42 protein-coding genes and 1 pseudogene (1 of these 43 only partly in view) are annotated in these 41,126 nt (G+C 35.9%); 12 read left to right on the forward strand and 31 right to left on the reverse strand.

All coding sequences use genetic code 11. The features are described 5' to 3' along the window. From DFR56_RS15695 to DFR56_RS15750, 12 genes are all read right to left on the reverse strand, one after another. Positions 1–660 carry the 5' portion of a dynamin family protein gene (locus DFR56_RS15695; protein ID WP_158525672.1) on the reverse strand. It extends 2,964 nt beyond the left edge of the window, so only the first 660 of its 3,624 coding nucleotides appear in the window; it begins with the start codon at positions 658–660; the stop codon falls past the left edge of the window. A gap of 395 nt (positions 661–1,055) precedes the next feature. Beyond that, complete coding sequence (locus DFR56_RS15700; protein WP_110396397.1) at positions 1,056–1,889, reverse strand: dihydrodipicolinate synthase family protein; 834 nt, start codon at positions 1,887–1,889, stop codon at positions 1,056–1,058. A gap of 56 nt (positions 1,890–1,945) precedes the next feature. Next, positions 1,946–2,410, reverse strand: a complete 465-nt coding sequence (locus DFR56_RS15705) for a flavin reductase family protein (RefSeq protein WP_110396398.1) — start codon at positions 2,408–2,410, stop codon at positions 1,946–1,948. Positions 2,411–2,954: 544 nt separating this feature from the next. Beyond that, positions 2,955–4,481 (reverse strand): acyl-CoA carboxylase subunit beta, encoded by a 1,527-nt coding sequence (locus DFR56_RS15710; protein ID WP_110396399.1) that lies wholly within the window; start codon positions 4,479–4,481, stop codon positions 2,955–2,957. Positions 4,482–4,495: 14 nt separating this feature from the next. Beyond that, positions 4,496–5,275, reverse strand: coding sequence for an enoyl-CoA hydratase (locus DFR56_RS15715; protein WP_110396400.1), 780 nt, complete (start codon positions 5,273–5,275; stop codon positions 4,496–4,498). A 12-nt stretch (positions 5,276–5,287) separates the two neighbouring features. Beyond that, entirely contained in the window at positions 5,288–5,500 is a 213-nt protein-coding gene (locus DFR56_RS15720) for an acetyl-CoA carboxylase biotin carboxyl carrier protein subunit (protein WP_110396401.1), read from the reverse strand. 332 nt (positions 5,501–5,832) lie between these two features. After that, on the reverse strand, positions 5,833–7,167 hold the full coding sequence (locus tag DFR56_RS15725) for an acetyl-CoA carboxylase biotin carboxylase subunit (RefSeq protein WP_110396402.1): 1,335 nt from the start codon (positions 7,165–7,167) through the stop codon (positions 5,833–5,835). Then, on the reverse strand, positions 7,160–8,818 hold the full coding sequence (locus DFR56_RS15730; protein WP_110396403.1) for an AMP-binding protein: 1,659 nt from the start codon (positions 8,816–8,818) through the stop codon (positions 7,160–7,162). The genes DFR56_RS15725 and DFR56_RS15730 overlap by 8 nt, the downstream gene beginning before the upstream one ends. A gap of 17 nt (positions 8,819–8,835) precedes the next feature. Next, entirely contained in the window at positions 8,836–9,978 is a 1,143-nt protein-coding gene (locus DFR56_RS15735) for an acyl-CoA dehydrogenase family protein (protein WP_110396404.1), read from the reverse strand. A gap of 913 nt (positions 9,979–10,891) precedes the next feature. Beyond that, positions 10,892–13,342, reverse strand: a complete 2,451-nt coding sequence (gene parC, locus DFR56_RS15740) for a DNA topoisomerase IV subunit A (RefSeq protein ID WP_110396405.1) — start codon at positions 13,340–13,342, stop codon at positions 10,892–10,894. Between the two features lie 29 nt (positions 13,343–13,371). Further along, the gene (gene parE / locus DFR56_RS15745; protein WP_110396406.1) at positions 13,372–15,339 is read right to left on the reverse strand and encodes a DNA topoisomerase IV subunit B; all 1,968 of its coding nucleotides are present in this window, start codon (positions 15,337–15,339) and stop codon (positions 13,372–13,374) included. 478 nt (positions 15,340–15,817) lie between these two features. Next, positions 15,818–16,231: a CoA-binding protein gene (locus DFR56_RS15750; RefSeq protein ID WP_110396407.1), complete on the reverse strand. Its 414-nt coding sequence runs from the start codon at positions 16,229–16,231 to the stop codon at positions 15,818–15,820. Between the two features lie 597 nt (positions 16,232–16,828). Between DFR56_RS15750 and plsY the strand changes: the two genes are divergently transcribed. From plsY to DFR56_RS15770, 4 genes are all read left to right on the forward strand, one after another. Beyond that, positions 16,829–17,422, forward strand: a complete 594-nt coding sequence (gene plsY, locus DFR56_RS15755) for a glycerol-3-phosphate 1-O-acyltransferase PlsY (protein ID WP_110396443.1) — start codon at positions 16,829–16,831, stop codon at positions 17,420–17,422. Between the two features lie 521 nt (positions 17,423–17,943). Further along, entirely contained in the window at positions 17,944–18,876 is a 933-nt protein-coding gene (gene folE2, locus DFR56_RS15760; protein ID WP_110396408.1) for a GTP cyclohydrolase FolE2, read from the forward strand. A 16-nt stretch (positions 18,877–18,892) separates the two neighbouring features. Further along, the gene (gene yidD, locus DFR56_RS15765; RefSeq protein WP_207520546.1) at positions 18,893–19,144 is read left to right on the forward strand and encodes a membrane protein insertion efficiency factor YidD; all 252 of its coding nucleotides are present in this window, start codon (positions 18,893–18,895) and stop codon (positions 19,142–19,144) included. Positions 19,145–19,167: 23 nt separating this feature from the next. Then, entirely contained in the window at positions 19,168–19,455 is a 288-nt protein-coding gene (locus DFR56_RS15770; protein WP_110396410.1) for a HesB/YadR/YfhF family protein, read from the forward strand. 387 nt (positions 19,456–19,842) lie between these two features. Here DFR56_RS15770 and DFR56_RS15775 read toward each other — a convergent pair whose 3' ends face one another. The 5 genes from DFR56_RS15775 to DFR56_RS15795 form a co-directional block, all read right to left on the reverse strand. Then, complete coding sequence (locus tag DFR56_RS15775) at positions 19,843–20,139, reverse strand: hypothetical protein (RefSeq protein WP_110396411.1); 297 nt, start codon at positions 20,137–20,139, stop codon at positions 19,843–19,845. A 3-nt stretch (positions 20,140–20,142) separates the two neighbouring features. After that, the gene (locus DFR56_RS15780; RefSeq protein WP_110396412.1) at positions 20,143–20,565 is read right to left on the reverse strand and encodes an acyl-CoA thioesterase; all 423 of its coding nucleotides are present in this window, start codon (positions 20,563–20,565) and stop codon (positions 20,143–20,145) included. A 341-nt stretch (positions 20,566–20,906) separates the two neighbouring features. Continuing rightward, the gene (gene tlp / locus DFR56_RS15785; RefSeq protein ID WP_110396413.1) at positions 20,907–21,137 is read right to left on the reverse strand and encodes a small acid-soluble spore protein Tlp; all 231 of its coding nucleotides are present in this window, start codon (positions 21,135–21,137) and stop codon (positions 20,907–20,909) included. 150 nt (positions 21,138–21,287) lie between these two features. Continuing rightward, positions 21,288–24,002, reverse strand: coding sequence for an aconitate hydratase AcnA (gene acnA, locus DFR56_RS15790; protein WP_110396414.1), 2,715 nt, complete (start codon positions 24,000–24,002; stop codon positions 21,288–21,290). 224 nt (positions 24,003–24,226) lie between these two features. Further along, on the reverse strand, positions 24,227–25,300 hold the full coding sequence (locus tag DFR56_RS15795) for an ATP-binding protein (protein ID WP_211320643.1): 1,074 nt from the start codon (positions 25,298–25,300) through the stop codon (positions 24,227–24,229). Positions 25,301–25,567: 267 nt separating this feature from the next. On the opposite strand from DFR56_RS15795, the gene DFR56_RS15800 reads away from it, so the two are divergent. After that, positions 25,568–26,035, forward strand: a complete 468-nt coding sequence (locus tag DFR56_RS15800; RefSeq protein WP_110396416.1) for a DUF2621 family protein — start codon at positions 25,568–25,570, stop codon at positions 26,033–26,035. A 183-nt stretch (positions 26,036–26,218) separates the two neighbouring features. On the opposite strand, the gene DFR56_RS15805 is transcribed toward DFR56_RS15800, so the two are convergent. The 8 genes from DFR56_RS15805 to DFR56_RS15840 form a co-directional block, all read right to left on the reverse strand. Next, positions 26,219–26,707 (reverse strand): CcdC family protein, encoded by a 489-nt coding sequence (locus DFR56_RS15805; RefSeq protein ID WP_280523466.1) that lies wholly within the window; start codon positions 26,705–26,707, stop codon positions 26,219–26,221. Positions 26,708–26,742: 35 nt separating this feature from the next. Next, positions 26,743–27,114 (reverse strand): response regulator, encoded by a 372-nt coding sequence (locus tag DFR56_RS15810; protein WP_110396417.1) that lies wholly within the window; start codon positions 27,112–27,114, stop codon positions 26,743–26,745. A 22-nt stretch (positions 27,115–27,136) separates the two neighbouring features. Beyond that, a complete protein-coding gene (locus DFR56_RS15815; protein WP_110396418.1) occupies positions 27,137–27,565 on the reverse strand; it encodes a Na(+)/H(+) antiporter subunit B in 429 nt (142 codons plus the stop codon). Positions 27,566–27,642: 77 nt separating this feature from the next. Then, positions 27,643–28,347 carry a cytochrome c biogenesis CcdA family protein gene (locus DFR56_RS15820; RefSeq protein ID WP_110396419.1) on the reverse strand — a complete coding sequence of 235 codons (705 nt, stop codon included), beginning with the start codon at positions 28,345–28,347 and terminating at the stop codon, positions 27,643–27,645. 767 nt (positions 28,348–29,114) lie between these two features. After that, entirely contained in the window at positions 29,115–29,867 is a 753-nt protein-coding gene (gene tatC / locus DFR56_RS15825; RefSeq protein ID WP_110396420.1) for a twin-arginine translocase subunit TatC, read from the reverse strand. 98 nt (positions 29,868–29,965) lie between these two features. Next, positions 29,966–30,160, reverse strand: coding sequence for a twin-arginine translocase TatA/TatE family subunit (gene tatA, locus DFR56_RS15830; RefSeq protein WP_110396421.1), 195 nt, complete (start codon positions 30,158–30,160; stop codon positions 29,966–29,968). Positions 30,161–30,317: 157 nt separating this feature from the next. Beyond that, positions 30,318–30,812 carry a dihydrofolate reductase gene (locus DFR56_RS15835; RefSeq protein WP_110396422.1) on the reverse strand — a complete coding sequence of 165 codons (495 nt, stop codon included), beginning with the start codon at positions 30,810–30,812 and terminating at the stop codon, positions 30,318–30,320. A 36-nt stretch (positions 30,813–30,848) separates the two neighbouring features. Beyond that, positions 30,849–31,805, reverse strand: a complete 957-nt coding sequence (locus tag DFR56_RS15840) for a thymidylate synthase (RefSeq protein ID WP_146214305.1) — start codon at positions 31,803–31,805, stop codon at positions 30,849–30,851. A gap of 160 nt (positions 31,806–31,965) precedes the next feature. Here DFR56_RS15840 and DFR56_RS23740 point away from each other — a divergent pair, with 160 nt between their 5' ends. Continuing rightward, entirely contained in the window at positions 31,966–32,988 is a 1,023-nt protein-coding gene (locus DFR56_RS23740; protein WP_110396424.1) for a C40 family peptidase, read from the forward strand. Between the two features lie 224 nt (positions 32,989–33,212). Next, positions 33,213–33,413 (forward strand): cold-shock protein, encoded by a 201-nt coding sequence (locus tag DFR56_RS15850; protein WP_110396425.1) that lies wholly within the window; start codon positions 33,213–33,215, stop codon positions 33,411–33,413. 58 nt (positions 33,414–33,471) lie between these two features. Here the strand turns inward: DFR56_RS15850 and DFR56_RS15855 are convergent, their stop codons facing one another. Next, the gene (locus DFR56_RS15855) at positions 33,472–33,981 is read right to left on the reverse strand and encodes an isoprenylcysteine carboxyl methyltransferase family protein (protein WP_110396426.1); all 510 of its coding nucleotides are present in this window, start codon (positions 33,979–33,981) and stop codon (positions 33,472–33,474) included. Beyond that, the gene (locus DFR56_RS15860) at positions 33,978–35,066 is read right to left on the reverse strand and encodes a type III polyketide synthase (protein ID WP_110396427.1); all 1,089 of its coding nucleotides are present in this window, start codon (positions 35,064–35,066) and stop codon (positions 33,978–33,980) included. The genes DFR56_RS15855 and DFR56_RS15860 overlap by 4 nt, the downstream gene beginning before the upstream one ends. Positions 35,067–35,365: 299 nt before the next feature. Here DFR56_RS15860 and DFR56_RS15865 point away from each other — a divergent pair, with 299 nt between their 5' ends. From DFR56_RS15865 to DFR56_RS15880, 4 genes are read left to right on the forward strand one after another with little or no spacing between them, the layout of a single operon-like run. Then, positions 35,366–35,509 carry a cytochrome c oxidase subunit 2A gene (locus tag DFR56_RS15865; RefSeq protein WP_110396428.1) on the forward strand — a complete coding sequence of 48 codons (144 nt, stop codon included), beginning with the start codon at positions 35,366–35,368 and terminating at the stop codon, positions 35,507–35,509. A 24-nt stretch (positions 35,510–35,533) separates the two neighbouring features. Next, the gene (locus DFR56_RS15870; protein WP_110396429.1) at positions 35,534–36,016 is read left to right on the forward strand and encodes a cytochrome c oxidase subunit II; all 483 of its coding nucleotides are present in this window, start codon (positions 35,534–35,536) and stop codon (positions 36,014–36,016) included. Then, on the forward strand, positions 36,016–37,665 hold the full coding sequence (locus DFR56_RS15875) for a b(o/a)3-type cytochrome-c oxidase subunit 1 (protein ID WP_110396430.1): 1,650 nt from the start codon (positions 36,016–36,018) through the stop codon (positions 37,663–37,665). The genes DFR56_RS15870 and DFR56_RS15875 overlap by 1 nt, the downstream gene beginning before the upstream one ends. A 53-nt stretch (positions 37,666–37,718) precedes the next feature. Then, positions 37,719–38,306, forward strand: coding sequence for an SCO family protein (locus DFR56_RS15880; protein WP_110396431.1), 588 nt, complete (start codon positions 37,719–37,721; stop codon positions 38,304–38,306). 235 nt (positions 38,307–38,541) lie between these two features. On the opposite strand, the gene DFR56_RS15885 is transcribed toward DFR56_RS15880, so the two are convergent. The 3 genes from DFR56_RS15885 to DFR56_RS15895 form a co-directional block, all read right to left on the reverse strand. Continuing rightward, positions 38,542–38,874 carry a hypothetical protein gene (locus DFR56_RS15885; RefSeq protein ID WP_211320644.1) on the reverse strand — a complete coding sequence of 111 codons (333 nt, stop codon included), beginning with the start codon at positions 38,872–38,874 and terminating at the stop codon, positions 38,542–38,544. A gap of 150 nt (positions 38,875–39,024) precedes the next feature. Then, positions 39,025–39,339: a peptidoglycan-binding domain-containing protein gene (locus tag DFR56_RS24035; protein ID WP_110396432.1), complete on the reverse strand. Its 315-nt coding sequence runs from the start codon at positions 39,337–39,339 to the stop codon at positions 39,025–39,027. Between the two features lie 14 nt (positions 39,340–39,353). Beyond that, positions 39,354–39,515, reverse strand: coding sequence for a LysM peptidoglycan-binding domain-containing protein (locus tag DFR56_RS15895; RefSeq protein WP_110396433.1), 162 nt, complete (start codon positions 39,513–39,515; stop codon positions 39,354–39,356). A 19-nt stretch (positions 39,516–39,534) separates the two neighbouring features. On the opposite strand from DFR56_RS15895, the pseudogene DFR56_RS24040 reads away from it, so the two are divergent. Next, positions 39,535–39,699: pseudogene (locus DFR56_RS24040) on the forward strand (tyrosine-type recombinase/integrase); the annotation flags it as partial. A gap of 159 nt (positions 39,700–39,858) precedes the next feature. On the opposite strand, the gene DFR56_RS15905 reads toward DFR56_RS24040, so the two are convergent. Continuing rightward, complete coding sequence (locus DFR56_RS15905; RefSeq protein WP_110396435.1) at positions 39,859–40,998, reverse strand: THUMP domain-containing class I SAM-dependent RNA methyltransferase; 1,140 nt, start codon at positions 40,996–40,998, stop codon at positions 39,859–39,861. Positions 40,999–41,126 lie beyond the last annotated feature (128 nt).

Consider the following 41,126-nt stretch of genomic DNA (forward strand, 5'->3'; position numbering starts at 1 on the left):
GTTTTGATCAAATTGTCGAAACGTAATTTCTGACTCGTTATGTTTATCAACTTGGTTAATGATAATAAAAAAAGGAATTTTTGCTTTTTGCATTTTTTGTAAGAAATATAGGTTTACTTCAGATTGGACATGATTATAGTCCATCACATAATATAAGACATCGACCACATGTAGTGCGGATTCAGTCATTAGCCGATCAGCATCATCTGCAGCATCAATTCCTGGTGTATCAAGTAGCGCATAACCAGGCGGCAAAATCGGTTCAGAAGTACTTATTTCGATTTGCTTAATTGTATCTTTATCTGTTGCATAGTCTTTAATCATATCAATGTCGTAAGGTTCGTCATACTGAACTGGTGTTCTCTCTGTAAAGAAAACACGGGCAACTCCTTCACCTGACATAATTTTAACGATGTTTGCACTCGTAGGAATTGGACTTTTCGGTAAAACATCTTTTCCTAACAAATAATTAATCATCGAAGATTTACCAGCAGAAAAATGTCCTGCAAAACAAATATTAAATTGATTTGTCTCTTTTTTTTCAAATAAATCGATTATTTTTTCAGCATTTTTTTTATCACCATTACTCATTATTAGTTGATATAATGATGCTAAATGATTTCCGGTAACCGTCATCATTTCCTTATGTGCAACTTTCAACGTAACATTCCCCTTTATCGTACTCATACAGCTTACTTTTATATTGTTTAATCATCACTATTAAAAGGTCATTAAATTTCGACCTAGGCATCTTAGTTCATTGTTTCTTTATTATTATCATTATACGAGATGAACAACGCTTTTACTAGTAAAAGAAAAGGGATGTTTGGATACGAAAACGCCCTAAAATGCTCCTTTTCTGCAGACTCTTTAATAGGATTGTGTTGTGATATACATATTGGAGAGGAAAACGAGGACAGAGATGAATACTATATTTGGAATTACTCTCTTGCGAAAACAGCAACTTTCTTTCAATTTATTTCCAATAGAAAGAGGTCTGAACATTGACTTGCTAGGTAGACCCCCTTATGTAATTAAATCTAAAAGAAAATTATTTAATTTAAGGTATTTCCAATTGGACTCCTGCAAATGCCTATTGGTATTCCCTTTTGATTAATCAGTTGTTTCAAGTTTACTAAAGGGGTTCCTTGATAAACTTGTTCGATAATAAGATCAATTTTTTCTCTTTCTTGCTCCGTTATTTTTTGCTTTGTAAGCAATTTATCGAACCATTGACTAATTACTACTGGTGAAATATTTCCAGCAATAGAAGAAAGGCGATCGAATCCTTGTAATACTTTATCCTCGATATTTACCTCTCCACCAACATAAAAGTAAAAATTATTTCTTTTTACATCCTTTTTTACTCGTTCCACCTTTTCTTCATTTCCGGCTTCCTTTAACCCGATCACCAATTCGATTTCACTTAACCGAATAATACTTTCTACGGATAAATCAAATCCTGTTCTTTTAGGATTGTTATATAAGATAGTAGGCTTATTACTTTGATTGATGATTGCTTGTGAATAAACTACTGCTTCTTCTTGTGTCGGTAAAATATACGGCGGATATCCGAGTAAAATACCAGCTATGTTTGTATTCGCTATTCTTTTCGCTAATTCTTCTGCTTCTTTTTGTTTAATAGAGGATACACCAAATATAATTTCCATATTATTAATAAGTTCATCTTCTGAAAGGATCCCGTTCAATAATGCGATTTTTTCTTTTAGGTTTAGACTATGCTGTTCTCCAGTGGAACCAGAAACGAGAACAGACTTTACCCCTTGCTTATATAGATCTCTTATATGATCAAGGGTTCCCTGAACATTCAATGACTCATCGTTAAAAAATGCAGTGGGCACAGCGATATGGATTTTTTCTTTTAACATCATGTTATCCCCTCACCTTAATTAAAATGATCATTCAATTCATGTTCATTTGTCCCCTACTTTTTTTCTATTTTCCGATAATTTCCATCAAAATAAAGAACCGGACTTCCTTCCCGTACTGCCAAATCGGTTACTTCCGCAATGTAAATTAAATGGTCACCGGCCTTTACTTTTTCCTTTACTTTACACGATAAGGTAGCTAGCGCATTTTCTAAAACTGGTACCCCATCTTGATTAAAAAAAGGAATGTCACGATCTTTTTCTTTTTGACGAGCGAAGATCATGGAGTAGTCTTTTTGCTCTTCACTTAAAATACTAACGCCAAACTTTTCCGTCTGTTTTAATTTATGATACATACTTGCCCGTTCATCTATCGATATTGCGATTAGTTTTGGATTTAAGGAAATGGACATAAATGCATTTACTGTCATTCCAATATTATTACCATGATCATGAATAGATACTATCGTAATCCCTGTAGCAAATTTACCCATTGCATCACGAAACAATCGCTCTTCCATGCACTCTCTTCCTTTCTCACTATCAACCTTACTATTTCTATCAGAATAACATTAATAACAATTTATTGAAATGAATATGCTCAGCTAGTTAACATAATATATTTATGGTAAATAAAAATCGTAGAGGCTGGGACAAAAGTGTTTTTGCCAAAAAATCCGAACAATGTAGCAGCATATAACTGTTCCGGAAATATACTTCACTTTCACCTCAGGTATAAGGCCGACATCCGTTCTAGCTACGATTTTCCCTTACTTTTACAGCGTCTCCTTTACCGTGAGCGGCTGGTGAGGTTCCGACGCACAATGTTTATTGCACCGAGTAATCGCATGTGCAGATGTTTTCGGTGGGACGAGCATTTAGCGGAGTCCCAAAGGTCTTCGATGTGGCGAGCAAATGCGCATTCCCTGGATGTGCTAGTGTCGGCTTAGTCACATGGAGTAACCAAGCCGACCAAGAGTCTACGTATATTTCCGCTAAATTAATACATAGTTCGTCTTTGGACTTAATCGTTTTAGTTATGTCCTAGCCTCTACATCAGATTTATTAAACAGGATAAACACCGTGTTTTCTTTCGGTAAATGTAACATTTTTTGTTTCATATAATTTAAAACGTGATGCTAATTCTTTTCTCATTTGGTTTGGCTCAATGATTGCATCTACAACCATTTCTGAAGCTAAACGATAGATATCGATATCATCTTTATATTCTTGTTGTTTTTCTTTAATAAATGTTATTCTTTCTTCATCAGAAAGTGACGCAATTTTATTTGCATATACCGCATTAATTGCCGCTTCTGGTCCCATCACTGCGATCTGTGCAGATGGAAAAGCAAGAGTAGCATCTGATTCAAATGCTGGACCTGCCATCGCATAAAGCCCAGCACCATATGCTTTTCTTATAATGACTGATATTTTAGGAACAGTCGCTTCACTCATCATGGCAAGCATTTTAGCACCATGACGGATAATTCCTTGTTGCTCTACTTTCGTACCGATCATAAATCCAGGAACATCCATTAAGAATAGCAGCGGAATATTGTACGCATCACATAATTGAATGAATTTTGCCGCTTTATCAGCTGAGTCAGGGAAAAGCACCCCACCTTTTACACGAGGTTGGTTGGCAATAATTCCCACTACACTACCTTCAATTCTAGCAAGTCCAGTAATTAATTCAGCAGCAAAAAGTTTTTTAATTTCACAAAAGCTATCTTCATCTACAAGTCGTTCAATTAAATCATACATGTTAAAAGGTGCATTTTGATTTTCAGGGATAATATCTGTTATTGTTTTTTCAAATGATTTAGCATTCTTAGACTCTAGTACTTCAGGTTTGTTTTTATAATTTGCCGGAAAATAACGTAAATAGTTTCGAGCGAATGAAATTGCCTCTTCTTCCGTTTCCACTAACACATCACCACATCCAGAAACAGAACAGTGCATTTTTGCCCCACCCATCTCTTCTAACGTTACTTTTTCTCCAATAACCATTTCGGCCATTCGTGGAGAGCCTAAGTACATCGAAGCATTGCCATTGACCATGACGACGATATCGCAAAATGCTGGTATATATGCCCCTCCGGCAGCTGATGGACCGAATAAGAGACAAACTTGGGGTACTCTACCCGACATTTTGATTTGATTATGGAAAATGCGACCTGCTCCCCTTCGACCCGGGAACATTTCAATTTGATCCGTAATTCTAGCACCTGCTGAATCGACTAGGTAAATCATTGGAATTTCTAATTTTAAAGCTGTTTCTTGGATACGAATGATCTTTTCTACTGTTCTTTTCCCCCACGATCCAGCTTTTACAGTAGAATCGTTTGCCATCACACAGACAGATTGACCATTGATTTTACCAATACCTGTTACGACACCATCAGATGGTAGGTCATCAGCTAAACAATTGGCAAAAAATGCATCTTCTACTTCCATATCTTCATCAAATAGAAGTTCAAGTCGTTTGCGAACAAATAACTTCCCTTTTGCTTTGTTTGCTTCATGGTATTTGTTCGTTCCACCTTGTTTTATTTTCTCGATTCTTTTATGTAATTCTTCTAAAGACACTAGGATACCTCCTATTATTTACCCTTATATTCAGGTTTTCGTTTTTCCCTAAAAGCACGTAAACCTTCCAGTCTATCTTCCGTTTTTATCGTTTCTTTATAGCAGATATGTTCAATTTCAAGAGCTGTTTGTAAATCTGTTTGCATTCCGAGATTGATAGCAGATTTTGCTTGTCGCATGGCAATAGGGCCATTTTCAGCAATTTGCTTAGCCATTTTTAATGCTTCTCCATATAATTCGTCCGTTTCAACGATTTGCTCAATCAATCCCAGTGAAAAAGCTTCTCTAGCATCAATCGGTTTTGCTGTATAAATGAACCGTTTCGCTTGACCGATTCCTATTAATCGAGGGAGCCGCTGGGTACCACCTGCACCCGGAATGATCGCTAAAGATGTTTCAGTAAGTCCAAGTTTTATGTGGCTGGCTGCAATTCGAATATCACATGCAAGCGCTAATTCAAGACCACCTCCATAAGCAACCCCATTTATTGCTGCAATAACAGGAATTGGAATACGTTCAATAGTTGAAATCGTTTCCCCGATATATTGAACAGCTGTGACTACTTCTTGGTCATTCATCCCACTCCGCTCTTTCAAATCGGCTCCTGCACAAAACGCTTTTTCACCAGCTCCCGTTATGATAACTGATCGGATTTTGTCTGACGATTTTATCTTCGTAATGATCTCATTTAATTCATCCAACAATTTTGTTGATAATGCATTCGCAGCTTCTGGACGATTTAATGTGATGATCCCAATATCCTCTTCTATCCTATATGTAATGAGAGTTGACATGACTTCTCCCTCCTACCCAATTACTGCGATGACATCCCCTTCATTGATAAAATCCCCTTCGTTTACCTTAATTTCCTTCACTGTTCCACCTTGTTCAGTCGTAATTGGAATTTCCATTTTCATTGATTCTAAAATTGCTACATCATCCCCAGCTTCTACTTGATCCCCTTCTTTTACGATGACTTTCCACATATTACCTGCCATACTTGCTTTAACTTCTGTCATTTTGTCATTCTCCTTTAATTAATTTATCTCCGCGGCACTTATCTCCCGCTTCTATAGGCGGAAAGATAAGTGCCTCTAAAGCAAACACACTGACTGACGAGCTAGGAGCGAAGTCAGAAGTGATGTTGTGTTTATGCAAATAAATAAATCATCATTTATTTATTTGCATAGCTCCAAAATAAGTGCGACTAAGGTTCAGATGGAGAAATGAATCAAACTGAGCGTGACGTCCTGGGACTGGGACTGCGCTAAATGCCCGTCCCATCGAAAACATTTGCGCTTACGCTCGCCCTAGCACGTCCTGTGCGTCGAAACTCCATACTGAAACCTCTTTAAACATATTCTTGGACAAAATTAGTCGATATATTTCCTTTTTTAAATTGCTCATGGTCAATGACTGTGAGCAACATAGGAATATTCGTTTTTATACCATCAATTTTATAGGTATGTAACGCCTCTTTCAAGTATGTTATCGCTTCATCTCTAGAGTTTCCAGATACGATAAGTTTACTAATCATTGGATCATAAAACGGTGTAACATTACTGCCTTCTCTAATAGATGATTCAATTCTTATGTTGTCACCAGTTGGTTCTTCATACTTAGTAATTTTTCCTGGAGATGGAAAAAATGTTTTAGGATCTTCCGCATAGATTCTTACTTCAATGGCATGACCATCGATTTGAATGTCATTTTGATGCAGCGTTAATCTTCCCCCACTTGCAATGTTAATTTGTTCACTAACGATATCTACACCTGTTATTTCTTCTGTTATAGGGTGTTCTACCTGAATCCTAGTATTCATTTCTAGAAAATAAAAATTTTCCTGTTCATCTACTAAAAATTCAATTGTCCCTGCGTTTGTGTAGCCTATCTGTTTTGTTGCTTGAACGGCGACCTCCCCCATCTTTAATCTTGTTTGCTCCGAGAGAAAAAGGGCAGGTGCTTCCTCGATTACCTTTTGATTTCTTCTTTGGATCGAGCATTCTCTTTCAAACAAGTGAATAACATGACCAAATTGATCTGCCAATACTTGGATTTCAATATGACGTGCAGTTTTTAGTAATTTTTCGATAAACATAGATCCATCACCGAAAAATGACTCTGCACGTTTTGCATTACGATCAAATGCCTTGATTAGCTCATCATCATTGTGGACGACTTGCATCCCAATTCCACCGCCACCAGCCGATGCTTTTAACATGATTGGATAACCAATCTCTTCTGCTGCGCTAACCGCTTCATCTATATTTGATAGTGCATTTTCTGTGCCTGGAATAATAGGTACACCAGCCTCTTTCATTAATTTCCTTGCAGCAACCTTATCACCCATCGTTTCGATAATATTTGCAGAAGGGCCAATGAAGATGAACCCATTTTCTTGACATTTTCTCGCAAAATCACCATTTTCACTCATAAAGCCATAGCCGGGATGAATCGCATCTAATTCTGCTTTTTTCGCAACCTCTACTATTTTCTCCACATTTAAATAACTTTCGTTAACATGAGGAGGACCGATTAAATAACATTCATCAGCTAATTGTACATAAGGTGAATCTTGATCAGCTTCCGAATAAATTGCTACTGTATGAATATGTAGTTTTTTACAAGCATGGATGATACGGGCGGCTATTTCTCCACGATTTGCAATGAGTATTTTTTTAATCACGTTGTCCCACCTCGCTTTTTATTTTTAGTTGTTCGATTGCATATTCACGTAATTTAAACTTTTGTATTTTTCCGCTAGCTGTCATTGGATAACGATCTACAAATTCAATATATTTAGGAACTTTATGCCAGGAAATATTATTGTGACAATAATCACGAATATTGGATTTAGTTAACATTTTGTCTTCTTTTAAAATAATACATGCCATAATTTCTTCCCCATATTTTTCATCAGGAATACCGATCACTTGAACGTCTAGTAGATCAGGATGTCGATATAAAAACTCTTCAATTTCTCGTGGATAGATGTTTTCACCACCACGAATAATTACATCTTTTATTCTACCGGTAATGGTATAATAACCATTTTCATCTACTGTTGCTAAATCACCAGAATGTAGCCAGCCATCTTCATTGATCACTTCAATTGTTGCTTCATCATTTTTGTAGTACCCTTTCATTACGTGGTAGCCTCTTGTAAGTAGTTCCCCCTGTTCATTCGGTGGAAGCTCACTTCCTGTATGAGGATCGATAATTTTCACCTCTACATTTGGATGAGCTCTTCCGACTGAACTAACTTTTAATTCAATCGGATCATCTACTTTCGTCTGCGTGATTACTGGGGAGGATTCAGTTAAGCCATAAGCGATCGTAATTTCACTTGCTCCCATTTTGGTCATGACATCACGCATCACTTCAATCGGGCATGTGGAGCCGGCCATAATTCCTGTTCGTAAATGAGATAAGTCATATTGATCAAAATTTGGGTGATTAAGTTCTGCAATAAACATCGTTGGGACGCCGTGTAAAGCGGTACATTTTTCTGCGGAAACCGCTTTTAGTACTTTTTCTGCATGGAATTGTTCGACAATTACCATTGTTGCTCCTTTGGCTACCGCAGTAAGAATACCTAACACACAACCAAATGTATGAAAAAATGGCACTGGAATACAGAGACGATCTTCATAGGTTAAGTTCATTTGATTTCCGATTTGATCTGCATTATTAACGATATTATAATGACTAAGCATGACCCCTTTAGGAAATCCAGTCGTTCCTGACGTATACTGCATATTTATGACTTCATGAGCATCCAACGTTTTATTGATAGCTTTAAACTCGGTTTCAGCTGTTCTATTAGATAGATTCATCACTTCACCAAAATTGTAAGCGTATTCACGTTTTTCATTACTGATCATAATAATGTTTTTTAAAAAAGGAAGATTTTTCGCTTGTAGTTGCCCTTTTTTCGATTGTTGTAATGTTGGACAAATTTTGTTTATTATTTCTACATATGACGTACCTTTATAACTTTCTGCCATAATTAATGTTGTGGAATCAGATTGTTTTAACAAGTATTCTAATTCAAAAGCTTGATAGTTTGTATTTACCGTTACTAACACTGCACCGATCTTTCCAGTAGCGAATTGGCTAATAAGCCACTCAAGTTTATTATCGGACCAAATAGCAACATGATCTCCTTTTTGAACCCCTATTGCTAAAAAACCTTTGGCTGCTTGATTCACTAATTCATTAAATTCTTTATATGTTTTTCTTATATGTAAATCTGGATAAATGATTGCTTCATGATTTGGATGTAAATGTACTTGTTTTTCCAATAAACTTCCAATCGTCTTATTGATTAACGACATGTATCAACCCTCCAAATTTAACAACCTAATAATCTAGCAATAACAACTCGTTGAATTTCTGACGTTCCTTCCCCAATGACAAGTAGTTTCGCATCACGCAAATATCTTTCCACTTCATATTCACGCATATAACCATACCCACCATGTATTTGAATCGCTTCATCAGCGGAACGTACAGCAGTTTCTGTTGCAAATAATTTAGCATATGCCGCTTCTTTCGTAAATGGCTTTCCGTTATCTTTTAACCATGCCGCTTTTATTACCATATTTCGAGCAAGTTCTACTTCCATTGCCATATTAGCAAGCTTAAATTGAATTGCTTGAAAAGAAGAGATTGGTTTGCCAAATTGTGTTCTTTCTTTTGCATAACTTAATGCTTTATCAAGTGCACCTTGAGCAATTCCAACTCCAAGAGCCCCGATGGAAATTCGTCCCCCATCAAGTGTCGATAAAAATTGTTTGAAGCCTGCTTGAGGATCTCCTAGTAAGTTCTTTTTTGGAACGCGAACATTATCTAGGACTATTTCCGCTGTATCGGAGCCACGTACACCCATTTTGTCATAATTGCTTGTAATGGTAACTCCTTTTGTATCTGTCGGTACGATAATAGCAGATATGATATTTCGACCTTTATCGTTTTTACCAGTTACGGCAGTAATAATAAGTGTTTTTGCAAAACTTGCATTTGTAATAAAGCATTTCTCGCCATTAATGACGAATTCATCTCCATCTTCCACTGCTGTTGTCTTTGTTCCTCCTGCATCTGAACCCGCATTTGGTTCTGTTAATCCGAAAGAACCGAGCGCTTTACCCTGTGCAAGTGGTACTAAAAATTCTTGTTTTTGTTGTTCTGTTCCGAACATTTGAATAGGAGAAGCACCAAGAGACACGGCAGCAGCATAGCTAAGGCCCGTACTTCCACATACCCGCCCAATTTCTTCAACAGCGAGCGCATATGAAATCGTATCACCACCAGAACCGCCATATTGTTCAGGAAAAGGGATACCCATTAACCCGAGTTCCCCCATTTGATCGAATATATCTTTAGGGAACTTAGCCTCTGTATCGATTTCAATTGCCCTTGGTTTAATGACATTATTAGCAAAGTCTCTTACCATGTCACGAATCATTTCTTGTTCTTTCGATAGTTCAAAATTCATTTTAAACCTCCTACGTAATGAATGAAATAGAATATTCATTTGTTCACAGCAAATTATATTACTTTCTTTGGAAATTGTCACCTTTTGACAATAAGAACTTTGTACATACACATAGATTGTGTGTTCAAAAAGGTCGATAAAAAAGGACCTAAGAAGTTCCACTGGCTATAAACGCCACGTCCTGTTCGTCGAGGCTGCTTAGCTCCCGGGAACGGACTTTCACAGGATGTGATGACTTTCGTGTTGCCCACGACGCTCAGGATGTGCTAGTGTCGGGTGTGGTCACAATTATTTACGGTGGGACGAGCATTTAGCGGAGTCCCAGGACATCGCGCCTTTAGCCAATGAGCAGTAAGAAAGGATTTATCCTTTCTTACTGCCAACGCGGAAATTCGATGTATCATTTTTGTTGGACTTTTTGAACATCCTCTTATAACATTATCATATTTTAAGATGATTAAAAAGAGACGAATAATTTTCGTCCAAATGGTTTTATATGGGAAGTAAAGAATGAGAGGCTAGGACATAACAATAACGATCAAACCTAAAGACGAACAATGAATGCGTTACTTTAATGGAGTAAATATTCACAGCTCCTAGTTAGTTAAAAACGGTCACGTCTTAGGACTGCATATTTGCTCGCCCCATCGCAGACCTTTGGGACTGCGCTAAATGCTCGTCCCATCGAAGACCTTTGCACATACGATTATTCGGTGCAATAAACATTGTACGTCGGAGGCTCACCAGCCGCTCGCGGTAAAGGAGACACTGTAAAAGCAAGGGAAAACCGTAACTAGAACAGATGTCGTCCTTATGTCTGTGATGAAAGCGAAGTATACTTCCGGAGCGGTTATATGCTGCTACCATTGTTCGAATTTATCTTTGGTAAAAACAATTTTGTCCCACCTCTAAATTAATTTTCTTCTTTTTCAAAAGGAACTTCGTATGCTACTTCTGTTTCTGCATCTTTAACTTCTTCATCTAGATCAGCATCAATAATAAAAGATCCATTACTATAACGATCACTAATCGGTAATGCATAAGGATTCATTTCAATTTTTTTCTCTTGATTTGTAACTAACAATATATTTTCCTCTTTTTGTTGCATAAAAAATCCGACTATTCGATGTGGTTTTGTTTTCAGTTCCCTTAACATCACACTTCCGCGTCTTGCTCTTGATGATTTTTCAAAAGCATCTATATTCATCCGTTTGCAGGCACCTCTTTGGGTCACTACAATTAAGTTTGGATTTATTTCCTTATCAAATGAATAGCCACTTACAACGTAGTCGGAGCCTTTAAGTTGAATCCCAATAACACCTTGTGCCCTTTGTCCGACTGTTGAGATTTCTGATTCATTAAACCATAATCCGTATCCTAGATGTGTGGTAAGAAATACGTCTTTTTTTCCATCTGTTTCCTCTACATTAATAACTTCATCATTTTCTCGTAAATTGAGAGCAATTAAACTTCGAGAATACCTTGCCGATTGATATAGAGACATGGCCGACTTTTTCACCATCCCTTGTTTAGTAAAAAACAAGAGAAATTTATCTGGAGAAAATGCTCGCACAGGTATGCATTGGACAATTTGCTCATTTGTTTCTAATGTAGTCAAATTCGATAAATGATTCCCCATATCTTTCCATCTAATGTCGGGTAATTCATGGACTGGTACACAAATATATTTACCGAAATTAGTAAAGAGAAGTAAATGATCAGTTGTATCCACTTCTAGTAAGCGTATAAGATGGTCGCTTGATTTGATCAGTAAATCTTCTTTATTTGAAGCAGAAAATGATCGCAAACTCGTCCTTTTAATGTATCCTTCTTTTGTAACGGAAACTAAAACCCTTTCATTAGGAACCGTAACCTCAATATTAATTTTTATTTCTTCTATTTCTTTTTCAATCGTTGTTTTTCTACTACTTGCATACGCTTTTTTAATTCGGCGCAATTCCTTTTTTATTACATTTACTAACAGCTTAGGACTTGCTAGAATAGCTTCAAACGATTCAATTTGAGTCTCAAGCTCTGATTTTTCATTTGTTAATAAGGTGATATCTGTATTTGTTAGGCGGTAAAGTTGTAAAGCTAAAATTGCTTCAGCTTGGGCATCTGAAAATTCATACGTTGAAATGATATTCGCTTTCGCATCTGCTTTGTTTTTTGATTGACGGATCGTTTGAATTAATTCATCTAAAATCGAAATTGCTTTGATCAGCCCATCGACAATATGTGCTCTTTCTTTCGCTTTTTTCAAATCGAATGTCGTTTGTCTTGTAACGACTTCTTTTTGATGATCAATATACGCATCTAATACGTTTGGTAATGGAAGTAGTTTCGGAGTCTTATCTTCAATTGCAATCATATTGTAATGGAAAATGACTTGAAGATCCGTATTTTTATATAAATAATTCAATACCCCTTCACTATTGGCGTCTTTTTTTAAATCGATGACAATACGAAGTCCAGTCCTATCTGTTTCATCACGAACTTCAGCAATTCCCTCTACTTTGCGGTCGGCAGCCAATTCATCCATTTTTCGTACTAAATTCGCTTTATTTACATCAAAAGGAATTTCATCTATGACAATTTGTTCCCGATTGCCTTTTACTTTTTCGATCATCGCATTACCACGAACGACGACCCTTCCTTTTCCAGTTTTAAACGCTTGTTTAATGCCATCTTTTCCTTGAACGATGCCACCAGTAGGAAAATCAGGTCCTTTCATCTTTGTCATCAAATCTTCAACGGAAGCATTTGGTTTATCCATTTTTAAAATAACCGCATCAATAACTTCTGCTAAATTATGTGGTGGAATGTTCGTTGCATAACCTGCCGAAATACCAGTTGACCCATTAATAAGTAAGTTCGGTAATTTTGCCGGAAAGACAATTGGTTCCATGTTCGTATCATCAAAATTGGGAATGAAATCAACTGTTTCCTTCTCAATATCTTGCATTAATTCGGTTGTAATTTTAGATAATCTTGCTTCCGTATAACGCATTGCTGCTGCTGGGTCCCCATCAATACTTCCATTATTACCGTGCATTTCAATTAATTCATAACGCATTTTCCAACTTTGACTTAGCCTAACCATCGCATCGTAAACAGACGTATCACCGTGAGGGTGGTAATTTCCAATTACTGTACCGACCGTTTTTGCAGCTTTACGAAAATTTTTGTCATGTGTATTTTTATCGACATGCATCGCATATAAAATTCTTCGTTGTACAGGTTTTAGCCCATCACGCACATCAGGAAGAGCTCGATCTTGAATAATATATTTACTATATCTTCCAAACCGATCACCGATTACTTCTTCTAATGGTAAATCTACATATTGTTTCGCTTGAGCCATATTTATTCTCCTTTACTACACTCACTAACTCATTTGTCTAAAATATTTTCTTCTTCTTCAAGGCCAAATTGGACATTTTCTTCAATCCAAGTTCGACGTGGTGAAACTTTGTCTCCCATCAATGTCGTTACTCTACGTTCTGCTTGAGCTACATTATCCATCGTTACGCGAATGAGCGTCCTAGTAGTTGGATTCATCGTCGTCTCCCATAATTGATCTGCATTCATTTCCCCAAGCCCTTTATAGCGCTGGACCATATAACCGGACTTTAGTTTTTTTGTCGCTTGTTGCATCTCATCATCTTCCCAAGCGTAAATAATTTGTTCATTTTTCCCTTTTCCTTTAGACACTTTATATAAAGGTGGCAGGGCAATATATATTTTACCAGCTTCAATTAGTGGACGCATATAACGATAAAAAAAGGTAAGTAACAATACTTGAATATGTGCACCATCTGTATCGGCATCTGTCATAATAATTACTTTATCGTATCTTACATCGTCGATAGTAAAGTCTGATCCAACCCCAGCTCCAATTGTATGAATAATCGTCGCAATTTCTTCATTTTTCATTACATCTTCTAATTTTGCTTTTTCCGTATTAATGACTTTACCTCTAAGTGGTAAAATTGCTTGAAAGACACGATCTCTCCCTTGTTTAGCGGAACCACCTGCGGAATCTCCTTCGACTAAAAATAATTCATTTTTAGCCGCGTTTCGTGATTGGGCCGGAGTTAATTTTCCGCTTAATAATGTGTCATTTCGTTTTCTTTTCTTTCCATTACGGGCATCTTCACGCGCCTTCTGTGCCGCTTCCCGTGCTTCTTTTGCCTTTAAAGCTTTTTTTAGTAAGGACTTCGTAATTTCACGGTTTTCTTCTAAAAAGAAAGTAAGTTTTTCCGATACGATGGAATCGACAACAGAGCGCACTTCTGTTGTTCCGAGTCTCCCTTTCGTTTGCCCTTCAAATTGTAGAAGTTCTTCAGGGACACGAACAGAGACGATTGCTGTTAGTCCTTCACGGATATCATTTCCGTCTAAATTTTTATCTTTTTCTTTTAACAATTCATTTCTTCTAGCGTAATCGTTAAACGTTCTCGTAATGGCAGCACGTGCACCAACTTCATGTGTTCCACCGTCTTTTGTTCGGACATGGTTGACAAATGAATGCATATTTTCCACGTAACTATCACTAAATTGAAAAGCGAAATCTATTTCTATATCTTGTTGGTTCCCACTAAAAGAAATGACATCATGTAATGCATCTTTTCCTTCATTCAAATAGTGAATAAAAGAAATAAGTCCATCATTATATTCGTATACTTCCTCTGTATTTGTTCGTTCATCTGTAAACGTAATTTTTAAATTGTTAAACAAAAAGGCGGATTCACGTAAACGATCTGCTATCGTTTCAAATTTAAAATCAGTCGTTGAAAAGATGGAACTGTCTGGCTTAAAGCGAATCATTGTACCAGTTTGATTTGTTTTCCCTTTCTTTTCTAGTGACGTAGAAGGTTTCCCACCTTTTTCGAAATGTTGATAATACTTCTCCCCATCTCGGTAAGTTGTCACTTCAAGCCATTCGGAAAGCGCATTGACAACTGCCGCACCAACTCCGTGTAGTCCACCACTAGCTTTATAGCCACCCTGTCCAAACTTTCCGCCAGCATGAAGAACAGTAAAAATAACTTCTGTTGTCGGTTTCCCGGTTTCGTGTATCCCTGTTGGAATCCCTCTCCCATTGTCACGAATGGACATACTATTATCTTTATAAATTTTCACATTAATTTCACTACCATAGCCAGCTAGTGCCTCGTCTACGGCATTATCAATTATTTCATATGCTAAATGATGTAGCCCTTTACTATCTGTACTTCCTATATACATCGCAGGTCTTTTTCTCACTGCATCTAGACCTTCAAGTACTTGGATAGATTTTTCCGTATAATTTACAGAAGTATCAACCAATCGATCATCGACTCCTTCAAAATGATTCATTATGCCTATATAGTGCGTGTTCAAAAAGGCCGTTAAAAAGGACCAAGTAGTCCCAGGCGGCGTAGCTCCCGAGAACGGACTTTCACAGGATGTGATGACTTCCGTGTTGCCCACGAAGCTCAGGACGTGCTAGTGTCGGGCGCAGGTCACAAATATTTACGGTGGGACGAGCATTTAGCGCAGTCCCAGGACGTGACCGCTTTTAGCCGACCAGGACATGGGCGAATGTAACGGAAGATCCCCTAAAGCTTTTACATACGTGAGTACTAAAAAGCTAGCTTAGAAAACTTGGCAGTCGTTAAGCCTTTATTGTGAATGCCTTTAGCTGCCAACGCAGAAATTCGATGCGTGTCTTTTTGAACTTTCTCTTAATAAGTATAAAAATATTATACCGATAAATAGTCATTAATCAACGTAAAATATATAGCGAATAAAAAGAGATGACTTTTGTCATCCCATGTTGGCTAATATAATCTATTTATATTAATACAGCATGTGCAACTTTTATACATACATCCATTATTACAGTAAAATCATGATCTTTCAATAATTTATAAGCCTCATTACTACTCACACCTTGTTGGGCCCAAAATACTTTGCAGTTTGTTTTCATTGCTTCTTCTGCAATGTCAGGTAAAAATTCCGATCTTCTAAATACGTTAATAATATCAATATCTTCTTTTATGTCAGTTAAAGAAGCATACGCTTTTTCGCCAAGTACTTCATCAATCATTGGGTTTACTGGAATTATTTTATACCCTGCTTGTTGCATCGCAAGAGAAATCTGATAGGAAGTACGCTCTGGATTATTTGATAGTCCAACAACAGCGATTGTTTTAGCATCGCTTAAAACTTGAGCAATTTGATCATTAGTAGGATTTTGCCATGTCATCTTTTTAGCCACCTCTTAAATAAAATAGTAGAAGTTTCTATCATATTACCACATTCTGAACAGATACGTAAATCTTACTAAATGTATGTATGTAAAAACGGAATAAAAAGAACCGAGCATTTCTATGCGGTCGTAGCATCCCGGAGCGTATGATTTTACTACGTGAGAGTGAAAAAACAAGCCAAAGCAAAAGGAAAAGAAAACACACCGATTGGCGAACTATCTGGCGATGACAGTGGGGATGTTGCACTTACGAAGCACGATATTTATTGAAACGAGTAATTGTAGTTGCAAAGCTTTTCAGTGGTTTGAGAATTTTCGCAGTCATGACTTGTTAATACTGGCGTTTTCTACAAATCGCTAGGACGAACATAAGACAGATCTAACGACTCGTGCTTCTAGCCGGTAGGCAGTCAGATCATGTTTATCGCCTCTTATCTACCAAAGGAATGCGAAGTGTCATTTCTACCAGACTTTTTGAACAACCTCTAAAAAATTGTAGTTTTACTTTCACAATTGTTCTTATTGTTTTAGAAGTAAATATGATAAACTATGGATAAAACAATTAAATTAAAAATTGATGAAAGTAGGACCGTGATGGATTATATTATTTTTATTATTATTGCTTATTTGTTAGGTTCCATTCCATTTGCGTTAATTGTTGGAAAGATAGGATATAAAATCGATGTACGTGAGCATGGAAGTGGAAACTTAGGAGCAACGAATGCATTTCGTGTGCTCGGGACAAAAGCGGGAATCATCGTTACTTTGGCTGATATTTTAAAGGGAACGGTTGCTACTGTTATACCGCTTATCGTTGGTTTGTTTTATGATGTGGAAGTATCCCGTTTAATTATCGGTATTTTTGCTGTACTAGGTCACACATATCCAATTTTCGCAAAATTTAAAGGTGGGAAAGCTGTTGCAACCTCAGGAGGCATTATTCTTGGAGTAAATCCTTTACTATTTGTCATTATGGTAGCCACTTTTATTCTTACATTATATTTATTTAAATATGTTTCACTTGCTTCCATGGTTACAGGAGTTGTCTCCACCATTATTTCGATATTTTTGAATGACTTATTGTTATTTTTAATGGTTTTATTTTTAACTTTGTTTGTGTTTTACAGACATAAAGACAATATTAAACGGATTAAAAATAAAACAGAACCGAAAATTACATGGATGTAATAACGCAACTCCACCAACTCCTTTCGTCAACATTAGAAATAAACTGCGCAGTAACTGCTAAGTTGTTTTCCGCTGCGGATCATTGCTTTCCGCGGGCACGGCTTCAGCCTCCTCGCGGAGAAACCTCCGCTGCGGGGTCTTCAGTCCCAGGAGTCAATGATCCTTCGCCTACCAGAATAGTGGAAGCAAATACATCGTACTGTTTTATTAACACCATACTAGCGAAGGAAATACACGGAGACTCCAGCGGGAAGAAAGGCCTCGGAGAGACCCCGCAATGAGCGTAGCGAATGAGGAGGCTCACCAGCCGCCCGCGGAAAGCGGAGTGTATTTCCGTAGCGACGGTACGTTCACCACTAAAAGTTACTGCTCAGTTTATCTTTTATATGTAACAAATCTATTTCGTCTACTCATTATGATGGAGGCGAAAGTGGAGGGATAATAATACTTTATCATTGAATCATACGACACAAATATCGTATACTTTGAGTTAGTTATTATTCGTTGTAAAGGAGAAAATGATGAGTAAAGTTAAAACATCTTCATATATAGATTTACCAAACAAGAAGGAAAGACATAAATTATTTGGTTCTGTAGAGCCAGGCCGAAAAACAAAGCCAACGATTAAAGAAGAGATGGCTGATTTGCAAAATTCAAAAGAGGATTTCTTATTTGCGATCAATGCTGTTGGAATTAGCAATGTAAAATATCCAATTGTTGTCTCAAGTAGACTGAATCCAACAACACAAACGACGATCGGCACATTTAAATTAACTGCAAACGTTGAAAGGACAAGTAAAGGGACAAATATGAGTCGCTTTTTGGAAGAAATTGAACAGTCTGATGATGATAACGGATTTCAGATCGATTTTGGTTCTCTCACTCAATTTGCGAAAAACTTACAAAAACGACTTAAGCAAGAGAATGTTTCAATTGAAGTATCTTTTCCTTGGTTTTATGAAAGACGCGGACCAAGTTCAGATAAACGAGGACTTAATTATGCTGATGTCACATTACAAATAGACTATTTTGATGATGAGACGATACATTTTAGTGCAACTTTATCGGCTCTTATTACGACGCTTTGTCCATGTTCTAAAGAAATTAGTGAGTATAGTGCACATAGTCAACGCGGACGCGTCACAATGGAAGTTACTTTTACCAACGATTACACAGATGATACAACAATTGACTGGAAGGAAGCACTTCTTCATGCTGCTGAAAGTAATGCTAGTGCAATGATTCATCCAGTATTGAAGCGTCCTGATGAAAAATTTGTAACAGAAACTGCTTATGAAAATCCACGTTTTGTGGAAGATATTGTCCGTTTAGTTGCAGCCGACCTTTATGAATTACCATTTATTCAAAAGTTTACTGTAACTTGCGAAAATGAAGAATCGATCCATATGCACGATGCAATTGCAACGATACATTACACGAAAGAAAATGAGTAAAAAGAAGGCATTTACTATGAAACATGTTTTTATTTTTTTCGTAAAATTTTATCGAAAAGTAATTAGTCCACTGAAGCCACCTACATGTCGGTTTTACCCTACATGTTCTGAATACAGCTTACAATCCTACGAACGTTTTGGAGCGATCAAGGGAACATATTTAACAGTAGTTCGAATATTAAAATGCCACCCATTTCATCCTGGTGGTGTCGACTTAGTACCAAATGATAAAAATATGAATAAATCAGTAGACCCGCTTAACAAATAATTGATTAGGAGGATGATCTAGTAATGGACATCGTTATTTCTGAAGAGGCTGTGCAATGGTACAAAAAAGAACTTGAAATTAGTCATAAAGAAACATTACGTTTTTTCGTAAGATATGGCGGCGTCGGTGGTCATATTCCTGGTTTTTCGCTCGGAATTAATATTGAAGAACCAAATGTCATCCATACTTCTACAACAGTAAATGGTATTCAGTTTTTCATCGAAGAAGATGACGCGTGGTATTTTGCTGATAAAGATTTAGTCATTTCCTATGACAAAGAAATGGACGAACCACAATTTACGTATCAATAGTAAATTGTGGTTTTTATTCTCCTTTATAATGTATGTGAAAAAGGAGGATAAAATAAACGAGGACGGCTAAGAGCACTGGCGTCCGGAGTCTGCAATGAGCTCGGCGCATTTAACGTTGTTAGCAAAGCCGACAACTAGTACATCCCGAGACTGCGATAAATCTTGTCCCATCGAAGACCTTTGGGACTGCGCTAAATGCTCGTCCCATCGAAAACATTTGCATCTGCGATTACTCGGATGCAGTAAACATTGTGCATCGCAGGTCCAGGTGGCGCAACTCCTGGCGACGTAGCATATGCGTGTTAATACGTGAGCAGTAAGAAAGTGTTTATACCTGCTTATCTACCAAGGAAATTCAAAGTCATTACAGGATTGTTGAATAACCCCTTATAATTGAAAACGACTAAGATGCTCAAAAAGTTTTTCATTCCATAAAACTTCTTTTTGTTTTTCACCAAACAAATCGTAATGAGGATAAGTATGATGATGAATCCATTCCTCTCTTAGGCCGTACTTACTCCCCCATTCAATTAATGTGCTTATAGAACAACATCCAACCTTTGTTACGGTCGTTGAATTCGGAAAACGTGCATCTTGCCAATAATGGGTTAAAAAAGCAATTTCTCCTCTTTTCACGCTTTTCTTCCATAAAAGTAGTTCCGCTTTTTTTATTCCAAAGGCCATCCCTTATTCCCCTCTTACTTGCCGTTTATATGCTTGATCCCATGCCGGATGAATTCGACGTAATAATAATGGTTTAAACGAATCTTTTTGAACGACTACATGTTTTGTCAAGCCAGTAACCGCAATCTCATCGTTTCCATTCGTAACTTTATAGCCATATGTAGTTCGAATGCCATCATAATCTTCAAGCCATGTTTCTACAAAAACGTTATCCCCATATTTAATTGGTTTTTTATAAGAAATTTGCGCATCAATGACAGGTGATACGACATCTATTTCTTCTAATGCTGTATAGGTAAAGCCTAGTTGTTCAATGTATTTCGTCCGGCCGATTTCGAACCAAACTAAATAATTTGCATGATAAACAACACCCATTTGATCTGTTTCTTGATACCTAACTTCTATTTCTGTACGATTTATTTCCAAGCTACTTCCTCCTATGTATGTATATCACTCTTTCATTTTAACATAGTTATCATTAGGAGTCGTTTTATGTACAAAAGAAAACCCCTAATCAATGATTAGAGGCCACTGAATAGTTTTTTACTTGTAATTCATCAAAAAATACGGTTGATTATCGCTTCAGAGGGTCGTTTTTCGCGATGCACAGGACGTGCTAGTGTCGGCGTAGGTCGTCTCCTGTGAACGCGGCGCACCTAGCCGACCAGAAGACGCCACTACACTTCGATCAATGAAACATGTTACTTGTAAATATCCAAACTATAATTTTTCAGTGGGCTCGATTATCAGATTAGGAGTCCCATTTACTAATGGTTCTGATCCTCATACTCATCTTCTATTTCTTCACGAAAGCCTTCGATTGCTTCTTCTCTTCGTTTATTTTTCGCTTCAATTTTTTCTTTCTCATGGTTTGTCGCCCATTCCATACGATCTTCCGCTTCTCTCATATTTTCAATTGTATCATGAACCATATGCTGAAGTTTTTCAACATTATCGCTACGATCATCAGGCTTTGGTTTATTATTATTTTTATCCAAAGATTATTCATCTCCTTTTTCCATTTATCATTTATCTTTCCAATTCAGTTATTTTTTATACAAAAAAATCTTCACATGACAAATTTGTCATGTGAAGATTAATTTTAGTAGATGAATCCATTTCATCAATCAAATAGCTAAGTTGAAATCTTAGGAAGCAGCAATTCGATTACGAAGAACCATTTGTAAAATACCACCGTGGCGATAGTAATCCATTTCGATTTCACTATCAAAACGCACGACGACATTAAACTTCGTTTCTTTTCCTTCGTCATCAGTTGCAACTACTTCAACGGTTGCACCAGGAGTTACTGTTTCATCAACTTTAATTTGGAATGATTCTTTACCTGTTAAACCAAGCTTTTCAGCGCTATTACCGTCTGCAAATACAAGTGGTAAAACTCCCATCATTACTAGGTTAGAACGGTGAATACGCTCATAACTTTCAGCAATAACAGCTTTCACACCTAGTAGATTAGAACCTTTAGCAGCCCAGTCACGAGAAGATCCCATTCCATAGTCTTTTCCGCCAAGAACGACTAATCCGGTATTATCTTCTTTATATTTCATCGCTGCATCGTAGATTGGCATGATCTCACCAGTTGGCCAGTAAGTAGTGTATCCACCTTCTGTTCCTGGTGCAATTTTGTTACGAATACGAATATTCGCGAATGTTCCACGCATCATTACTTCGTGGTTTCCACGGCGAGAACCATACGAGTTAAAATTACGTGGTGTAACCCCTTTTTCTTGCAAATACTTTCCTGCTGGCATATCCATCGCGATAGCTCCAGCTGGAGAAATATGATCTGTTGTGATTGAATCACCAAAATATCCTAACACTCGCAGACTATCTAGTGGTTTAATAGAATCTGCATCCTTTGATAATCCTTCAAAGAATGGTGGGTTTTGAATATAAGTTGATTCATCAGACCATTCGTATAATGGCTCATCTGTCGTATCGATTTCATTCCATTTATCATTTGATTCGAATAAGTTATCATATTCTGAACGGAAAATTTTCGGATTAACAACTGAATGAACCGTTGCTTTAATGTCATCCATTGATGGCCAGATATCTTTTAGATAAACATCATTACCATCTTTATCTTTTCCAAGTGAATCATTTTTAAGGTCGAAATCAACTGAACCAGCTAACGCATAAGCTACTACTAGTGGCGGTGAAGCTAAGTAGTTCGTTTTCACTAATGGATGAATTCTTCCTTCAAAGTTTCGGTTACCTGATAAAACAGATGCTACCGTTAAGTCAGCTTCCATAATTGCTTTTTCAATGTCTTCACGTAATGGACCTGAGTTTCCAATACATGTCGTACATCCATATCCAACTGTGTTAAATCCTAACTTGTCTAAAAAGCTAGATAAACCAGAGTCGTCAAGATAACGAGTAACAACTGTTGAACCTGGTGCAAGCGAAGTTTTAACATAATCTGGTACCGTTAACCCTTTTTCAACAGCATTTTTCGCGAGCAATCCAGCACCTAACATTACATATGGGTTCGATGTATTTGTACAAGATGTAATTGCCGCAATTGCTACTGCTCCTGTTTTCATTACAGATGTTTCACCTTGAGTATTTGTAATGACAACTTCTTTATCGAATTCAGATTTATCTAGGCCAAGTCCTTGGTTACCAGCAGGTGCAGTAACAGCCTTTTTGAATTCTTTTTGCATATCGTCTAATGCAATTCTATCTTGAGGACGCTTAGGACCTGCAAGGCTCGGTTCTAGTTTAGATAAGTTGATTTCAACTGTTTCTGTATATTCCGGATCAGCTTGATCTGCTGAATACCATAAGTTATTTTCTTTACAATATTTTTCAACGATTGCAATTTGTTCTTCACTACGTCCAGTTAAACGTAAGTAGTTTAAAGCTTCTTCATCAATTGGGAAAAAGCCACAAGTCGCACCGTATTCTGGAGCCATATTAGAAATTGTTGCACGATCTGCAAGTGGCATATCTTTTAATCCTGGTCCATAATACTCAACAAATTTACCTACAACATTTTTCTTACGTAATGTTTCTGTAACTGTAAGTGCTAAATCTGTTGCAGTTGTGCCTTCAGGAAATTCTCCAGTAAATTTAACACCAATTACGTCAGGTTGTGGGAAGTAAGATGGCTGCCCGAGCATTCCTGCTTCTGCCTCAATACCTCCAACTCCCCAACCTAGAACTCCAAGACCATTAACCATTGGTGTATGTGAATCTGTACCAACTAGCGTATCAGGGAATGTATCATAAGTTCCTTCAGCATTTTCATTAGCATGGACAACATCAGCTAAATACTCTAAGTTTACTTGGTGAACAATACCTGTTGCTGGTGGAACAGCACGATAATTATCGAAAGCTTTCGTAGCCCAGTTCAAAAACTGATAACGCTCTGCATTCCTTTCAAATTCTAGTTCCATATTTGCTTGTAATGCATTTGCTGTACCATATTGGTCAACTTGTACAGAGTGGTCAATTACTAAGTCTACTGGAACCTCAGGGTTAATATTATCTGGATCTCCACCCATATCTACCATTGCTTTTCTAAGTGAAGCAAGGTCTACAACGGCAGGTACTCCTGTGAAGTCTTGTAAAATAACGCGAGATGGTTTAAAAGGCACATCTGTACCTTCTCCTTCTTTTGTTCCCCATTTTGCTAAACCTTCTACATGTTCATCTTTGATCACTTTACCATCATGTTGACGAATGACTGATTCTAATAACACACGAATCGAAAATGGTAAACGATCAACTTTACCTAAGTTAGCATTTTCAATTGCTTTTAAATCGTAATAATTATACGTTTTACCATTCAGTTCAAAGTTTTTCTTTGAACGAAACGCTTTATCATTTCCCATAAACTATTATGCCCCTTTCAAGCAATCTTAAATCTCGTTGTCATCAATTATTCCCCATATTGACACAACAAAATATCAAAGGAGTGAAATACCCTTTTCATTAATAGTTTATATGAAACATATTGATAAAACAAATGTTTAGAAAGATATTCCGTATATAATTTTCTTATTTAAAACGATAATATATTATTATACAACTTTACACTTCAATTAAGTATTTGTTATTATCTGTCAACTAGAGGTAATAGAATGGTAAAAATAGAGCCTTTATTTTCATCAGTGCTTACTTTTAATAATCCATTATGCATTTCTAATATATGATGAGTGATCACAAGACCTAAACCAGTACCATCTGGTTTTGTTGTGAAAAACGGATTATTTAATTCTTGTACAATTTCATCAGACATCCCTTGACCCTCATCAATAATGTCGATTGCAATTTGATTATCTTCTATGCGAGAATTGATCATAATCGTACCTGATTTATTCATCGCTTCTGCCCCATTTTTAATTAAATTAATGAGTACTTGTTTAATTTGTGAAGCATTGCAAAAATAGTGTAAATTATCTTCCAGATCAAGCGTAAAGTGAATATCTTTCATATCCATTTGTGTACTCATAATAAAGACAACATCTTTTATCATTTCATGAATGCTTTCATTTTTCTTATTATTTTTAAATGGTTTTGCCATATGAAGTAATTCAGATGTTATTTTTTCTAATTTGTCAATTTCTCCAATCATCACTTTATAATACTCTTCTTTTTGTTCTACTCCTGCTTGGACAAGTTGTAAAAATCCTTTTAATGATGTTAATGGATTACGTATTTCATGAACTAAACCAGCAGAAAGTTGACCTGCTAAAATTAATTTTTCCGAATCAAGTAAAACTTTCTTTAATTCATTCATATACGTAATATTTTTCAATTTACAAATATAAAGCTTTTGGTCATCGATCAAAATTTTGTCGACGATAGCATTAAATGAAAAGTCACTATCTTGTTTACGTAAAATAATATTTGAAATATGGAGCTTTTCTGTCGTTGCTTCAAAATGGTTACTTATTTGGATAATTTGTTCTTCTGGCATAATAGTTGTCCACTGTTTCCCGATTAAATTACTCATTTTGTCATTTAAATACTCTTCCATTTGTTGTGAAACATACATAATTTCATGATCGATATTCCAAATAATCAACATGGTGTCTTTATTATTATTGTAATACCAATTTAAAACCTCTTTCGGAAAAGTTTCATTTTGTGTTTTTAATTGATGTATGCCGCTTGAGTTACTAATCATTTTTAACATCCCCTTAACTTAACCTTCATAATGTTATTCCTAATCTTATATGTATGGCTAGTTACTTGTATGTATGACATTTAATGTTTATAATTGTATAAAACAGTGGTAATTTGTAAATAAGGTATTGGAATTTTACGATAATTCCAAAAAAGACTTATTATTTATTCATATTACTATAATGGGTTAAAAAAAGAAACAACAAAAATTGAATAAGTTACATTTTTTAACATATTCACACTGTATTTACGAAAAAAGGATGATCAAATGAGTATACTAATAGATTATTTCATTATTTTATGGGGATTTTTATTAATTGCTCTTCTAGGAATCGGTGGATTTTTTATGTTTCGTAAGTTTTTAAAACAATTACCGAAAGAGGACGGTAAATCAGAAATGGATTGGCAACATCATTTTATTGAAAAAACGAAACATATGTGGAAAGAGGAAGAATTAGAATTATTAAACGAACTTGTTGCGCCTGTACCAGAACTATTTAGAGATGTTGCAAAACAAACTATTGCAAGTAAAATAGGTGAGCTTGCGATTGCTAAAAATAAAGAAGAAATAACGAAAGAATTATTAATTGAAGGATATATTGTTGGTACACCAAAAAGGGATCATCGTTTTTTAAGAAAAAAATTAAAAGAAAAAAATATTGACATTGCTCCATATGAACAATTTTTTTCCTTATCAGAAAAAGACTATCGAGCCGATTGGAAAACAAGGTATTAAAAACGGGGGCTGTTAGAAACTACAAATTTTTTGAAAACTCTCCTCATAGGTCTCCTTAGCGAGGACTTTCCTAGTGCTGGCTAAGCCACAGGGTGGCGATTTAAGCCAGCTAGGAACGTCACCTTTCCAACGCTTTTCTACTATGGGCAAGTTTTGTGAGATCAGCCTCCCATAATAAATTTTTCAGTCCAGTTGTTTTACGTTTACTTTATTTTTTAACTGTATGTACTTATATAACATTGCTATTCGCCACGATATGATCATCCCAAAAGCTAGTAAAAAGAACATTCCGCTCGTTTCTTCAAAAGAGATTGTGCTTCCCACGATTAATTTAATGACTATTCGAATGCCTAACAATCCAAATAATATAAAAATAAATGATCTAGATGGGATTAAATAAATTTGTTGTTGTTTCATCTCAAATGTTGTCGTTTTTATAAGAAAAATAGAGAAAATAATCCCTACAATAAGTGCTTCAAAAATCTGTATATATCCTAATCTAAAAGCGGGAAATATAAACATCAGTGCACCAGAGCTCATAAAAATAGGTGGTAGAATAATTCTTTTTACAGATGTTGGTTTTTGTGCTGTTTTTATGCGAATCAATATCATAGTCACTGCCATGAATATCGCGACAATTGTACTACCAACTATTAATAATGTATTATTCACAAGGGTTACATTCCTTTAAAATGAATTCAGCTTATTTAATCGCTAGAAACTTGTAAAATTTGTTTTACTGTTTCGATTACTTTATGCTCATTAAATGGTTTTACTATAAAATCTTTCGCACCGAGCTCAATTGCTTCAACGACTAACTTTTGTTGCCCTAATGCAGAACACATAACGACATTTGCATGCTGGTCAAACGTCATTATTTCTTTTAATGTTTGAATTCCATCCAGCACAGGCATCGTGATATCTAACGTTACAATATCAGGCTTTTTTTCTTTATAAAGCTCAATTCCTACTTCCCCATTTTTACCGGTACCCACTACTGTAAAATGGTGTCTTGTAAAAATATTGGACAGTGTCGTCCTCATAAATTTAGCATCGTCAATGATTAATACGCTAGCCACAATATTTCCTCCATCAGTTACTTTATTCTTGGTCACTAGCAATCGTTAAAATAATTGTCATCGTTGTACCAAAAACAGTAAAGTATACGCCAAGATCAAATAACATCGCAGTAGCCAGTTCTATTTCTCCGATAAGTGGTAAGTGAAAAATGCCAAAACTTTGAGTCAGAAATGGAACATTAAAAACAAGCGCACCAAGACCCGTCAATACGGCAATAAGCAAACCTAAAGGAATAAAATAAATGTAATTAATCGGCAGAATTTTCTTGACAGATTTTTCCCCGTAGGCCATATACATGAGTAAAATAGCAGCAGAAGTTGTAAGTCCCCCAACAAATCCACCACCAGGGGAGTTATGCCCTGCTAACAATAAGTATACTGCGAAACCTAATAAAATAAAAACGATCAATGAAGAAGTAGAACGTAAAATAAGATTATTTGGTTTATACATGATGAAACTCCTTTTAAAGAAATTACGATTATTCTTTTATTGTAATCTATTTTCACATTGAAATAAAGTTGTATTCGTTAAAATCCGTAAAATCCAGTCCAATCAGCTAAAATAGAAGTTAATTTTGTCATCCAGTCAAAAAATAACGCAATCCCAAAGAGAATCATAATATATCCACCAATTTTCACTAATTTCATACTATGTTTTTTAATAATATTTAATTTCCCTACGAAAAAAGATAATATTAGAAACGGAATCGCAAACCCTAATACATAACTAATCATCAGGATCATACCTTGTTCAGGATTCGTTGCCGCAAGTGATAAGACAATCATTAAAATTGGGCCTGTACAAGGTGTCCACCCCATAGAAAAAGCCATCCCAATAAAAAAGGAACCGATAAAACCAGTCGGTCTATTTTTAAACGTTATTTTTTTATCCTTCATTAAAAATTGGAAATTTAGTAATCCAACAATAACAAGACCGAAGAAAATAATTAATATGGCCCCTATTTGGCGAATAATATTTTGATACATGATGAAAAAGTCAGCTACTAGTGTCGTACTAAATCCGATCATAATAAATACACTAGAAAATCCTAATAAAAAAAGAATCGTATGAAGCATGCTTTTTTTTGTAAGCCTTTTATTATCTTCGTTTAATTCACTAACACTCATTCCAGTAATGTACGATAAAAACGCAGGAAAAAGTGGAAGTACACATGGTGAAATAAAAGATAAAAAGCCCGCACCAAAAGCTAAAAATATATTTGCTTCAGACATAAGTCACCCTCCCTCCTTAAACGTACCCAACCCTATTTTAACAGAAAATACTGATTAGAAACGAAAAGGCTTTGACAGTTATCTGAACCTTTTTGCTAAAAGAGATTGTTCAAAAAGTCCGGTAAAAATGACAGTTCTCATTTCTTTGGCAGTTAAGAAAAGTATATAACCTTTCTTGACTCGTATAAGCATAGGCTAAAGCATTCGCGGTAAAGGCTCGATAAATAAGTAATCATATTATTTACACAAGTACAACATTGGCTCGACTGGCGGTTTGTCAATTTGTCTGTTTTCTTTCATATAAACTAGCTACCCGCTTTAACAAGTCGAACGCAGACTAAAAGCGCCCCGTCGTGTGGTAGCGCCTGGGACTGCGATTTCTCGTCGCAACGTAAAGATTTGCACTAGCACGTCCTGTGTCTTTAACGTATGCCAAGTGTTCTAACTGGCTTGCCTTTTTCGCTATTCACGTATGAACATGCATACGCCCCATTGCCAAGGCTACGCTGCCTTGAACTGCAACGCACAATATTTTCGATAGGATGAGCATTTAGCGGAGTCCCAAGACGCCAGCGCTTAGCCGACCTCGGTTCTTTTTATCCTCTGTTTGAACACGCACTAAAAGAAGTTTTATTATTTCCCCCCTCCCCTTCTATTATTGCCCGGGTAACCGCAGTTTTCATCATTTCCTTTACTTCGAACGTTCATAATTTGTCGAATCATCTATATTTACCAATTATTTACACGAAAAAAGGGAATATCCTATATCAAGATACCCCATTTTCCATATATTCTTTATGTCTGCGGATTTTTTTACGGTAAACGATTACCGATAAGTAAATACTAATTTCATATAAAATAAATAACGGAATGGCAACTGCGATTTGTAATACGATATCAGGTGGCGTAACTAAAGCACCCACAATGAGTAAAATAAAGTAGGCATATTTGCGCATTTTCCGTAAAAACGTTGGTGTGATAATACCTAAACTCGTTAAAAACATAATAATGATCGGAATTTCAAACAGAATGGCGAACGGAATCGTCACTTGAAATAAAAACCTAAAATACTTTTCAACCGTAAATAGTTCATTAAACATTCCATCGTTTAACGATAATAAAAACGGCAATATCAGTTTAATAAACATAAAATAACCAAAGACAAGCCCTAAAACAAATAACAAAAAGATAGCAGGGATATAAGAAAGGGATGTCCTTCTTTCAGGCTTTGTTAATCCTGGTTTAATAAATAACCATAATTGTAAACTAAGTACTGGTAAAGTGGCGACAATTGCAATTAAACCTGCTATCGAAAAGTAAATCCAAACAATATCTCCAGGACTCGTAATCGTCAACTGAAAACCAATATCATGTTCAAAAAATTGATAAATCTCTTTTATATAAATAAAACCTAGAATAAAAAAGCCAATGAATGCTACTCCCGTTATCATCAACCTATTTCTCAGTTCAGACAAATGTCCTACTATATTCATTTCCTTTCCATTTTCTGATGTAGACATTGTCCTTCACTCCTTTATAAAGCAGTTACATGAAAGTTGATTGGACAAAATTACTATTAAAAAGGATGTAAGGTAACTAAGTCCTTACACCCCTTCTTCTACTCTAGTTTTGTCGTTTTATCTTTCTTATCGGTATTTTCTTCTGCATCACCCATGATACCTTTTGTTGCATTTTTAAACTCTTTTAATGAATTTCCAGCAGCTTTTCCGATTTCCGGTAATTTCGATGGACCAAAAATGAGTAATGCTACTACTAAAATTAAGATTAGACTTGGTACACCAATCTGAGCCATTTATTTTCACCTCGTCATGTTTAATTAGTGAGCTAAAATAAATTATATAAGAAAAAATGGTAAGTTAAAATAGATTATGGAAATAGACACATAATTATCATAATTTTATTCTAGTTCATTATAATAGAACTGATTCAAATAAACAAATATATTTATCTTATGATTGGATTCGGTCATATTGAATAAAGAAATAATCATAGGGATTTTTTTCATCTTTTATCCCTTTTTCTCTCGATACTTCTTTCCATTCTTCTAGTGAAATAGTAGGAAAAAAGACATCTCCTTCAAATGCTTCCTCAATAACCGTGACATATAACCGATCCGCATAAGGGAGGATTTGTCTAAATATATTTCCTCCGCCGATTACGAATAATTCTTCGGCTTTATTTTCTTCTGCAAGTGTCATGATTGAATTGATGTCGTGAATGATTTCAACTTCATTCGGGAGGTCTAGATTACTTCTTGATACAACGATATGCTTTCTATTTGGTAATACTCTGCCGAGCGATTCAAATGTTTTTCTTCCCATTACTATCGTATGCCCAGTCGTTTTTTCTTTAAAAAATTTGAGATCATTTGGTAAATGCCAAGGCATTTTATTATGGAAGCCAATGACATTATTTTTATCCATTGCTACGATGAATGATATCATTTGTATTCTCCTTTTAAATAAACAGTATTTCTCATTCTATACTGCTACTGGTGCTTTTATCGGTGGATGAGGGTCATATCCAATAATGTCAAAATCATCTAAACTATAATCAAAAATAGACTTTTTATCACTTTTTATTCGCAGCTTTGGAAGTGTTCTTGGGCTTCGACTGATTTGTAATGATATTTGCTCAATATGGTTTGAGTAGATATGAACATCACCAAATGTATGAATAAACTCCCCTACCTCAAGTCCACATTCATGAGCTATTAAATGTGTAAGTAGAGCATAACTCGCTATATTAAATGGAACTCCTAAAAATAAATCAGCACTCCGCTGGTATAATTGACAAGAAAGCTTTCCATCCTCTACATAAAATTGAAACAATGTATGACAAGGTGGTAATGCCATATTTGGGATATCTTCTGGATTCCATGCGGAAACGATAAGGCGTCTTGAATGGGGGTTCGTTTTGATTGCTTCGATTACATCTGTAATTTGATCAATCGTTTCATTCGTTGAAGTTTTCCAGTGTCGCCACTGTTTACCATAAACAAAGCCTAGATCCCCATATTTTTTAGCGAAATCATCATCATGTAAAATTTTTTCTTTAAAAGAAGTCATCTGTTCCTCATAGATTTGCTTGAAATTAGTATCCACTTGACTCAAGTTGCCAAAGTTGTCCATATTTGGTCCGTCGTATTCGTCACTTTCTACCCATTTTTTAAATGCCCATTCATTCCATATATTATTATTATGTTCTAATAAATAGCGAATATTAGTGTCACCGCGTAAAAACCAAAGTAACTCACTTGCTACAAGACGAAATGGGACATGTTTTGTCGTAAGAAGTGGAAATCCTGCTTGTAGATTAAAGCGAATTTGTTTTCCAAACATAGAAAATGTACCAGTATTCGTTCGGTCTTCTTTTTTACTACCATTCGCTAAAATTTGCTCACATAAATGTAAATACGCTAATTCATTTTTCATCATTTATTCTCCTCATGCATTAATTAACCGTTTCTAATAATAAACTGTAAGTATTTATTGTATCATATAATCATTATTGTAACATAAACGTAAAGAATGAATAGAATAATCCTTTCATATTATTAAACAACGGAACATGCAACATGAGAAAGGAGAATTTTGTATGCGGGCAAAAACAATTGAGAAAGTTGTCACAAATTCAATTGTTTATGGGTATGCTGTCACACAACCATTTGCATTTTATGTAGATGCACAACCATTGCTACAAGATAAACTCTTAGCTGAAGCGGAAGGATTAGAGTATGGAGAAAATAGTGAACTAGTTCGTCATTTACAACATAAATTAAGTAAATTAGGTCACTATGAAGATGCGATTGATGGAATGTTTGGTTTATTAACAGAACACGCGGTAAAAGGTTTTCAATCCACTCATGATATAGAAGTAACTGGTAAAGCAGATAGACAAACGATGGAAAAATTGATTTTTACAGAAAAAAAAGAACATATCGATGAAATCAAGGATCTAATCGATTCTATTTACTATGGTGCGAATAATAATGATGTAAGGAAAGTACAAGAAGTTCTATTTTATTATGGCTATTATAAAGGGACAATTGACGGTATTTATGGTCCATTAACAGAAGATGCTATTAATCAAATTAAAAATGAACATTTAATTGAGGAAAAAGAGAGTGATTTAGATCCTCCGTTATCTTTGACTGAGCAAGACAATCTTGAAGTTGCTGCTACTGTTCCGGTTGCAACGAGGGAAACGGAAGATAAAACACAAGTGGAAGATGAAAATACCATACAGTTAAATGTTGAAGGAAATACGACAAAGATTATTCAAGAGGCAAAATCGTATATCGGTACTCCTTATGAATGGGGAGGAACTTCGCCAGGCGGATTTGATTGTAGTGGGTTTATTCAATATGTATATAACGAACAAGATATGGTCATTCCACGTACAGTAAATGAGATTTGGAATTTTTCAACGATGATTGATTCCCCTTCTGTTGGAGATTTAGTTTTTTTTGAAACATACCAGCCTGGACCTTCCCATCTAGGCATCTACTTGGGAAATGGTGATTTTATCCATGCGGGATCAAGTAGAGGAGTTGAAATAAGTAATTTAAGTAATTCGTATTGGGATGAAAGATATTTAGGGGCCAAAAGAATCAATTAATAAACGAATATTGCGATTCGTTAGGAAAGGAAGCGCTTGACTCACTCCTTAAAAAAAGATATATTGGAGTCAAGCAAAGAAGATGTATGGAATCATTAAGAAGTAACTTCATGTAAGAAGGTACATAGTGATCCCACCTTCTACGTGAAGTTGTTTTTTTATTCACTACTATTTTCTTTGTATTAACACGGTTTTTCGTGAAAGAAATTAGGAGGATTATCTACATGCAAAATGGAGTAGTAAAGTGGTTTAACGCAGAAAAAGGCTATGGCTTTATTCAGTTGGAAGAAGGAGACGATGTATTCGTTCATTATTCCGCTATCCAAGAAGAAGGATTTAAGTCATTAGAAGAAGGACAAGAGGTTACCTTTGAAATCGTCGAAGGTGAACGTGGCCCACAAGCAGCTAATGTCGTTAAAAATTAAACTTAATAATTAAAACGTAAGGAGACAAAAATGTTTGTCTCCTTTAATATTTCATTTACTATACTCTTCTCCCCAATGCTCTTTCTTCGGAAGGAATGCGAATGGTTAATAATAACAAGTGAAGAACCGGGAAAAGGAATGCCGTTACATATGCTCCAAACATAGCTGGTATAACGAAAAGTTCGATGAATACAATCACATAATTAGGATGTTTTATATATTTATATGGTCCTTTTTTAATTAAAATTACTTTAGGTAAAACGATTATTTTTGTGTTCCAGAACTTACCTAGAGATAGAATACACCATACTCTTCCGACCTGGGCAAGGAAAAACATGAGGAAAAAATAGAAATTAAATGTAAGTTCTGAACCAATATATAACGTAGTCACTTCAATGATTAAAAAAATGAAAAATAGGATATGAAGAAAAATAAAGAGTTTATAATGTTCACTTCCTATTTCAATCCCACCACGTTCTCTCATCCATTGTTCATTTTTATTTGCAATATACAGTTCAACTAATCTTTGCATCATAATAAAAGCAAGTATGATGTAAAAATATATCATTCCATCCACTCCAATAATAGTAATTCGGAACTAAAGCCGGGTCCTAATGCACATAGTATGCCCAGTTTTTTCTCGAAATCTTCATCTCTTTTATTTTGGAACCATTTTTTTAGCACGTATAATACAGTGGCAGATGACATATTGCCATGGTTTTTTAACACCGTGTAGGAATGATGTAATAAGTTTTGCTGGATACGTAGTGTTCTCTCCATCTCTTCAAGCACTTTCCTTCCACCAGGATGTGCAATGATTGCAGATAAATGATGTACGTCCATTTGTTCCTTTTTTAAAAAGTTTAACACATGATCTTTCCAAATGGATTCAACTAATTTTGGAATTCGTTTGGAAAAAATTACTTCTAAACCATTCGCTGTTACGTCCCACCCCATTACAGTAGTACTGTTCTTTTTTGTAAAAGAATGGGTGTTTTTTATCCTAAGTTTCTTCGTTAATTGCTCTTTAAAGGGAGATCTTTCTCCAATTAATATCGTTGCCCCGGCTCCATCTCCAAATATAGCTGTTCCAACTAAGTTACTTGTAGAAAAATCATTTTTTTGGAATGTTAAACTACATAATTCACAACATACGACCAATGCTACTTTCTCGGGGTGGAGGCGTATCCATTCAAATGCTCTTGATAGACCAATTGCTCCACCAGCACAACCAAGCCCCCATAAAGGCATCCTTACGATATCTTCTCGAAAAGGTCGTTCATTTAATAAATAAGCATCCAATGAAGGGGTCGTGATGCCCGTACTAGAGACAAACACAATCATATCAATGGCATCGTATGGGATAGGATCAGTTAATAACTCACTTTTTAAGCAAGAGTCAATCGCTTGTAAAGACAGCTGTTTTGCAGATGAAAAGTAAAGTTGGTTTGCTTCTGCGAAGGTATGCTCCTTCTTGAACCAACTTTTATCGACAACTAATTGCCGAGATGCAACTTTCGCATTATCAAAGACAGGAAGTAGTTTTCTAAGCTTCCGATTAGATAGAAAGATATGTTGGACAAGTTTCTTCACTTCTTCTTGTGTTACGTGATGTTCTGGAATTCCTAAACCGACAGAGCCGACAAATACCATTTTCTCACCTTTTTTTTCTTAGTTTATGGATTATGTAACGTTTTATCCACGATATAGTCACATTTATTTCACATACTTTTCTAACCAAAATGTTAGTAAAATAGTCTTAATTTGCGTTTGAAGAGGTTATTGAATAAATTGTGAAACGTCGTTCTAGAGCCTTTCTCCTACGTAAAAGTTGTGTATGATAAATATAGATCGTCAAACTGTTTCATACTTTTAAAATAATCACTATAACAGTTTGACGATCCATACTAAACAATGAATCAATCAATACGTAGTGAAGGGAGAGTTGGAAGATGCCACAACCTCAACGAACTGAGCAATCTGAAAATGAACACGAAGGAATGGATTTAAGAGGTACCTTAGTTTCAGTTACAATACTAGGAATTATTATTATTATTTCTTGGATAGGTGTTTGGTATTTATTTATATCACGGTAAAGTTGGTTGGAGAGGGGTAAAACAATGAATATGCATAAATATGAGAAAGTATGGATGCTATTTGGTTCAGGTACATTATTAGTTTTTCTCATCGTAGTAGGAGTTAGTGCTTTTTACATGGGAAATAAGCCACCTAGTTGTGCTGTAACATTGGATCCAGAGGAAGTTGACACACATACTCTTTTTAAAGAGCCTGGATTAACACAAATCGGAGATAATGAGTATCAATTAACAATTGTTGCTTCTGCATTTGATTATGATGTCGGTAATGATGAGAAAATCATTCAAATACCAAAAGGTGCAACTGTTCATGTTTCATCAACGACAAAAGACGTTATTCACGGATTTGAGATCGCTGGAACAAACGTCAACATGATGTTAGAGCCTGGCTATATTAGTACGTACACAAATACATTTAAAAACGCAGGAACCTATACACTCGTTTGTAATGAGTATTGTGGTGTAGGTCACCACTTAATGGCTGCGACAATTGAGGTGATTGAATAATGGCCACTTCTGTTAAAAGTTTATCAAACAAAGAATCAAAACTAATTATGGCGCATATGTATGTTGCTTTTACTGCATTATTTGTCGGTGCGACATGTGGACTATTACAAACATTAGAGCGTTCAGGTAAATTTACATTACCTGCTGGAATAGGGTATTATCAAATATTAACCGTTCACGGTGTGGTTTTAGGGCTTGTTTTAACAACATTTTTTATTTTAGGTTTTATGCTTGCAGCTCAAAGTAAAACGACTGGAGGCTTAAATAAAACGGAACGGACGGTAGCTTGGATTGGTTTTTGGTTAATGTTAGTTGGTACATTAGCAGCTGCAACAATGATTCTTTTAAATGAAGCTACGGTATTATTTACATTCTACGCACCATTACAAGCTCATGTTGTCTTTTATCTTGGTCTTGCACTTGTTATAGTTGGTACATGGTTTGAAGGATTTGTAATGTTTAAACGTCATGCACGTTTTAGAAAAGAAAACCCTGGTGAAAGAACACCATTGTTAAGTTATATGGCTGTTATTACTATGTTAATGTGGCAAATCGCATCGATTGGAGTTGCAGTAACAGTTCTCTTTCAAATGGTACCTTGGGCGTTAGGTTGGGTAGAAACGATCGATGTATTATTAAGTCGTACGTTATTCTGGTACTTTGGTCACCCACTTGTTTATTTCTGGCTCTTACCTGCTTATATGATGTGGTATGCAATCATGCCAAAAATTATTGGTGGAAAAATATTCTCAGATTCATTAGCACGTTTTACATTTATTTTATTATTATTATTTTCTATTCCAGTTGGATTTCACCACCAGTTAACAGAACCTGGAATAGATCCGTTTTGGAAGTTTATCCAAGTAATCTTAACGATGGTTGTTGTTATTCCTTCGATGATGACTGCATTCTCTATGTTTGCAACATTTGAAGCTAGAGGTCGTGAATTAGGAGCAAAAGGATTATTTGGTTGGCTGAAAAAAATGCCATGGAAAGATGCACGCTTTTTAGCTCCATTTATTGGAATGTTATTCTTTATTCCGGGTGGTGCCGGTGGAATTATTAATGCATCGAACCAAATGAACCAAGTTGTTCATAATACAATTTGGGTTACAGGTCACTTTCATTTAACGGTTGCATCTGCCGTCATGTTAACATTCTTTGGAATTACTTACTGGCTTGTACCATCAATAACTGGTAGAACATTTACAAAAACGATGAACAAGTTAGGTATTTTACAAACAATTCTTTGGACAGTTGGAATGTTAATCATGTCTACAGCGATGCATTGGCAAGGGTTATTAGGTGGACCACGTCGTTCTGCATATTCAGAGTATGTTGGAAACGCAGATACCGCGGCATGGGGAAGCTACCAAATTGCTCAAGCGGTAGGTGGATCTATTCTTTTCTTAGGTATGATTGTGATGATAATCATCTTTGTTAATCTAGCTTTCTTTGCTCCTAAAGGTAAAGAAGAGTTTCCAATTGCGGTTGTTAGTAATAAAGCTGCTCTGCCACCAAAAGTATTTGAAAACTGGAAACTTTGGATTGGTGTGACGTTAGCACTTATTTTATTTGCCTACACGATTCCGCTAATCGATATTATACAAAGTGCCCCTCCTGGAGCAAAAGGGTTTAAATTTTGGTAAAAAACAAGTAGAGGGGGTCTCCCCCCCTTCTTAAGTTATTGGGGGTATAAAAGATGAAAAAGTTTTATATTGGATTTATTAGTATTCTCGTCTTAGGTATTGCAGCTGGTATTTTTTATTTACAAGTAATTCGCCCAGGAACTGCAGAACTTCCGAAAGATGTCGTCATGGAAACGGCGTTTGAAGAAGAAATTGATTTTGCTGATTTACCAAAAAGAGCGAGATTAATTGAATTTATGTATACACAATGTCCCGATGTTTGTCCTGTTACGACATTAGAAATGTCAAAATTAAAGCATACACTCGAAGAAGAAGGCGTATTTGGCGATGAAGTTGAATTTATAACCATTACTATTGATCCTAAACGTGATACACCAGAAGTATTAAAAGAGTATGCCGGAAGGTTTGAAGTTACTTCGTCTGAAGATGGGTGGCTATTTTTAACAGGTACAGATGAAGCAACAAAAGAAATAGCGGATGCATTAGGATTTTTATACCGAGACCCAGGTTCTGGAGAAATTGTCCACTCAACTTATGCGTATTTTATGGATGAAGATAATAATTTACTTGAAAAATTTACAATGGGTGAAGGTTTTGACCGTGAAAGAGCATATGATCGAATTATGAGAACGATTAATTAAGTAAAATCGATCATTTCGTAAACAATTAAAAAATCGGTAAGGAAAGTCTAGTGCTGACATCCTTACCGATTTTTCATTTTACACTCCCACAGGATTTATAAATCTCTAAGATATTCTTATTCAACTAACGGGTGCTTTAGCTACAGAAGAAGCTGCCTAATAACAATCTAAAAAAAGCGACCCGTCCATATTAGGTAGGTCGCTTTCTCAGTAAACTATGCTATATTAATATCCTTTAGACTTCAACACAGCTTATTGTTAGCCACTCGATCGAGAGGCGTTGTTTATTATTCTCTTTCTCTACATCTACATATGAATCGATCTCTATCACGATCCCTATCGCGATCTCTATCATGATCATGACGACCTCTAACTTCACGACATTCACATCTGAAACGATCTCTGTCGCGATCTCTATCACGATCTCTATCACGATCTCTATCACGATCTCTATCACGATCTCTATCACGATCTCTATCACGATCTCTATCACGATCTCTATCACGATCTCTGTCACGATCCCAGTCCCAGTCCCTGTCTCTGCCGCCTCTAACTTCACGACATTCACAAATTAGCCTAACACGTCTTCGTCTACGATCTTCCCGATCACACATAAATTGAACCCTCCATAAAATTATTAAAGTCGGCCGACCTCAATAATAATATATGGAATGATTTTATTTTTGATTGGACAAACCGTCTGATTAAGAAGTCTTTTTTAATAGCCTTTAGATTTAAGCACGGCCTGTAACTTCTCACGTGTATTCGGACCATATACCCCGTCCACTTCATACGGTAAGTAAACCATCTGGAATCGTCTAATTGCATCTACTGTTTTAGATCCTAATATTCCATCAACAGCGCCACATTGGAAGTAAACAACATTAAGGACGCGTTGTAATTGTTTAACGCCATTCCCTCGGGATCCGTTCCGTAAAATACCACTCGGTAATGGGTACTTATAGGATGACTGTGGTTTCTTCGGTTGACTAGGTTTACGAGTAAATGTATTTTTAGCTTTACCTAAATTAATTGTCTGTCCAACTTTTAACTTTTAGGATCTACTTTTGGGTTAGCAGTGATTAAATCTTCTACGGAAATACCATCCAAGTTATGAGCAATTCCCCAGAACGTGTCACCCCTTTGAATTTTATAAGTTGCAGGTGTTTTTGCAGTTGGCATTGGCATAAACGGTAAGCAAATAGACAAAGAAAAAGACTACATATTCATTACTGAAGAAAATGAACTATGTAGTCAAGAAGTATTAACATTCAATTCTGTATGTAAGCATCTGGAAAAGAAGAATATTCCTATCAAGCGCATCACTCCACATGGGTTAAGACATACTCATGCAACTGTTTTAATTAACAATGGCATACCACCACAAACCGTTGCGGATCGATTAGGTAACTCTGTGGAAATGGTATATAAAGTATATGCTCATTCCTTCAAAGATTTAGAGGAAAAAGCTGTTAGTGTATTTAGTGAAAATATTCAAATTGGGGCTATTACTGGGGCTGATTAAGGTACAACAGCCCCCTAACCCTTGATGCTATTGGTTATATTTCTTCTTACCGAAATATTGATAATAATTCGTTTCAATAAAGCCATTAAATAATTTTCTTTTTTTCGTCGCTTGTTTTCCATATTCTTTTTCAAACTGTTTATAAGCTGTTAAAATATATACGCTCCATGATTCATGTTCTCTCATAACATTGCCTAATGTTTGATATAAACGGGCAACATAGTCTGCATCTTTTATTCGTTCCCCATAAGGCGGGTTGCCAATTAAATATCCATTCTTTTCTTTAATCGTTACATCACTTAATTGCATTTGTTTGAACGTAATCAGATCACTCAAACCTGCCTCTAACGCATTATTTTTACTTACTTCGATCATTTGATGATTAATATCTGAGCCGATAATCTGTAATGGTTGGTCATAATTTGCAAGTTGTTCCGCTTCATCCAATGCATCGTCCCAATATTTTTGTTTCAACATGCGCCAGTTTTCCGATACAAACGCCCGATTAAATCCTGGTGCAATATTTTGACCAATTAATGCTGCTTCAATCGGTATCGTTCCAGACCCACAAAAAGGATCGATCAAAAGATCATCTGCTTTCCAGTTCGTAAGCATTATAAGCGCAGCAGCTAATGTCTCTTTTAATGGAGCTTCCCCCTGCCCGATTCGGTAACCTCTTTTATGAAGCCCTACCCCTGTCGTATCGATCGTTAGTGTAGCTATATCTTTTAAGATCGCTACCTCCACTTTATACATTGCACCTGTTTCCGGCATTTGATTTGCGATGCCATGTTTTAATTTTAACCGATCGACAATCGCTTTTTTTACAATTGCTTGACAGTCGGAAACACTAAATAATGTTGACTTATGTGATTTGCCTGTCACCGGAAATTGCCCGTCTTCTGGTATGTAGTTTTCCCATGGGAGCTTTTTCGTTTTTTCAAACAATTCATCAAATGTCTCTACTTTATATTCCCCAATGACGAGTTTAATTCGATCGGCAACTCTTAACCATAGATTACACCGACTAATGGCCGATAATGGTGCTTGAAATATTATTTTTCCGTTCTCTACTTTTGGATCATATCCTAACTGGCGAACCTCATTTGCTACAATTGATTCAAGCCCCATCGCACTTGTCGCGATTAACGTAACTTCTTGTGTCATTATTTATTCCTTTCTATTCCCTTTTATTTATATGATGGTTTGTCAAATTAAGTGCAACAGTTCTTTCTGAAACACTTCGTGTGTAGTTTTCCAATTTAAACATTTTCTTGGCCTATTGTTGATTAGTG

Source organism: Pseudogracilibacillus auburnensis (assembly GCF_003201975.1).
Taxonomy (GTDB): domain Bacteria; phylum Bacillota; class Bacilli; order Bacillales; family Amphibacillaceae; genus Pseudogracilibacillus; species Pseudogracilibacillus auburnensis.

Excerpts from the sequence above, each read along its gene's own strand:
- DFR56_RS15875 (WP_110396430.1), top strand. The coding sequence starts at position 36,016 with ATGGCCACTTCTGTTAAAAGTTTATCAAACAAAGAATCAAAACTAATT.
- DFR56_RS15735 (WP_110396404.1), bottom strand. The coding sequence starts at position 9,978 with ATGAATTTTGAACTATCGAAAGAACAAGAAATGATTCGTGACATGGTA.
- DFR56_RS15800 (WP_110396416.1), top strand. The coding sequence starts at position 25,568 with ATGAGTATACTAATAGATTATTTCATTATTTTATGGGGATTTTTATTA.
- acnA (WP_110396414.1), bottom strand. The coding sequence starts at position 24,002 with ATGGGAAATGATAAAGCGTTTCGTTCAAAGAAAAACTTTGAACTGAAT.
- tatC (WP_110396420.1), bottom strand. The coding sequence starts at position 29,867 with ATGTCTACATCAGAAAATGGAAAGGAAATGAATATAGTAGGACATTTG.
- DFR56_RS23740 (WP_110396424.1), top strand. The coding sequence starts at position 31,966 with ATGCGGGCAAAAACAATTGAGAAAGTTGTCACAAATTCAATTGTTTAT.
- DFR56_RS15795 (WP_211320643.1), bottom strand. The coding sequence starts at position 25,300 with ATGATTAGTAACTCAAGCGGCATACATCAATTAAAAACACAAAATGAA.
- parC (WP_110396405.1), bottom strand. The coding sequence starts at position 13,342 with ATGGCTCAAGCGAAACAATATGTAGATTTACCATTAGAAGAAGTAATC.
- DFR56_RS15730 (WP_110396403.1), bottom strand. The coding sequence starts at position 8,818 with ATGTCGTTAATCAATAAGACGATTGGAAGTTTATTGGAAAAACAAGTA.
- DFR56_RS15715 (WP_110396400.1), bottom strand. The coding sequence starts at position 5,275 with ATGTCAACTCTCATTACATATAGGATAGAAGAGGATATTGGGATCATC.
- DFR56_RS15855 (WP_110396426.1), bottom strand. The coding sequence starts at position 33,981 with ATGATATATTTTTACATCATACTTGCTTTTATTATGATGCAAAGATTA.
- DFR56_RS15720 (WP_110396401.1), bottom strand. The coding sequence starts at position 5,500 with ATGACAGAAGTTAAAGCAAGTATGGCAGGTAATATGTGGAAAGTCATC.
- DFR56_RS15770 (WP_110396410.1), top strand. The coding sequence starts at position 19,168 with ATGGACATCGTTATTTCTGAAGAGGCTGTGCAATGGTACAAAAAAGAA.
- DFR56_RS15860 (WP_110396427.1), bottom strand. The coding sequence starts at position 35,066 with ATGGTATTTGTCGGCTCTGTCGGTTTAGGAATTCCAGAACATCACGTA.
- yidD (WP_207520546.1), top strand. The coding sequence starts at position 18,893 with ATGAAACATGTTTTTATTTTTTTCGTAAAATTTTATCGAAAAGTAATT.
- DFR56_RS15820 (WP_110396419.1), bottom strand. The coding sequence starts at position 28,347 with ATGTCTGAAGCAAATATATTTTTAGCTTTTGGTGCGGGCTTTTTATCT.
- DFR56_RS15880 (WP_110396431.1), top strand. The coding sequence starts at position 37,719 with ATGAAAAAGTTTTATATTGGATTTATTAGTATTCTCGTCTTAGGTATT.
- DFR56_RS15815 (WP_110396418.1), bottom strand. The coding sequence starts at position 27,565 with ATGTATAAACCAAATAATCTTATTTTACGTTCTACTTCTTCATTGATC.
- DFR56_RS15705 (WP_110396398.1), bottom strand. The coding sequence starts at position 2,410 with ATGGAAGAGCGATTGTTTCGTGATGCAATGGGTAAATTTGCTACAGGG.
- parE (WP_110396406.1), bottom strand. The coding sequence starts at position 15,339 with ATGAATCATTTTGAAGGAGTCGATGATCGATTGGTTGATACTTCTGTA.
- DFR56_RS15905 (WP_110396435.1), bottom strand. The coding sequence starts at position 40,998 with ATGACACAAGAAGTTACGTTAATCGCGACAAGTGCGATGGGGCTTGAA.
- folE2 (WP_110396408.1), top strand. The coding sequence starts at position 17,944 with ATGAGTAAAGTTAAAACATCTTCATATATAGATTTACCAAACAAGAAG.
- DFR56_RS15700 (WP_110396397.1), bottom strand. The coding sequence starts at position 1,889 with ATGTTAAAAGAAAAAATCCATATCGCTGTGCCCACTGCATTTTTTAAC.
- DFR56_RS15750 (WP_110396407.1), bottom strand. The coding sequence starts at position 16,231 with ATGACATGGCAAAATCCTACTAATGATCAAATTGCTCAAGTTTTAAGC.
- DFR56_RS15870 (WP_110396429.1), top strand. The coding sequence starts at position 35,534 with ATGAATATGCATAAATATGAGAAAGTATGGATGCTATTTGGTTCAGGT.
- DFR56_RS15775 (WP_110396411.1), bottom strand. The coding sequence starts at position 20,139 with ATGGCCTTTGGAATAAAAAAAGCGGAACTACTTTTATGGAAGAAAAGC.
- DFR56_RS15835 (WP_110396422.1), bottom strand. The coding sequence starts at position 30,812 with ATGATATCATTCATCGTAGCAATGGATAAAAATAATGTCATTGGCTTC.
- plsY (WP_110396443.1), top strand. The coding sequence starts at position 16,829 with ATGGATTATATTATTTTTATTATTATTGCTTATTTGTTAGGTTCCATT.
- tatA (WP_110396421.1), bottom strand. The coding sequence starts at position 30,160 with ATGGCTCAGATTGGTGTACCAAGTCTAATCTTAATTTTAGTAGTAGCA.
- DFR56_RS15840 (WP_146214305.1), bottom strand. The coding sequence starts at position 31,805 with ATGATGAAAAATGAATTAGCGTATTTACATTTATGTGAGCAAATTTTA.
- DFR56_RS15865 (WP_110396428.1), top strand. The coding sequence starts at position 35,366 with ATGCCACAACCTCAACGAACTGAGCAATCTGAAAATGAACACGAAGGA.
- DFR56_RS15850 (WP_110396425.1), top strand. The coding sequence starts at position 33,213 with ATGCAAAATGGAGTAGTAAAGTGGTTTAACGCAGAAAAAGGCTATGGC.